The following is a 40435-nucleotide window of genomic DNA, read 5'->3' as shown; positions in this document are numbered from 1 at the left end:
GGAGCCAAAGCAAATCAGCGTTTCCGCGACTCACAACTCCACCAGCAGGAACCCCACCCTAATCCGGCACGCTAATCAGCGAACCATTTTTCAGGCTGTTCAGAAGGGGGTCGGTCGCTATCTTTCCGCATCAGCGGCGGCGACTCGAATAACAATACACGCCCCCAGCACCCCACACAAATCCACCCCCACCACCCCACCCACACCCCCAAAAACCCCGCCACCACACGGAACCCCGCACCCCAACAAGCCCCCCGCCGGCCAAAACCACAACCCAGGGCTTTTGTGCGGTGCGTCACTTGTCCCGGCCTGCGCCCGACTGCCGCCCAGCAGCGGGGCCGCCGCCCGCCGTCCGGCCCTAAACGCGAAAAGGGCCGGCAACCAAATGGTTGCCGGCCCCTCTTCAAGCCACTGGCTTCAGGAGTGCTGAATTACCAGGAAGACTTCGTGATGCCCGGGAGCTCACCGCGGTGAGCCATGTCGCGGAAGCGAACACGGGAGATGCCGAACTTCTGGAAGGTACCGCGCGGGCGGCCATCGATGATGTCGCGGTTACGCAGACGTACCGGTGAGGCGTTGCGGGGCAGCTTCTGCAGGCCGAGGCGAGCGGCTTCGCGAACTTCGTCGGTCGAGTTGGGGTCAACCAGAGCCTTCTTCAGTTCGAGGCGCTTTGCAGCGTAACGCTCGACGATGACTTTACGCTGTTCGTTCTTAGCGATCATTGACTTCTTAGCCATGTGTTTAGCGCTCCTCTCGGAATTCGACGTGCTTGCGGATGCGGGGGTCGTACTTCTTCAGAACCATACGGTCCGGGTCGTTACGACGGTTCTTACGCGTCACGTAGGTGTAACCCGTGCCCGCGGTCGACTTGAGCTTGATGATCGGACGTACGTCCTTGTCCTTAGCCATTAGAGCTTCACTCCTCGTGCCAGGATGGCGGCTACGACTACGTCGATGCCACGCACGTCGATGGTCTTGATGCCACGTGCAGAGACCTGCAGGGTGACATTACGGCGCAGGGACGGAACCCAGTAGCGCTTCTTCTGGATGTTCGGGTCGAACCGACGCTTGTTGCGTCGGTGCGAGTGCGAAATGCTGTGTCCAAAGCCCGGCTCGGCTCCGGTCACCTGGCAGTGTGCTGCCATGACGACTCTCCTCAAAAATAAATGAAACGGTTGCGGAGTTCCCGCGTAACCGTGCGACAGGCGGCGTTCGCATCCAGCTCCCACAGGTTTTCGGTAGTCCCGCAATGCGTAGGCATACGGCGTAAACCGGCTGCCTTCAACACTGGGGCGAAGATTTGTGGGCCACGGTCACGGGGCGGCGGAACCTTTCGGAAAGCCACTGCGTAGTACCGGGATGCTGGGCGAATACAGGAGTGCACGCAACTTGAGCCCCTAACTACCGGCCTTCAGGACTGCCAATATTGCAGACAGATCCCGCCAACCGGAGCAATTGCACACGCTCCGCGCCACCTAGCGCCTACCAAGTCTACGAGCTTGACGAATTAAAGGCCAATCCGGTATCCGGCGGTGTATAAGGGGCGACCGCGGGTCCGGACCGAAGTCACAACGGCGCCCTAGCGGTTTCACAGCCAATTGATAGGCGCCGGGCGGACCGTGGAGCCATGAACTCCTCTCTCCAGCTGGCTGTGCCGGCAACGCGGAACCGGACGCCCGTGGGGCCGCCGTTCCGCCGCCAGGCCCGGAGCCGCTTGCTCCGGGCGGACCTGTTAACCGTGATTGCGTGGGCTTCGGTGTCCTTTGCCGTTGCGCTGTGGCTGGCCGACGGCGGCGCCGCCGGCTTCTCGACGCCCGCCGGCTCTTTCACCGCTTTGGGGATCGTCGCCGGCCTTGTCGGCATGGACCTGGTCCTGCTGATGTTGCTGCTGGTGGCCCGTACTCCGCTGATCGACGGCGCTGTCGGGCATGACCGCGCCCTTGAACTCCACCGGAAACTCGGCAAACCGTCGCTTTACCTGCTCCTCGCGCACGGAGCCCTGGTCGCGATCGGTTACGGCATGACTGAAGGACTCAATCCGGTCGGTGAGCTCGTGGCGCTCTGGGTCCTGGTCCCCGATATGTGGCTCGCCATCGTGTCCATCGGGTTGTTCATCGCCGTCGTGGTCACGTCTGTGGTGACGGTCCGACGCCGGCTGCCGTACGAGTTCTGGTACGTCGTCCACCTGTTGACCTACGCGGCCGTGCTGACCGCGATCCCGCACCAGTTCAGCGTCGGCGGCCTCTTTGCCGAGGGCACCTGGCAGCGCTGGTACTGGCTCGCGATCTGTATCGCCACCGGCGCTGCCCTCGCCCATTACCGCGTGCTGGAGCCGCTGGTGGCCACGGCCCGGCACCAGCTAAGGGTGAGCCGCGTCGTCCCGGAGGCTCCCGGCGTCGTCAGCATTGAACTGACAGGGAACCACCTCGACGAACTGACGGGCAGCGGCGGCCGGTTTTTCATCTGGAGATTCCTCGCCCCGGGGATGTGGTGGCATCCGCACCCGTTCAGCCTCTCCACGGAACCCGTGCTGTTCGATTCCTCGGGCCGGGGCAGGCTGCGGATCACGGTGCGCAATCTCGGCCGCGGCTCGGCACAGCTGGCACGGCTGAAACCCGGGACCAGGGTGGCCATAGAGGGACCCTACGGGCTCTTCAGCACGGCCGCCCGCAGCCGGGAACGCGTCGTGATGATCGGAGCGGGCATCGGAATCACCCCGATCCGGGCCCTGCTGGAGCGCACTCCCTTCGAACCGGGCAACGCAACGGTGCTTCTCCGCGGCCACAGCGAGGCGGAACTCTATCTGGGGGACGAAGTCCTGGAACTTTGCCGCCGCCGCGGGGCGACCCTGTTCCACCTCACCGGCCCCCGGACCGTGGGCCAACACAGCTGGCTGCCGGAATCGGCAGTTCATTCAGGACACCGACTGGCCAGTTACGCCCCGGACATTGCCGACGCCGACGTCTATATCTGCGGCCCGGACGCCTGGGCACGCAGCGTGATCACTGCAGCCCGCGCGGCCGGTGCCCGCGAAGAACAACTCCACTACGAAAGGTTCGACTGGTGAGAATACGAGCAGCGGCTTCAGCAGCATTGGCCTCCGCCGGGATCCTTCTGGCTGGCTGGCAGTCCGGCGCGCACGTCGCAGAGACGGGGAGCACGGCGGCGGCAACGTCAGCCGCCACTTCGTCCGGGGCAGCGTCCGGGACGTCGTCCGGTACGGGAGGGAGCAGTACCAGCGGATCGTCGGGATCCAGCGGATCCTCTGGTTCCTCGGGAACAGCCGGCAGCGCCGGGGCCGCGGCGCAGGCCGCCGGAACGTTCGCCGGCAGTGCGGTCCAGACCCGTTTCGGCACCGTTCAGGTGCAGATCACCGTGAAGGCCGGTGCGATCACGGACGTCACGGCGCTGCAGTTGACCGACGACGACCGCAAGTCCGTGCAAATCAGCAACCGGGCAGCGCCGCTGCTGCGTGCCGCTGTCATCAAGGCCCAGTCCGCCCAGGTCCGGACGATCAGTGGTGCCACCGTCACCAGTGCCGCCTATCTAACCTCGCTCCAGGGAGCCCTCGATGCAGCCAACCTTTAAGCCTTCGCCCGCCGGGCACCCGGCGCACAGTGCCCCCAACTTCCCCGCCCTGAGGAGCAGGACCTTCCAGTGCATGGGGACGGTCATCAGTCTCGCCTTGCCGGTTGGCAAAGCGCCGCTGGACGACGGCCAGGTCCTGGAAGGCGCCACGGCCGCCGTCGAACGCGTGTTCGCCGGCTTGGACGAAATGTTCAGCCTCTACCGCCCGGATTCCGAGGCGAGCCGGCTGGCCACGGGCGAGGTCACGCTCCGGGAGGCCTCGGCGCCCTTCCGTGCCCGCTTTGCGGAAGCCACCGGGTGGGGGCTGCTGACCGAGGGGTGCTTCACCCCCGAGCGGCCCGACGGCGTGCTGGACCTCTCCGGAATCATCAAGGGTTACGCGATCGGCCAGGCAGCGACGGCACTGCAGGACATCGGCGTCGAGGACTGGTGCCTGAACGCCGGGGGCGATGTGCTGGTGAGCGGTTCGCCGGCGCCGGGAACCGGGTCCCCGTGGCTGGCCGGCGTCGTGGACCCGCTGGATCGCGGGGCGCTGCTCTCGGGCTTCCCCCTGGGCGGGACGGGCCGCTTCGCCGCCTTGGCGACGTCCGGGACCGCGGAGCGTGGGGACCACATCTGGCGGGCCGGAGTCGGCCGCACGGAATTCCGCCGCTCCGAGTTCCGCCAGGTGTCGGTGGCAGCCTTGGATATCGTCACCGCGGACGTGCTGGCGACGGCCATCGTAGCCGGCGGGAGGCCTATGCTGAACTGGGCCACGGACAGTTGGGAAATCGAAGTGCTTGCCGTGCTCGGCAGCGGGGAACTGCTCGCGACGCCGGGATTCCGGGCCTAGAGGTGGGTGAGCCGGGGGTAACGCGGCGTCAGGCCGTCCCCGGATGACTTACCCGTGACCCTGCGGACCACCCACGGTCCGGCGAACTCGCGGACCCAGCGGGCGTTGGCGCGGAGTGCTTCTGCCCGGCCCAGCTCCGGTACGGGGGTCATGGGCGGGACGTCGATCGAGTGGTCGTGCTCCAGGACGGTGAGGACGCGCTTGGCCATGTTGGCATGGCCGGCGGGGGACATGTGCATCCGGTCGGTCGCCCACATTCCCCAGTCGTAGTACTCGCTGAAGCGCCAGTAGTCCACCAGGAGGGCGCCGTGGTCCCCGGCGATTCCGCGGACCAGTTCGTTGTAGATGGCGGTGCGGCCGCGCGTCGTGCCGAAGATCTTCGAGCCGCGGGAGTCGAAACCGGTGAACATCACGATGGTTGCGCCGGTGGCCTTGAGCTTGCGGATGCCGGCGTCGTAGTCCACCAGGAGGTCGTCGATGTCGACCTTGGGCCGGAGGATGTCGTTCGCCCCGGCGTAGATGCTTACGACGGTGGGATTCAGGGCGACGGCGGCATCGATCTGTTCGGCCATGATCTGGCGGATCTTCCGGCCGCGGATGGCGAGGTTCGCATACCCGAAGCCCGGATCGGCGGCGCCGAGCTGCTCGGCCACCCTGTCCGCCCAGCCCCGGACACCGTTGGGGCGGGTGGCGTCGTCGTCGCCGACGCCTTCCGTGAAGGAATCTCCAAGGGCTACATAACGGGACGTGAAATCCATGGTTCCAGTCTGCCAGCAGTTGCCCCAAGCAAACAAAGCAGGGCAGCCGGACGCTACTCGCGGATCCGCACCGCCGATTCACGCAGGTACTGCTCCACCCGGGTGTACGCGTCCCGGGTCAGGGCCTTCCAAAGGGCGATGGCCAGGCGCGGGTTCGTGCTTTCCAGCTCGGCAATTGCCTCCGCGCTGAGCACCATAAGCTCCACCGGCCCCATGGCCCGGACCGTGGTCTCCTGCCGGCTGCCACTGCCCAGGGCCAGCTCGCCAAACGTCATGCCGGCGCTGAGGGTGTTGAGTTTGACCCGCGCTGCGCTGGGTCCCGGGGAGGTGCTGCTGACCTTGCCTCGGGTGATGAAGTAGACCCCGCCGAACCGCAGCCCGACGCGGCGGATGACGTCGCCGTCGTCGAACGATTTTGGGGTCATGAGGGCTTCCAGCGCGGCGGCATCGGCCGCGTCCAGCGGCGACAGGGCGGGCGACGCGGTGACCGGCACGTGGTCCGGCAGCAGCATCCGGTTCCCGTAGCGTTCCAGCAGGCGGTTTTCGCAGTATTCGACGGCGGCGTTACGGCTCGAGAAGGACGCCACTGGGTGCTTGGCGGACGGACCCAGGCTTTCGGCCACCGACCCGTCAGCCTCGATCAGCACCAGCTCCCGGCCGGCGCCGGAGAGTCCCTTCCGCGCCGATTCCAGCATGCGCAGGGCAACCTCGCTCACCTGGTCGGTGCGGCGCAGGTCCAGGACCACCAGTTCGACGTCGTCCTCAAGGCTGCTGAGTTCCCGGACCATGGACTCGGTTCCGGCGAAGAGCAGGTCGCCGTTGAGCTCGATCACGCGGGCACGGTGGCCGTGTCCGCGGAGGACGTCCGCGGCCTCGTCATTGCGGCGGATGCCCGAGGGTGTCTCGGTCACGTCGTATGCGGCGAGGATCGCGGACCGGCCGGTACGGGCGGCGCGGACGAAATGCAGTTCCATGTCCCGGGAGAGGCGCTGGGCGGTGGCGAGGCCGCGGACGCTGCTGCCGTGCTCATCCAGTGGGGGCGAGTAGACGGCCAGGCCCACCTGGCCGGGCAGCACTGCGATGATCCCGCCGGCCACACCGCTCTTCCCCGGCATGCCCACGCTGCTGATCCATGCACCGGCGTCGTCGTACATGCCGGACGTCATCATGACGGACAGCACGCGCTCCACCGGGCCGATCCCCAGCACCTGTTTGCCGCTGAGCGGATTCCGGCCGCCGTTGGCGAGGGTCGCGGCCATGATGGAGAGGTCGAAGCAGTTCACCAGGACGGAGCACTGGCGGAAATAGTCCTCAAGGACCGGCGTCGGGTCCTCTTCAATGATGTTGAACGAGCGCAGCAGGTACGCGAGCGCCGTGTTGCGGTGCCCGTGCTTGAGTTCGGATTCGAAGACGCTCTCGCTGACCGAGAGCTGACGGCCAGCGAAGGCGGAATACGTGCTGAGGATCCGTTTGAAACCGGACTGTCCGCCGGAACCCCTGATCAGTGAGGTGGCCGTGAGGGCGCCGGCGTTGATCATCGCATTGGCGGGCCGGCCCGTTCCTTCGGCCAGGGAGATTTCGTTGAAGGAATCTCCGGACGGTTCCACGTCCACTTTGGCGTCGACTGCCTCGTTGCCGAGGTCCTCGAGGGCCAGCCCGTAGGTGAAGGGCTTGGAGATGGACTGGATGGTGAATTCCTCGCGGGTGTCCCCGATTTCGTACACCGTGCCGTCCACGGTGGCGAGGGCGATGCCGAAGTTCTCCGGATCCACGTTGGCCATGGCCGGGATGGTGCTGTAGGGCTTGCCGTCCTTGAGCTGGGCGATCTCGGCGTGGATCCGGCGCAGGTAGCTGTCGATCGGCGATTCCATAGTGCCAACACTAGGCGACGCCGTGTGGGGCGGGGCGTTGGGGCGGCCGCTAGGCCTGCTTGCTCTCCCGCAGGATCCAGTGGTCCTTGTCCAGGCGGCCCACGATCTTCTCGCCAATCCGGGCGAGGTCGGCGACGTCGTCCTCGCTCAGGGCGTCGAGGAACAGCGAGCGGACCGCCTCGACGTGGCCCGGGGCCAGCTCCACGATGGTCTCCATCCCCGCGTCGGTGAGATGCGCCGTCGTGACCCGGGCGTCCCCCGGGTGCGGACGGCGCTCCACCCAGCCGCGGGTCTGCAGCTTGGTGACCACATGGGAGAGCCGCGACAGGGAGGCGCTGGTGCGCGCGGCCAGTTCGCTCATGGGCAAAAACCGGCCGTCGGCCTCGGAGAGCATCGCCAGGACGTTGTAGTCGAAGAGGGAGAGCTTGCGCGCGTGGTGCAGCTGCGTGTCCAAGGCTGCCGGAAGCAGGGTGTTGATGCTTACCTGGGCCAGCCAGGCCCGGCGTTCGTCGGCATTCAGCCAGCGCGTGTCAGTCATGGATACAGTCTAGGAGACTTGAAGATTGACGGTTCAACTTCGCAGGATTCTGTGACAAAAGATTCCCGTCTGTGCCCTGAGGGCAGGCGGTAGGCTGACCGTATGTATGTAGTCTCCTTGACCTACAAGGTCCCCGAAGAGATCGTTGACTTCCATCTCCCGGCCCACGTCACGTGGCTGCAGGATGCCTTCGACCAGGGCATCTTCTTGGTCGCGGGCCGGAAGATACCGCGCACAGGGGCGTTATTACTGTCCAACGCGGACCGCGGCGCCCTGGATGCCTCGCTGGCCAAGGATCCGTTCTATGTCAACGGTGTGGCCGAATTCGACGTCGAGGAGTTCCACGCGAGCCGGGTGGCCGCGGGCTACGAAAACCTTCTGGACAGCTGAGCCGGCAGCCCCGCGCGCTGAAGAACAGTTCAGGCAGCGGGGATCTTGGCGGTCAGCTTCTTCAATCCGGCCTTTGGCGGGACCCTGACCGGCTCCGGCCAGCGCGGGGTGAGCTGGTCTCCCAGCGTGACGCCCCGAAGCTTGCGCCCGAACAGCGGCAGGACCCAGTCATGGACCCAGCGGCGCTGCCGGCGTTCCCAGTCCCGGAGGCCAAGTTTCACCGGCGGCTCCCAGTCCCTGGGCGTGACCTTGTGCGGAACCCCGAGCTGGTCCAGGACCTGGCCGGCGAGATACTTGTGGCCCGCCTTGGACATGTGCAGACGGTCTGAATCCCACATCCGCGGATCGTAGAAGGCATCGAAGCACCAGTAGTCCACCAGCACGGCCTCGTACCTGGCCGCCACTTCGCGGACCCGCTGGTTGTAGACGGCGTTGCGCCTCTTGAGGGGTTCCAGCAGCGCCGAGACCCGGACATCGAAACCGGTGAACAGCACCACAGTGGCCCCGCTGGCGGCCAGCCTGGCGACGAGGAACTCGTAGTCCTTCATTAATGCGTGGATGTCGGTGCCGATATCCAGGATGTCATTTCCGCCGGCGTACAGGGTGACCAGCGTCGGTTCCATGGCCAGCGCTGGTTCCAGCTGTTCCGCGATGATGTGCCGCAGCCGCTTGCTGCGGATGGCGAGGTTGGCATACTCCCACCCCGGATCCGCCCTGGCCAGCCGCTCGGCCACCCGGTCCGCCCAGCCGCGAACCCCGTTGGGCAGCCGGGCACTGTAGTCCCCCACCCCCTCGGTGAACGAATCCCCCAGAGCCACATAAACGCGCCGCCCATGAGCACCCGGGGCAAGAAGGTTCTCAGCCATGGCCCCACGGTATCCAGCCCACCCGGCCAGCAGGGGACAGCGGGGTAAACGGCAGGAACACAATCCCAAGCAGACCGCACGGAGGCCGCGGGAGGCCTTCAGGGAAACAACGCGGAGTCACCTACGGCCCATCCCGGCGGGGGCGGGCGGTAAGTGACCCCGCGTTGCAGTTGACGGAGCCGGAGCACAAAGGGGACCTAACCACACGTCCGCTGCCGGTGCTTTGCAAAGGAGCGCATCGCCGACCAGAGCCGAAAGAGGCCGCCCCCGGCCGAAGGAGGCGGCGGGAGGTGTCTAAGCGACGGCAAAGCGCCGGCGCCGGGCGGAAGCCCGGCAGGAGCAGCGGCTGCTGCCGCAAGCCCGGCAGGAACTGCGGGAGCGTTAGAGAGAAACCGGCAAAAACTGCGGGAGCGTCGCCTAGAGCTCGGCCTTCCCCTGACGCCAGTACCCCATAAACGCGACCTGCTTCCGGTCAATCCCCACGTCCCGCACCAAGTACCGGCGCATCTCCTTGACCACGCCCGCTTCACCGGCGATCCAGGCGTAGAACGGCATGGCCCCGGCGGGCTTGTCCGGATTCCGGCTGGCGCTGATCGCAGCGGCGTCCATCCGGGCCGGGGTCTCCCACAGGATGTCGCGATCCACGTTGACGTCCTCGGGCTCGGGGCCGGCGGCGGGCTCCGGGGTCGAGCGGAGCCCCACCCAGCCCGGGAGCGTCACGGCGGCCCGCACCGCCTCCTGCAGCAGCTCGCCGTGCGGACGCGACCGGCCGATCGCCGCGCCGCGCGCAAGCCAGGTGATCTCGACGTCGGCCGCTGTTGTGATGCCCTGGAAGTCGCCGGCCTCCGGGACCTCCAGGATGGCGTGGCCGCTGACGTACGGCGGCAGGCTCTCGAGGATGGCGCTGATGGCGGGAACTGCCGTCTCGTCTCCGGCCAGCAGGATCCGCTGGGCCAGGCCCGGACGCCATTCGATCCCGGAGTAGGTTTCGGCCGTGGCGCAGTGCGCAGCCCGGTTGTTGGGTCCGATCAGGGTCAGGGTGTCGCCCGGTTTGGCGTTGAGGGCCCAGTTGGCCGCCGGTCCGCCGTGGCCGGCGTCGTCAAAGTGCAGCACGAAGTCGACGTCGAGTTCCGGGTAGACGGCGTCGAGGCGTTCCTGCCGCACGGTGTAGGTGCGCATGGAGCCGCGGGTCGCAGGATCCATGGCCAGCCACTCGCGGTACCAGCCGGTCTGCTCCATCCGGAACTCCGGCAGCGGCAGCGCGGTGCCGTCGGCGGCCAGCGAGGGGATCATGAGTTTGATGCGCAGGTCCAGGGTGCTGCCGCTGACGCCGAAGTCTCTCAGCGAATAGCCGCCGAAGGTGACGCGCCGGAAGTTGGGGCCGAGCTGCTGGACCGCCGTGACCTGGACCTCGAAGGCCAGGGTCATGGGTTCCGTGGCTGGCGAGCTCTCGAGGGCCGCCGGGGCATGTTCCGTTGCGCGGTTCTTGGCAGTCATGGGACCAGCTCCAGGGTTGTGGTTTGTGGGGAATCAGCGTGGTGGCGGCCCAGCGGGATGATCAGGGGCGCACCGGACACCGGATCGGGGAGCACCCGGGACTCGAGGCCGAAGACGTCGCGGACCAGTTCCTCGGTGACCACGTTCCGGGCGGCTCCTTCGGCCACGATACGTCCGCCCTTCATGGCGATGATGTGGTCCGCGTACCGCGCGGCGAGGTTGAGGTCGTGCAGCACAATCGCCACGGTGGTGCCGCGCTGCCGGTTGAGGTCCGTGATGAGATCCAGGACCTCCACCTGGTGGGTGAGGTCCAGATAGGTGGTGGGCTCATCCAGCAGCAGCACTTCGGTTTCCTGGGCCAGGGCCATCGCGATCCACACGCGCTGCCGCTGCCCGCCGGAGAGTTCGTCGACGTTCCGCCCGGCGAGTTCCAGCGTTTCGGTAGCGGCCATCGCCTGCTGGACCGCGCGTTCGTCCTGCGCCGAGCCGCCTGCCGGCCGGGACCGGAAGAAACCCTGGTGCGGGTAGCGGCCGCGGCCCACGAGGTCCCGGACGGTGATTCCGTCCGGTGCCGTGGGGTGTTGCGGGAGCAGGCCCAGGGTGCGGGCGACTTCACGGGCCGGACGGCTGTGGATGTCCCGGCCGTCCAGGGTGACGGTGCCGGCCGCGGGCTTGAGCAGCCGCGCGAGGCCCCGGAGCAGGGTGGACTTGCCGCAGGCGTTGGCTCCGACAATTATGATCACCTTGCCCTCGGGGATGCCGGCGCTGAGCCCCTCGATCACGGTCCGCTGATCGTATTTCAGCGTCAGGCCGGAGGTCTGAAGGGTGGCCATCTCAGGCGTCCTTTCGGTTGGAAGTGACGAGCAGCCAGAGCAGGAACGGGGCGCCGAGTGCACCGGTGATGACACCGACCGGCAGGACCGTTCCGTCCAGCAGCAGCGGTGCGATATTGGCAGCGACAAAGTCGGCGCTCAGGACGATCAGCACGCCGGTCAGGGCCGAGGCCGGCAGGCTGGCTTTGCGGACGAATCGGCGCGCGATCGGCCCGGCGAGGAACGCGACGAACGCCACGGGCCCGGCAGCCGCCGTCGCCGCCGCGGCGAGTCCGACGGCGGTGATCACGATGGCCAGCCGGGCCGCGCCCACCCGGACGCCGAGGCCGGCGGCGGTGTCGTCACCGAGTTCGAGGATGCGCAGCGGGCCGGCCAGGAGCGCGACGGCGGGAACAAGGACCAGCAGTGCGATGCCGAGGACTCCGGCCCGGTCCCAGGTGGCGGAGTTGAGCGATCCGTTGAGCCAGACCAGGACGTCGGCGGCGGTGCGGATGTCCGTCCTGGTCAGCAGGAAGCTCACCACGGCGTGGAGGGCCGCGGCGATGCCCACCCCGGCCAGGATCAGCCGGCTGCCGGCGGCGTCGCCCCGCTGCCCGCCGGAACCGAACGATCCGCTGCGGGAGATGGCGTAAATGAGGGTGGCTACGGCCAGAGCGCCGGCGAAGGCGGCCCCCGAAACCACGGCGCCGGTGGCTCCGAAGACGACGATCGCCGTCACCGCCGCGGCGCTGGCGCCGTAACTGATGCCGATCACGTCCGGGCTGGCCAGCGGATTGCGGAGCATGGTCTGGAACAGCGAACCGGACAGCCCGAACGCGGCCCCGATCAGCGTTCCCACGACGGCGCGCGGCAGCTTGTGCTCCATCACGATGAAGCTGGCGCCGGGGATCTTCTCCCCGCCGGTAAGGTGCGCGCCCAGGATCCGGAAGAAGTCCGGAATGGTGACGGTGTAGCTGCCCAGGAGCACGCTCGCGGCGAAGAGCGCCACGACGGCGACGGCCAGCAGCACCGTCCGCCAGTGTTGCGCTATCAGTTTTGGTCGCTCAGCCGAGGGTTTGGCGACGGGAAGTGATAGGTCAACGGAGGTTTTGGTTTCGGCGAGTGTCATAGCCCGGCCCCCTTGCCGCGCCGGACCAGCCAGACGAACACCGGGGCACCGATGAGCGCGGTCACGATCCCGGCAGGCACTTCACCCGGAAGCAGGATGACGCGGCCGATCACGTCGGCGGCCAGCAGCAGGGCCGGGGCCAGGATCAGCGAGAACGGCAGAATCCAGCGGTAGTCGGGGCCGGTCAGGAAGCGGACGGCGTGCGGAATGACGAGGCCCACGAAGCCGATCGGCCCGGCCAGGGCTGTGGCTGATCCGCAGAGCAGGACGATGCCCAGGGCGGTGACGCCGCGGGCCGGCCCCACCCGCTGGCCCAGGCCTCGGGCGATGTCGTCGCCGAGGGCGAGGTTGTTGAGGATCCGGCCCGTGGCGAGCACAATCGCGGCCCCCAGGAGCAGGAACGGCAGGGCCGGGAGGATCACGGACCAGTCGCGGCCGGCGATCCCGCCGACCTGCCAGAACCGAAAACGGTCCAGGGTGTCCCGGCTGGACACCAGGATGACGTTCATCAGTGAAAAGAGCCCCGCGCTCAGGGCCGCGCCCGCGAGGGCGAGCTTCACCGGCGTCGCACCGTCCCCGCCGAGCGACGCGACCAGGTAGACCAGCACCGCGGCGGCCGCGGCGCCGACAAACGCGAACCAGATATAGCCCGTCAGCGAGGACACACCAAACACGTAGATTCCGGTGACGACAGCCAGCGCGGCCCCGGCGTTGATGCCGATAATGCCCGGGTCCGCGAGGGGATTGCGGGCAACGCCCTGCATGGCCGCCCCGGCGAGCCCGAGGGCGCCGCCCGCGAGCAGGCCCAGGACGGTGCGCGGAATCCGGGCGTGGACCACGGCGTGGTCACCGCTGGCCGGATCGAACTGCGTCAGCGCCCGCCAGACGGTTTCCAGGGCCAGGCCCCGGGCGCCGACCGCGAGCGACGCCGCGGTTACCAGCGCCAGTACGACGACGGCGGCCAGCAGCCAGAGCGCGCGCGGGCCCCGGGCGGGGGCGACCGGGGCCACGGCGATCGCCGGGGAAGGCCGGGCGGCTGCGGAGGCTGCCGTCGTCGTAAGTGGGCTCATGGTCCGGTGGCTACTTCGCTGCCTTGTCCGCTGCGGCGGCGAGGTTCGGCAGGAAGGTGTCCAGGGACCACGGCAGGCTCAGCGGCGAGGAGGCGGAGATGGACAGCGTCAGGGTGTTGTCCGTGTCCGCGACGAGGGCGCCGTTCTTGACCGCAGGGATCTGCGCCATCAGCGGGTCGGCCTCGACGGCGTCGGCTGCGGCCGCGTCGGCGACCCAGGTCACGAAGATGTCCGAGTCGAGTTCGTTGGCCTTTTCGGCGGACCACGGGATGTAGAACTCCTTGGATCCCTTGGAGTTTTCGTCCACGACGGAAGCCTGCGTCATGCCGATGGAGCTGAGGAACCGGGGGCGGTTGTCATTGGCGGTGTACAGGCTGATCTTCTCGGTGGCCGCGGGGTCCAGGTTGCCGTAGATGAAGGTCTTGCCGGCGAGCTGCGGGTACTTCGCGGCCTTGTCCTTGATGGTGGCCTCGGTGTCCGCGACCAGCTTGGTGGCTTCGGCTTCCTTGCCGAGGGCCTTGCCGATGATCGTGGTGGAATCCTGCCATGAGGTCCCGTAGGCCACCTCGGGGTGGGCCACGACGGGGGCGATCTCGCTGAGCTTCTTGTAGTCCTCTTCGCTCAGGCCGGAGTAGGCGCCGAGGATGACGTCGGGGTTGAGCTTGGCGATTTCGGTGAAGTTGACGCCGTCGGCCTCGGAGAACTGGGCCGGGGCCTTGTCGGAACCGAACCCGGCGCCGAGCTTTTCGAGGGCGGCGTCCTTCCACGGGGTGGAACCCTGGTCGTTGCCGCCCCATTCGTTCTTCGGGACGCCTACCGGAACCACGCCGAGGGCAATCGCCACATCGTCATTGACCCAGGAAACAGTAACGACGCGCTTCGGCTGTTCCTTGACGATCGTCTCGCCAAACGCGTGCTTGATGGTCACCGGGAAAGCGGAACTGGCCGACTGGCTGGGGGCATCTGCCGCGGTCGAGCTTGCCGGGCCGGTGGAGCACGCGGTCAGCGAGAGGGCGACGGCGGCCAGGACAGCAGTCGCCTGGCCCGTGGCGCGGAGGAATCGGCGTCGGGGCAGGGCGGTGCTCGGGGCAGGGAGAGGCATGGGATTCCTTAGGTCATTGATGCGAACCTAAGTAAGGCTAGCCTACCCTTGGCGCAATTAAGCAAACCTTTCGTAACGTAATTGCCAAAATGGGCTTGACGTCCCGCTTAAACAACAATGCGGGGTCACCTGCGGCGCATCCCGGCGGGGAATTTGGGCTGCAAGTGATCCCGCGTTGCGGCGGTCCCGTGGCGGGGCGAAGAGGCGCCCGCCCGCGGTCAGCGGAGGACGATGTCCACCGGGTTCGCCTCCGAGCGCCAGGTTCCCTCGGATCCGGGCCGCGGGCCGATCACGGGGGCAGTGAGCACCCCGGAGCGGTTGGTGCGCTTGTCACGCAGAATCTCGGTGACGGAGCCGAGGTGCCGGGACAGGTCGATCACGTTTTCCGGCGCGGCCAGGAGCAGCTGGAAGCCGAACTCATGCAGGGCCTTGATGCCGGCGCCGGCGAACTCCTCCGAGGCCAGGACAAAGGCCTCGTCCATCATCACCGTGCCGTAGGTCGTGAAGCCTTGCTCGGCGATGCCCAGCTGGTAGCTCAGCGCGGCGGCCATGATGAAGGCGGTGAAGCGCTGCCGCTCGCCGCCGGACATGGAGCCGGTGTCCGCGTGCATAAAGACTTCGGTCTTCTTTGAGCCCTTTTTCGGGCCCTGCACCTCGCGGTGTTCCTTGCACTGGATGAAGAGGTGCCCGCGGACGTCCAGCACCTCGGCACGCCAGCGCCGGTCCTCGGGCGTCTGCGAGCCGAGCCGCTTTACGAGCGTTTCGAGCGACTTGTAGCGGTTGGTGAGCTCGGCGTCGTCGTCCGTGTCCAGGCCGGCGGACGGCGCGGCAGCCTTCCCCGGGCGGGCGTGCCGGACCTTGAGAGCGTTCTGGATGGCGTCCTTGAACTGCTTGGCCGTGGCGGGCAGGGTCTGCTTGATGTCAAGTTCCAGGAAGCTGCCCTCATGGAAGTTCACCTCGGACAGGATCCCGTTGAGCGGCAGGATGCGGCTGGTGATAGAGCGGCGTTCCTCATCCAGCAGGTGCAGCAGGGTGGAAAAGGATTCGTGCGTGCGCTGGTTGAAGAACTGCCGGAATTCGGCCTCCTGCGCGGGGAGCCCGTCGCTGACGATGGCGTGATAGCGGGCCTCGAACTCCCCCGCGGCGCCGATCGAGGTGCCGTGGTCCGCGGAAATCGATGTTCCCCACTCCCGCACGAAGCCCTCGAAAATGCGGGTGAGCCGCTCCGAGGTGGCCTGCCCGCGGGATTCGGCAGCATGCAGCTCGGCGAGGAGCCGGGTCCGGACCTGGTTGGCGAGGTTGTCCAGCTCGTGCATTTCCAGGACGTCGCCGAAACCGGTGAAGTACGGTTCCAGTGCCGTGACGGTGGCGTCCGACGGCGGCGACTGTTCCAGGCGCGCCCGCGCGGCGTCCAGCAGCGAATCGGCGGTGGAGAGCTGCGAGTCGACCGCCTTGTATTCGCTTTGCAGCACGGCCGCGGCCTCGGTGCTGGACTGGTGCTTGTGCCGCGCCGCTTCGATGTTGGCGCGCAGCGGTTCGAGGTCGGCCTGCGCAGCGAGGGCGTCCTTGAGCCGCTGCTCGATCCGGGCGAGTTCGTCCGCGGCCACCGCGGCCGAGACCTGTTCCCAGGGCCGGTGGTCCTCGGCCACGCGGCGCAGGGCTTCCAGCTGCCGGGTCATCCCCTGGTGCGATTCTTCCCGGCTTTGCGCGAGTTCAGCGGCCTTGGCCAGTTCCTGCTGCAGGTCCTCGACCTGTGCCGCCACGAGCTCCAGCTTGGAGGCGTTGTCGAAGCCCAGGACGTAGTCCTGCCGGCCGGTGAAACGGTCGTCTTTTTCCACGGTGTGGCGATTTCGCTTGACCACGCCGCCCAGGCTCAGGCCCTTGTCCAGCCGGGCCAGCTCGTCCGGGTCCTCCACGCACGGGTAGGCGAAATCGAGGGCGATCCGCTCGCGGATCCACTCCCCGGCCTCCGCGCTCGGTCCCATGGCGAGGATGTCCAGCTTGGTGAGCAGATCGCCGTCGGCCACGTCCTCCACGGCCAGCGCCCCGCCGGCGAGCGGCTTGGAGACGTCCACCGCGCGCAGCGCACCGCGGACCGAATGGTCGTTAAGGTACCGGGTGACGGCGGCGAAGTGCTCGCCGGGGACCAACAGCGTCGTGGCGAGGCTGCGCAGCGCGCGCTCGGCGGCCGGCCGCCACTGCTCCTGGCCCTCGGCGAGGTCGATCAGCTCGCCGCCGAACGGCATCTGCTCCTCGGCGACGCCCGTGGCCGCCGCGATGGCGCTGCGGTTCTCAATGCTCGACGGCGGCAGCAGTGACTTGCGCGTCTTGAGCGAGACCAGCTCCTGCTGGGCAGCCGCAAGCTCCCGCTTCCTGGTCGCATGGCCGTCGAACGCCTCGAAGCGCAGCTCCTTGAGGGCCTCCGAGTCGTCCTTCAGTTCGGCCGAGCGGGCGGCCGCGTGCTCGTGCGCCTGCTCCCAGCCCGCCGCGGTCCACTCGAGTTCCAGGCCGGCGTCGGAGAGTGCCTTGCGCGCGGATTCCTGCACCTGCTGGCGGAGTTTGAGCCCCACCCGGGCGTTCTCGAGCGACTGTTCGATCGCGGAGATCGCATTGCCGCCCTGGTTGTTGTAGTCCGCCTCGAGCTGACGCAGGTCCTTGGCCAGGCCGTCCCGGACGCCGCGCTCGGCGCCGAGTTCCTTGGCCTTCGCCTGGGCCAGGTCCTTGAACCGGGCCAGCGTTTTCTCGTGGACGGTGACGGCCAGCTGCTGCCTGTACGCCTCGAACTCCTCGCCGGCCAGCTCCCGGAGCCGGTTCGCGTCGAGCAGGGACTGGGCATAGTCCTTGTTCAGCCCGGGCACTGGTGCCAGCTGGTCGCGCTGCTGCCGGACGTCCTCCAGGCGCTGCCGGATGGACATCAGGTTGCTGAATTCCTCGACGACGTCGTCCGCGGCGGCCAGCGTGGCGGGCGCGTCCAGGACCTGGTCGCGGAAGAAGTTGTTGACGCTGCCGCCGAGGCCCTTGCCGGCCTGGATGACGCGCAGCAGCGGCAGGGCCTGGTCCGAGTTGATGCCGAGCAGGCGCCGGAAGCGTTCCGCGAAGGCCTTGTGCACGTCGAAGATCTGGGCGTCCGGGAAGATCGCGTCCAGCGCCGACTTGGTGAAGCGCTTCTCCGCGATGCCCTCGATCGCCGCGAGATCCAGCGGCTTGTTGTCGATCAGGTAGTACCGCCCGACGCTGGACTCCGTGCCGTTTTTGGGCAGGTCGAACAGCGCCGAAACCGTCACCCGGGTGCCCGCGGCGTTGTCGAACGTCAGGGCGACGGCGGACCACGTGGCGCCGGGGCGCTGGAACGCGCTGGCCGAGCCCTCGCCGACGGCCTTGTCCCCCACCTTGCCGCGCATGTACGTAAACGTTGTCCGTTTGTCCTCCACCGCGCCGCCCGCGCGCTGGGCCGCGGCCTCGTTGGAACGAGGCCGGGCATCGAAGACCCGGAGCATCGCGTCGAACAGCGTGGACTTGCCGACGCCGGAATTGCCTGTGAGCAGGGTGCCGTTGCGGTCCACGTGCATCGTGTGGGCGCCGTGGAAGGTGCCCCAGTTGACCACCTGGACCAGGGCCAGGCGCATCTGGCCGGGGTTGGTGAGCTCGCCCATGGGCAGCATGGTTGCGATGCTCACTTGGTTGCTCCGTCCGTAGTTGCCTCAGTCGTGGATGCGTCCGACGGCGACGGCGATGCCGCCCCCGCCCCTGCGCGGGCGGCATCGCCGTCGTCGTCTTCGTTTGTCAGGTCGCCTTGGGCGACCGTATCGGCATCTGTGTCGTCGTCCGGGTCGTCGCCTGCGGAAGCTGTCGCGTCGCCGTCGAGCTCCAGCAGAGGCTCCGTGCCGGACTGGTCGGTGCTGGCTGCGACGAGGGCGTCGATCTGGGCGGGGATGTCGCCGATGTTTTCGAAGGGGAGGGCCAGGGGGAGGGCGTTGGAGATCGTGAAGACCTCGTCCAGGCCGGTGGTGAGGAGCAGTTGGCGGGCCAGGAGTTTGGTGATGGCTCGGGTGACGACGTCGGAATCGCGGAGCGCGTCCTGTTGGCCCGAGGGCTGGTAGTGGGCAACGAGTTCGGCGATTTCCTCGCGCGTGATTGTGGGGTCCGTCTGGGCTGTGACGTGGCGGTCCAGGAGGAGGCGGAGGCGGAGCAGCACGATGGTTTCGACGCGGCTGAGTGCCCGCTGCTGGCGCAGGATGCTGGAGCGCGTGCTGCCGCCGATCGCCTCGGGGTCCACGGGGCGCAGCACGGCCACCTTGCGTTCGTGGTCCAGCTGCAGGGTCAGGAAGAGCTCGGAGAGGCGGCTGCGCAGGATCAGCTGGTTGTCCAGCAGGGTGGTCCAGAGCTTTTCGTCCCGGCCGCCGTCGATGTACGGGCCCTTGAGGAGCTTCACCAGGGCCTGGCGGACCTTCATCGGAAGCACGCCGGTGTCCGCCGGGAACAGTGCGGCGCCGTCGACGAACGTGTCCCGCGGGGTGACCGTGAAGGGGTCGGCGTGGACGTGTTCGGCATGGCCGGCCTCCGGCTCTGCGTGGGGGTACTCCGGCTCCGCGGCCTGCGTGTCGTGGGAAGTTTCAGTCATCTTCAGTCCTTCTTGAGCGTGACCACCGGCAGGTACGCGGTGCGCGTGGAGCCGTCGATCTGTTCGAAGTCGAGAGTGTCCCAGGCGTCGCGGTCAAAGCCGGCGCCCTCGTGCAGGGCGTGGGAGAGCAGGGCGCGGATCGAGTTGATGTGGCGTTCCCCGTCCGGGAGCTGCGCCCAGGCCTCGGCCAGGGTGGTGGCGCCGACGAACGCGGTGCGGATGGCCTCGGGGCTGGCTTTGCCGGTCCGCGGAGAGCGCACCCGGTCCGAGTCGCTGAAGGCAATGGGGTCGGCCAGCTTGGGCGGGGCCGCAAACTCGTCGGGGTCGAACAGCTTGACCATGGCCAGGGACTCGAACCCGGCGTTGAACAGCACCGGGCCGCGGATCAGACCGGGCCGTTCCCGTTCGTACGGCAGGGACCGGATGGCCTGCTCGGCCTCCCGCAGGACCTTGCGGAGCCGGACGGACTGGCGGAAGTCGTCGCTCTGGACGTACGTATTGAGGCTTTCGCTGAGCTTGCCGTAGATCCGCTGGATCTGGCTGTGCTGGGTCCGGAGCTCCGCCACCAGGTTCTTCAGCGTCTCGCGTTCGTCCTGGCTGAGGTCGTCCGCGAACTGCCGGCTGAGCACCTCGCCAATCGCCGACCGGAAGCGCAGCTGCTGCTGCGGGTCCTCCAGGAACGCCGTGAACGATCGGAAGGTCCTTCCCTCGGGGCTTTGCCGGAGCCGCTTGTCCGCTTCCAGCACCTGGGCCATGGTGGCGCCCTTGCTGAGGGACTCCTCGATGATCTGGTTGCGGAGCTCGCCCACCAGCTCCTCGATCCGGTCACGCATCTTCTTGTAGTCCGCGGGCAGGCTGGCGGCGAGGTCCAGGATGTTCCCGGCGGCCTCCACGGCCTCCTCGTCGTCGAGCAGCCCGTCAAAGTCACCCGAGCTGATGTCCTCGATCAGCTGGCGCCGTTCACCGATTTCCTCTTCCAGGGACTCCAGCCGGGCGCTCTGGTCCGGGTTGGTCTCGTTGGCGAGCTTCTCGACGTCGCCCAGCAGCGTGCCGAGCCGCGAGCCGTTGAGGGTGGAGCGTTCGCTGGAGAGGCTGTCGAGGAACGCGAGAACGCGGGCCGCGGGTTCGGTGACTTCGTACACGATCTGGCCGGACTGGTTCCGCCGTGTCAGGAAATTCTTCCGGGTCCACTCGTCGCCGAACGTCTTCCCGTTGGCCGAGCCGCCCAGCCCGGGGTCCTGGCGCCGGAGCTGCTCCAGGAAGGAGTCGACGTCGGCGTGGAACTGTTCCAGCGGAAGCTGCGGCCGGGTTCTCGTAAACGACGCCTGCAGCACGGCGATCACCCATGGCGCCGAGCGGGTCAACGCCCAGGCGGGACCCTTGGTGAGGAGTTCGAGGTCCCGAAGCCTGGCGCTGATGGCGTCGGCGGAGGACAGGGCGGAACGGGACACGCACTCTCCTTCAGCTGCCGTGGGGTCTGGATGGGGCAGCGGATTCGGAAAACTGCCAGCTACAAGGTTAACGCAGGCCCCGGTTTGCATTCATCGTTGTGCGCCGTTCGCTTCGGGAGCAGACTATGAACAGCACGTGAGAGGAGCCAGCGATGAGCAAAAAAGCAGTACTGATCACGGGGATAGCGGCGGCGGCCGTCATCCTGGGCGGCGCAACAGTCGCGGTTGCTGCCAGCACCCAGACCGCCGCGCTCCGGCTTCCAGACGCCGGCGTTGCCTCCGTAAACCTCGACCGTTCACTCCGGGCGGACACAGCCGAGGCACCAGGGCAGGACGACGATTCCAACCTGCCGGCGCTGAGCGCCGCGGATGCGGACAAGGCGGGCAGCGCCGCCCTCGCCAAAGTCGGCCAGGGCACCGTCACCGAGGTGGAACGGGAGAACGAGGGCGGCTCCGCCTACGAAGTGGAGGTGCGGCTGGACGACGGCACCCAGGTTGAAGTCCAGCTCGGTTCCGACTTCCAGGTCCTGAGCCAGGGCGCACCCGAGCGCGACGACGACTGATCCACGGGTTGGGCCGGTTGCAACGGGCGGACCGTGAGGTTTCCGCGACCGGTCCGTGACCTACGCCCCGGTAGCATTTCGATCCCGTATCAAGAGCCCCGGCACGGGCTCTCGACTCTGGCTAGCGCTCTTCCCCCACCCTACGCTCGGGCTACTGATTCAGCCGAAGCAACGGTGCAGGAGGAAGAATGCAGTTCGACCTAAGCGCAGTGGAAACAGCAACGCTGGTGTTCATCGGAACGCTGGTGTTTGCCTTGGTACTGACAGTGTTCGTGATGACGGCGTCGTTCGCTGCCCTGGTGCTGGTGGGCGTCGGCCGGCTCGCCTGGCTCGTCGCGGCGAACATCCTGCTGGGGCTCGTCCACGGCATTAACCACGCCTGGGACCGGCTGGTCCACCACGCCTCCACCGTGGAACTTCCGGGCGACTTCGCCGGAGACTTCGTCGGGGATATCGCGGCCGAAATTATGGGCCAACCGGCCCCTAGTACCGGCACCTACCCGCGGGTAGTATTGCGGGACAGCTGAAGGGTCCTCCACCCACGGCGGATCCAGGGCTCGAGCCGGTAACCCCGGTTAGAGGAGATGCCCGATGAGCTCCGCCGTTGAGAATCCAGCCACTGACAACCCGGCCGACAGCCCCGCCGCTGAGGTCCCGGTCCCGCCCGGGACGTTTGGCCACGATGCCACCGCTGCCGACGCGCGGGCCATCGCCGAAGCCGCCCGCGAGACCACCTGGGACCGGCCCAGCTTCGCCAAAGGCCTGTACCTCGGCAGCTTTGACCTCAGCCTGATCCACCCTTGGCCGGAAGCCCCGGCGGACGACGTCGAACGCGGGGATGCGTTCATGGCCCGCCTGACCGACTACTGCCGCACCATGTCCGGGCGCACCATTGAGCGCGATGCCCGGATTCCGGACGACTACCTCCGGGGGCTGGCCGAGCTGGGGGTCTTCGGCATGAAGATCCCCCGCGACTATGGCGGGCTTGGCCTTTCGATGGTGTACTACGGACGGGCCCTGGCGCTGCTGGGTTCCGTCCATCCCAGCCTCGGGGCGTTGCTCTCCGCACACCAGTCCATCGGCGTTCCCGAGCCCGTAAAGGTCTTCGGCACTCCGGCGCAGAAACAGAAATACCTGCCGCGCTGCGCCGCCGGCGCCATCACCGCGTTCCTGCTGACCGAACCCGACGTCGGCAGCGACCCCGCCCGGATGGGGGCGACCGCTGTCCCTTCCGAAGACGGCGAGTCCTACGTGATTGACGGCGTAAAACTCTGGACCACCAACGGGGTCATCGCCGAACTTGTGGTGATCATGGCCGTAGTCCCCTCCCGCACCGACGCGGACGGAACGGTTCACAAAGGCGGCATAAGCACCTTCGTCGTGGAGATGGACTCCCCCGGCATCACGGTGGAAAACCGCAATGCTTTTATGGGCCTGCGCGGCATCGAGAACGGCGTCACCCGCTTCCACCAGGTCAGAGTGCCCGCGGCGAACCGGCTGGGCCGTGAAGGCCAGGGCCTGAAAATCGCCCTCACTACGCTCAACACCGGCCGGCTCTCCATACCCGGGCTCTGCGTTGGCTCCGGGCGGTGGAGCCTAAAGATCGCGCGCGAATGGTCCAGCGCCCGCATTCAGTGGGGCCGGCCGGTGGGCCTGCATGAGGCCGTGGGCAAGAAGATTGCCTTCATTGCGGCCAGCGCTTTCGCCCTGGACGCTGTGTTTGAGTTGTGCGCCGAAATGGCCGACGCCGGGCAGAAGGACGTGCGGATCGAGGCGGCCCTGGCGAAGCTGTGGTGCACCGAGATCAGCTGCCGGATCGCCGACGAACTGGTCCAGATCCGCGGCGGGCGCGGCTTCGAAACCGCGGACTCGCTTGAGGCCCGCGGCGAGCGCGCCGTGCCGGCCGAGCAGCAGCTCCGCGACCTGCGGATCAACCGGATCTTCGAGGGGTCCTCGGAGATCATGAAGCTGCTGATCGCCCGCGAGGCCGTGGACGCGCACCTCGCGGCCGCCGGAGACCTCGCCTCCGAGGACGCCAGCCTGTCCGACAAGGCCAAGGCCGCAGTTGGCGCTTCCGGCTTCTATGCCAAGTGGCTTCCGAAGCTCGTCGCCGGGGCCGGCATGGACCCGCGTTCCTACAGCGACTTCGGCCGGCTCGCCAAGCAGCTTCGCTTCGTCGAGCGCTCCTCCCGGCGGCTGGCCCGGCAGACGTTCTACGGGATGGGGCGCTGGCAGGCGAAGCTCGAGCACAAGCAGGCGTTCCTGGGCCGGATTGTCGACATCGGGGCCGAACTGTTTGCCATGGCCGCTTGCTGCTCCCGGGCGGAAATGCTGCTGCGGACCGAGCCGGAGAAAGGGGCTTCCGCCTACGAACTGGCCGAGGCGTACTGCGAGCAGGCCCGGGTGCGGGTGGAGGAGTACTTCGACCAGCTGTGGAGGAACACCGACGACGGCGACCACGTACTCGCCCGCAATGTCCTCGCCGGCGACTACGAGTGGCTCGAGGCCGGAGTTCTGGACCAGTCCGAAGGCACCGGCCCCTGGATTGCCGACGCCAGTCCCCGCGCCTCGGTCAAGGAGAACCTGCACCGGAGGTACCGCTGACACGGGGCCTTCCCCCGTTATGCACGCCGCAAACGAATAGTAAGCATCCTTGCTACCTCCTGCTGCCCGTGGTTAGGTGGACTTGAGACCTGCACGCGGGTCTCCGCCTTGCGTTGCCCGGCTCAAACAATGAGCCCGGGTCAATCAGTGAAAGTGAGCATTCCTCATGAGCAGCCCAGCAGGCCCCGAAGACCGCAATCCCCGACGCTCCGGTGACGGGGAACCGGCCGTAAACCAGGAGGCCCGGATCCACGACGCACGGCAGGATGCTGCCCGCCAGGACGCTTCCCGCGCCAACGACACGCGCGTCATTCCGACCGGCACCGCTCCCGACGCGGCCACCACCCGGAGCCACGACGCCGTCCGCCCGGAACCGACCCGCGCCCAGGCCGTGACCGCCGAGCGCCACAACGGGACCGGCCGTGACTACGCCGCCGTCGCCGGCCATGACACCGTCTCCGACGAGGTCCCCACCCGGGAAACCGTGGTGGCCCGTGAAAAGGAGCAGTTCGGCGGCATCAAGATCGGCTCTGCCTTCTTCGGCTGGCTCGCCGCCACCGGCATGGCGGTGCTGCTGACCGCGCTGGTCGCCGCCGCCGGCACCGCCGTCGGCCTCGCCACCAACACGGACGTCAACGCGGCTGTGAACTCCGCCGATCAAACGGTGGGAATGGTGGGCATCATCGTGCTGCTGGTCATCCTGTTCCTGTCCTACTACTCCGGCGGCTACGTCGCCGGCCGGATGGCGCGCTTCAACGGCGCCAAGCAGGGCTTTATGGTGTGGGTCTGGGCTCTCATCGCCGCGGTCGTCGTCGCTATTCTCGGCCTCGTGGCCGGCCAGCAGTACAACATCCTGGCCCAGCTCAACAGCTTCCCGCGCATCCCGGTCAACGAGGGCGAACTGACCACCACCAGCATCATCGCCGCAGTGGTGGTGGCCGCAGTGGCCCTGGTTGGCGCCGTTCTCGGCGGAACCGCCGGCATGCGCTTCCACCGCAAGGTGGACCGTGCCGGCTTCACCCCGGCGGACACTGTCGAGGAGCGCTAGGCGGTTTCGTCAAGGTAGTACCAGCGGCGGTCGACCCGCCGGAAGCGGCTCGTCTCGTGGTGGACTCCGCGTTCGCCGTCGTGCCGGAAGTGGGCCTTGAACTCCACGGTCCCCTCGGTGTCCAGCGGGCCGCCCCGCCCGGTGGAAATGATGTCCAGGCGCCGCCACTGCTGGTCCGGGTCCAGTTCCAGTGAGGCCGGCCGCGTGTCCGGGTGCCAGGTGCGCAGGAGGTAGCCGGCGTCCAGCACCACGAAGGCGCTGTACCGGGAGCGCATCAGCTGCTCGGCCGTGGGAGCTTCGGCTTCGCCGGAGTGGAAGCGACCGCAGCAGTCCGCGTACTGCTCCCCGGAGAGGCAGGGGCAATTACCGCGGAACAGGGGCCGTTCCGGCTGGGCATTGGCCGCGGTATTGGCGGAGGCTGGGGGCGTCACAGTTGTCCTTTCAGGGGGCCGGATCACGCCGGCCGTGCACCTTCCGACTATAGACGCACAGTCCCGGCGGCGGAGGGGCGGCGGACCCATAACAGCTCTGACACGACTCGGCGAAGACTCCGGATGCCTGCGTGTCCACGGAAAAAAGTCCGTATGGTTAAGGGGTGCTGTTGCCCGCCGCTCTTGGCGGGCTGCGTCGCGGCAAGGCCAGCAAGGAGAGGTGAAATGGAAGATCCGACAACCATCGCCCTCAACCTGACCTTCTTAGGGACCCTCGGAGTGGCGCTCGTCATGTTCTTCGGCCTCTTCCTCGTTTTTGTGGCCACGCTGGTCATCGCCGGGCTCGGCCGGCTTGCTGCCGTGACCATCATGGCCCTGGGACGCGGACTTTGGCGGTCCACAGGAAAAGCCGCCCTTCCCGCCGACAACGTCCAGCAGGACCGCCTGGTCCGGGCCGTCGGAGCCACCCAACACGCCCGGCCGCAGAAAGCTGCGAAACCGGTGAAGGCGGTGAAAGCCGCAAAGGCGGGCAAACCGGCGAAGCCTGAAAAGCCCGCCAAGAAGGAACCCGTCCTGTCACCGGACTGGGCTGCCGCCGTCGCGCAGGCCGATGCCCGCGCCGCCGCACGTGCCAAGGCGGAGGCTGCCCCGGCCGTCAAGGTCTCGGTCCGCGAACTGCCCAGCCCCACGGCTCCCGCACGGGACGTGTTGGCCGTGGCGCCGCTCGTCGAGTCCGCCACGGACCGGAACGGCCAGCTCGGCACGGTCCCGCCGGCCTTCCGGAAAGCCCCGATGCCCGCCGCGAAGTCCATGCTGGACACCGGCTCGCTGGTCTCCCTTCCCGGCCGGCTGCCGCTGCCCCGGAAGCCCCAGGGGACGCCCCAGAACCGCCAGCGGCCCACGCCGCAGGCCCAGGAGCGCAAAGCCGGCTGAGGCCTTACCCCCGGCAGGCAAGTCGGCTACGGTGAAACCCATGGAATTCAGATACCTGGGGAACAGCGGCTTCAAGATCTCGGAAATCACCTTCGGCAACTGGCTCACGCACGGCTCGCAGGTGGAGAACGACGTCGCCACCCAGTGCGTCCGAGCCGCGCTCGACGCCGGCATCAGCACCTTCGACACGGCGGACGTCTACGCCAACACGGCCGCGGAAACCGTGCTCGGCAAAGCCCTCCGGGATGAGCGGCGCGAGTCGCTGGAGATCTTCACGAAGGTCTTCGGCCCCACCGGGCCCAAGGGCCACAACGACCTTGGCCTCTCCCGCAAGCACATCATGGAGGCTATCAACGGCTCGCTGACCCGGCTGCAGACGGACTACGTGGACCTCTACCAGGCCCACCGCTACGACTACGAGACCCCGCTGGAAGAGACCATGCAGGCCTTCGCCGACGTCGTGCGCCAGGGCAAGGCCCTCTACATCGGCGTCAGCGAATGGACGGCCGCCCAGATCCGCGACGGCCACGCCCTCGCCAAGGACCTGGGCTTCCAGCTGATCTCCAACCAGCCGCAGTACTCCATGCTGTGGCGCGTCATCGAAGCCGAGGTGGTTCCGACGTCCGAGGAGCTGGGCCTCTCCCAGATTGTGTGGTCGCCGATTGCCCAGGGCGTGCTGAGCGGCAAATACCACCCCGGCAAACCGGCCCCCGAAGGCAGCCGTGCCACGGATGCCAAGGGTGGCTCGAGAATGATCGAGCGCTGGATGTCCGATGAGGTCCTCACCGGTGTGCAGCAGCTCAAGCCCATCGCCGACGAGGCCGGGCTGACCATGGCCCAGCTGAGTATCGCCTGGGTGCTGCAGAACCCGAACGTGGCCTCCGCCATCATGGGGGCATCCCGCCCGGAACAGATCGAGAAGAACGTGGCGGCCGCAGGTGTGAAGCTGGACGCCGGGATCATGGAGAAGATCGACGCCGCGATCGGCTCGCTCGCCGAACGGGACCCGGCGCAAACCAAGTCGCCCGCCTCCAGGGAGGCATAGATGACAAGCCTGCCCCCGCTCGCCGTCACCGGTTCCACCGGAAACCTGGGCGGCCTGGTGGCCAGGCTGCTGGCCGGGGCCGGCAGCCCGCAGCGGCTGCTGGTGCGCGACGCCGCCCGCGCCCCGGAACTGGAAGGCGCCGTCCCCGTCGTCTGCACCTACATGGACTCGGTGCGGGCCAAGGGTGCACTGGACGGGGTAAAGACGCTGTTTATGGTCTCCGCTGCCGAGGCCGAAGACCGGCTGCAGCAGCACTACGCTTTCGTGGACGCGGCCATGGCCGCCGGCGTGCAGCACATCGTGTACACCTCGTTTTTCGGAGCCGCGCCCGATTCCACTTTCACCCTGGGCCAGGACCACTACGCCACGGAGGAATGGATCAAGGCCTCCGGAATGGACTACACCTTCCTGCGCGACAACTTCTACCTCGACTTCCTGCCCCTGCTGGCCGGCGAGGATGGCGTCATCCGTGGCCCCGCCGGGGACGGCGTCATGGCAGCCGTGGCCCGGGCGGACATCGCCCGATCCGCCGTAACCGTGCTCCGCGACCCGGCTCTGCATGTGGGCAGGACCTACGACCTCACCGGCCCCGAGGACATCTCCCTGGCCGAGGCCGCCAGCCTTCTCACCGCCGGGACCGGCCGGACCATCACTTTCCAGAATGAGACCGTCGAGGAGGCCTACGCCTCTCGGGCTTCCTACGGCGCTCCGCCGTGGCAGGTGGACGCGTGGGTGAGCACCTACACCGCCATCGCGGCGGGCGAACTGGCCGGTCCGACGTCGGCCGTGCACGAACTCACCGGCCGTGAACCGCTGGGCCTGGCGCAGTTCCTGGCGGAGTCGCACACCCTCTAGGCGCCCGGGCAGGGTGCGGGGAGCCCGGCCTGGCCCAGTATTGACGGGTACCGGGCTGCGGCGTAGACCTGAATACGGGTGACACCGGTCCAAAACCGGGCTGGTCCGGAGCAGAATCGCAGCGCCATGCCAAAGCAAATGTCCCGACACTCGTCCATCCTGAAGACGCCGCGCCATGGACGGAAGCCCACGCCGCACCCCGGCGAACCGAGCCATGGTCCGCTGACGGCGGAGGAACTCCAGCTCGCGGTGCGGAACCACTCAATGCCGTTGGAGGCCCTGCAGAGCGACACCACCCCGCCCGGGCTGCACTATCTGCTGAACCACTTCGACATTCCCTTCATCGACGCCGAGCATTGGCACCTGCGGATCGGCGGCGCCGTGCAGCGGGCCCAGGAACTGAACCTCAAGGCACTGCGCCGGGCGCCGCGGATCAGCATCCCCGTGACCCTGGAGTGCGCCGGCAACGGCCGCTCGCTGCTGCGGCCCCGTCCGCTCAGCCAGCCCTGGCAGCTCGAGGCCGTCGGAACCGCCGTGTGGACCGGGGTTCCGCTCGCCTACCTGCTGGCCCAGGCCGGGGTGGAGGAGGAGGCCGTGGAGGTGGCGTTCACCGGCGCCGACAGCGGAATCCAGGGCGGCGTCCGGCAGCAGTTTGCCCGGAGCCTCCCGATCGCCGAGGCCCTGCGGCCGGACATCGTCCTCGCTTACCGGATGAACGGCAATGACCTGCCGCCCCAGCACGGCTACCCGCTGCGGCTGGTGGTCCCGGGCTGGTACGGCATGGCGAGCGTGAAGTGGCTCTCCTCGATCAAGGTGCTGACCAAACCGTTCGACGGGTTCCAGCAGACGGTCGCGTACCGCTACCAACAGGACGCGGACGACGCCGGCACGCCCGTCACGTGGATCAAGGTCCGCTCGCTGATGGTCCCGCCGGGCGTGCCGGATTTCTTCACCAGGAGCAGGAACCTGCCGGCCGGTCCGGTGATGCTGACCGGCCGGGCCTGGTCCGGCGAGGGGGCGGTGCAGCGGGTTGACGTGGGCATCGACGGCAAGTGGGCGCCGGCGCACCTGGAGCACCCGGCCGCGCCCTTCGCCTGGTGCGCGTGGTCGCTGCCTTGGGTGGCTGACCCCGGCGAACACGAGCTGGCCTGCCGCGCCACGGACGCCACCGGTGCCACCCAGCCGCTGGAGCAGGCCTGGAACTACCAGGGCATGGGCAACAACGTGGTGCAGCGGATCAAAGTGGCGGTCGGGTAGCCGCAGCGAACCTGGTGGCGTAGCCGCTAATAGTCCACGATGGCGCCGGCGGAGATGTTGACTGTGGCGTCGGTGATGGCCCCGGCCTTGTCCGAGGCCACGAAGCAGGCGACGTTCCCGACGTCGGCCAGCGTCGCGGTGCGGTTCAGGTGGGCGGTCCTGGCGATTTCCACCACGATTTCCTCACGCCCCTCCGCCTGCCACGGAATCGTCTCGATGATGCCGCCGGACACCATTGTGACCACGCGGATGCCGTGTTTTCCCAGTTCCAGGGCCCATTGCCGGCGCAGTCCCTCCATGGCGTCCAGTGCCACCTTGAAGCCGCCGAGCCCGGGGATGGTCTGGGGGCCGGAGCCTCCAAACATCAGCACCACGCCGGAGCGCTGCCTGATCATGTGCGTCGCCGCGGCCCGGGTGGTGATGAAGTGCGTGCGTGTGGCCAGGGTGATGGGCTGGGTGAAGTCGTTGACGTCGATGTCCATCAGCGGCTGCTGGATGTCGCCGAACGAAATGAGGTTGAAGGAGATGTCGATCTTCTTGTTCTTCTTGGCCACCCGCTCCACAAACGCGTCGACCTGTTCCTCGTCCAGGGCATCGACGACGGCGGTCTCCGCCCGGCCGCCCTCCTCCTGGATATCCCGGGCTACTTTTTCCAGCCGCGACCCGGTGCGCCCAGCGAGATGGACGAAGGCGCCTTCCGCCGCAAACGCCCGTGCCACGGCCCCGCCGATGGAGCCGCCTGCACCGTAGATCAGCGCGGTCTTGCCCTGCAGGAGTCCGCTTCCCGGCCCCTCATTGTTCAGCATGGTCGCCTGCCTCCCGCGGTGGAGTGGTAAATTCCCTCAACTATGTTCTCGCCGAAGGTCGCTGGCAAGAGGGGTCGATCAGTTCAGGAGGCCAGGGTTCCGCGGACAATGCTCACGCTGGAGTGCGCGGGGTTCCCGTCGACCGGCTCGTCGGACACGTCCACGATCGGGTATTCGGCCAGATCCAGCCCGGCCGGGACCGGGAAAGCTCCGGACTCGGAGGTCATCACGCCCAGGCTCACCAGCCGCGTCAGATCGGGCGCGATCAGCCAGACCTCCTGATAGCCCCGCGCTTCGTTCTTGTCCACCCGGACTTCCAGCGTGCGCTGCCCGTCCTTGGCTTCGACGACCTTCGCCGAACCCGTGGCGGAATGCTGGTCTACCGGCGCAAGTTCGGCCTGGGCCAGCGGGGTCACCACCGGCTGGTTCTGCTGCACGGACCAGAAGACCCCTGCAGCCAGCAGCGCTGTGGCCGCGGCGGCTGCCAGCCACACCCCGGGACGGCGCAGCCAGCCGGAACCGCCGCTGCGGTCCGGCTGCCGGCCGGACCCTGCCTCCCGAGACGGAAGCTCCGTCACGGAACCGGCCGGCGACTGTGGCCGAGGCTCTGAGGACTCGTCGGAACCCAACGACGTCGGGGATGCGAGCGGGTCGGCGGCGACTGCGGGGGAAAGCCCCAGAGCGCTGTGAATTCCTGCCCACACCTGCGGCCCGGGCGGCTCGAGTGCGGTGGCGCCCGGCCCGGGCTTTGCCGCCACGACGGCGCGGCGGAGTCCCGAGTATTCCGCTGCGCAGCCGGGGCAGGAACGAAGGTGTTCCGCGGCGTCGTCTCCGAGTTCTTCGCCGAGGGCCAGCAGGCTCAGGGACTCCGGATCAAGATGCTGCACGGTCTACCTCCAATCGGCTTCTGAGTTGGGACAGGCTGCGGCGGATGTGGCTCTTGACGGTACCAAGCGGCAGGTCCAGCTTCTGTGAGATCTGCGAATGCGTCAGGTCATCGTAAAAGGCGAGCTTGAGGATCGATCCCTGCGGCTCCCCCAGCCGTTCCAGTTCCCCGTCCAGCAGCAGGCGGTCCGCCAGCACCTCCGCCGCTGCGTGCCCTGCCGTCTGTTCCGGGTCCGGGGAGAGCTCGACGGCGGCCAGCACCTTACGTGTTTCCCTCATCGAGGCCGCCTGTGCGTCCGTGATGACGTTTCGGGTTATGCCGACAATCCATGCCGGAAGCCGCGCTTTTCCGGGGTCGAATGCAGACCGCGAGCGCCACACCCGGATGAACACTTCCTGCGTGGCGTCGTCTGCTGCGGCGTTGTCGCGCAGCGAACGCAGTGCCAGCGTGTGCACCAGGGGGGAGAACTGCCGGTACGCCTCGGCCAGCGCGGTTTCGTCACCGGCTGCGAAGGATTCATCAAGTCCCGCGTCCCAGACGGAGGGCGGATCGAAAGGTGCCAAGCCCGGCTCCTTCCCGCTGCGGGTGACGGTGAGCGCTGCGTCATGAATCATGCCGGCACCGCCGTGACAATCACATTGTCGCCGTAGTCCTGTTGTTCGTCCAGCCATCGGCCACCGCAGGTCACCAGCTTCAGCTGGTGCGGGCCGTCCCGGCGGAAGACGGATGCGCCGTCGAACGCGTCCTTGGCCATGAGTTCCACGCCGGTCACCCGGAAAGTCAGGGGTGGCGCCCCCTCGCGCTGCACCGTCACGAGGGTGCCGGGCGCGAGCGATTTCAGCTGGGAAAAGGGCGCCGAATCGGAAGTTGTGTCGACGTGCGCCGCGACCACCGCGGTGCCGGCTGCGGCTCCTGGGGCCGGGCCGAACCGGTACCAGCCGGCCTCCTCGAACGGCTCCGGGATCTCCATGGCCCCGTCGAGGCTGACGCCCACCTCGACGATCGGCATGTTGATGGTGGTGCCCGAAACGGTGAGGAAGCGCGGGGCCGGATCTACGGGCACGGCCTCTGGCGTTGCCGGCCGGACAGGGATGGACGGCCCCGGAACGGCCGTGGCCAGCGCCGGAGGCTGCGAAGGCTCGGCGCCAGTTCCCCCGGTGACGGGAGCAGCCGTCTCAACGGGTTGCGGAAGGTGCGAAGAGGCGGTTTCCCGGGGCGTGGCGCATCCGGCGATCAGCAAGGCCACCGTCAGGCCGGCGGCCGCGATGCGCGCAGCGGAGCCTCGTGCGGCTGTCCACTGACCCGGAGCCGGGGGGCGCCGGGCGGCTTCCGTCGTCGTGCGCTGCATGTCCGTCCTCCTGCCGTGTTGGAGCGCGTGGCCCAGCCGCCCGGCGGGTAACCGGGCGGCCGGGCGGCTGGCGGGTGCTGCCTAGCGGATGCGGCGGAGCGCCGGCTGCTTGCGGGACACAGCGACCCCGCCGGCAAGCAGCAGCAGGAGCGCGCCGCCGATACCTACCGTGGCGGCTGTCTGGCCGGCTGATGCAGTTTCGGCGTCAACGGCGCCGGAGCGGCCGCCGGGAACACCGGCAGGGGCGGAGTGCAGCCCCTCAATGTTCTGAACGGCCAGCTTCAGGCTGTTGTCTGTGAGGCTGCCCCACGCGTACACCACCGTGTGCGTGCCTTCAGCGACGGTCACATCGGCCGGGCCGATCACGGGAGCGGTGGTGCCGGCAGCCGCCACCGCGACGGAGAGAGTGCCGGGATCGAGCGTGAGCGTCTCCTCATTCGGGTTGGCCAGGCCGGAGATGACGGGCGTGCCGCCAGCGAGGATGTCGACGGCCGGGGCTGCTGCCGTGTGGCGGACAGTCAGTTTGCCCTTGCCTGCATCAATCTGTGAAACGTCGTTCGTGAAGAAGTTAGCGGTCGGCTTGCCCTCGGCGTCGAGGTTGGCCACTGCGGTGTAGTTGCCGCTGGCAGCGAGGGTGACCTTCACGGGACCGATCACCGGGGCGGAGGCGTCCGCGGCGTCGGCGGCGGTGATGGCAAGGTCATAGTCCCCGGCCGGCAGGGCCAGAGGACCCGCCAGGGTACCGGGGGCGAAGTCGTCAAGGGTACGTTCGCCGTTCACCCAGACGTCAACGGTAAGTCCGGGAACGCCGTGCAGGACGGAAAGCTGGGCGTCGGACTCGGCTGCCTGGGCGGGGCCGGCAAGGGTGAGGGCTGCCGCGATCGCCACGGCGCCTGCTGTGAAAATGCTGGTACGCATGTACATCTCCTTCAACGGCCCGCCGGGCGGGCGATTTTTGCTGACACCCCTACTACCGGCGCACGGCGCCGTTTGGATGCACATGCATGTAAATCTTTTTGAAGGAGCGGGCGGCACGCAGGGGCGGGCACAACAGGGCGGCCGGGCTGCTCTGGTGAGCTGCCCGGCCGCGGCTGGAGTTGTCCCTGCAGGTGTCAGGCGCGCGGCGGCGCGAAGGGTCCAGGCGGGTTGTCCGGACCAGGCGTTCCGTCCGGCGCTGCGGGGGCCGCCGGCTTGTCCGGGCCAGCCGGGGCGTCCGACTTGTCCGGGCCCGTGGCTGCGGGGCCGCCAATGCCGTAGAAGCCCGCCTGGCCCTCGGCCGGCGCGGGCGTGGCCGGACCAGTTCCGCCGGGACCCGACTGACCGGAATAGGGCGGCGCTCCGGCATAGGACGTGTCGCCGGGTCCGCCCGGGAGCGGCGCGTACCCGGGGCCGGCAGGAGTCATGGCGGGCGGAACCGCAGCGGCTTCTCCGGGATCCCGGGGGCCCATATCCAGGTGGAACGGCGGGTATTCGTCACGCATCAGCGCGACATAGGCGGTGACGCGGTAGATCCAGCGGTTCAGCCCCATCAGGAAATCGAACATCCCCCGGGAGTACACCCCCGTGAACAGCAGGATGACCCCGGCGATGAAGACCAGCAGCCCGAAGAGGGACATCCCCGCGCCCACCTGCGACCATTCGCCTTCGCTGTACACCCAGGTCGCGGCCGTGCCGGTGAGCAGCCCGATGATCAGCAGGTGCGGGAGGGCAAGGAGCCAGGACTTCACGAGCACCAGCCCGTGGGAGAGCTTCTCGGGATAGTCGACATCGAAGTCGGCCGGGTAATCGGTGCGCTCCAAGGTGAAGGGAGGGTAGCGGTCGGTGCCGAGCGCCGCGTAGCAGTAGAAGGCCACCCGCCAGCTCCAGCGGATCACCCCGACGTTGAAGTTGAACAGCGAGCGCGGGTAGTGCCCGGTGAAGAGGATCGCGAACCACGCCACGATGGTGACCACGCCGAAGGCAAACCAGAGGAAGAAGAGCACGATGAAGTGCGGAATGGCGAGGAACCACTTGACCAGCCACTTCCAGCGGGACAGGTCCGGGTCCACATAGCCACTGAGCCGGGCCGGATACACGACGCCGGAACCCGGCGGGATGCCCGGCGCCACCCCCGGCGGGGTGCCCGGCAGCGCGCCCGGCAAGGCGCCCGCTGTATACGGCTGAGCGGCGTAGGCCGGCTGTCCCGGGACGGGCTGGACGCCATACGGTTGCGCCTGCTGGCCGGGTCCGGCCGGCGGCCCGCCCTTGCCGCGGCCCAGCCCTGCGGCGCCGAAAATGATGAGGGGCAGTCCGATGAGGAGGAGCAGGATTCCGCCGACCAGCAGCCCGATGAAGACAGGCCACAGGAGATCAGAGCGGGCGCCGGCTTGAAGGTCCACGGCAACCGGTGCCGTGGCGTCGGCATTCATGATCACCACAGACCAGGACCCCGGCCGCAGATCCCACCTGAGCTCCTGGGTTCCCTGCCCGGTGGCCACCGCAGTCCAGAATCCCTGGTTCGCAGGCGATGCCGGCACCTTGGGACCGGCCACATCGCGGTACAGGGCCCGGAACGGCGAGAATCTGACGTCGACGATTTCGGAGTGGTTGACATCGGCCAGATAGGCCGCCACGTCGGCCTGCGGGGCGATCCCGATGAAGATCGCCTTGGTCGGATCGGCCACCGAGCCACGGAGCAGGATGCTGCCCGGCACAACGACGGGAGCCGTTTCAGGGAAGCTCCTTTCCGTCATGATGTCGAGGCGCGGTGAAGTGAGGGCGAAGGAATTGGCGGCGAAACGTTCCACGGGCGTGGTGAAGAACCCGTTGTCGCGCTGTTGATAGTTGGCCCATCCGACGGCGCCGGAGCCGGCCAGCAGCCCCAAGCCAAGGAGTGCGCTGAGCGTGCCCAGCACGAGCATGACAATCCGGCCTGGTCGCATGAGCGCCGTCCTTTCACATGGTCCTTGTGAGACCTCCGGTTCAGCATGGACGCCGTTTTAGCGCCCCAGCGAGGTAAGCAGGCTGTGCGCCCAGCTCTCGGCTTTCTCGATTTCGCCGTCGCGCAGCGGCCCTTCACTTCCTTTCACGTAGAACGGCATGGGTTCGGCGATGATGTCTGCTCCGCCTGCTTTCAGGGCATGGGTTATCTTCTTGGCGGCATCGCCGTGGATGAACATCCGGACGCGGGTGTCGAACGCCGCGGCGTTCACGCCCTTGAGGGACCCGCTGCCCAGGGCCGAGAGCAGCGAGGTGATTTTCGGCGTCGGACGCCATCCGTTGATGGGACTGCCCACCACCAGCAGGTCCCCCGCGGCGAGCGTCTCGGGTTTGAAGTCGCCGACCGGGACGGAACTCGCCTGCAGCCCGTCGAGTGAACCGGCGATCGCCTCGGCGACCGACCTGGTGTTGCCGTAGGCCGAATCGTAGACAACCAGGGCTTTCATGCGGTGATCACTACCTTGAGCGCCTTCGTTTCCGCGGCCCGGGCGAAGGTGTCGTAGGCCTCCAGGAACTGGTCGAAGGTGAAGTGGTGGGTGGCGAATTTCTCCGCCGGCACCTTGTTCTGCGCCACGAGCTTGAGCAGCATCGGCGTGGTGTTTGCATTGACCAGTCCCATGCTGATGTTGATGTTCTGGATCCAGAGGTTTTCCACATGCAGCTCCACGGGCTTTCCGTGCACGCCGACGTTGGCTACGTTGCCGCCGGGGCGCACAATGTCCGTGCACATGCTGAAAGTCGCCGGAATTCCGACCGCCTCGATGGCCACATCCACGCCCTGCCCGTCGGTCAGCGCGAGCACTTGGTCCTTCCAGTCGGGGTCGCTGGAGAGCACGACGTCGGTGGCGCCGAACTCGCGGGACTTCTCCAGCCGGTTCGCGTCCAGGTCGACGGCGATGATGGTGGCGGCGCCGTAGAGTCCGGCGGTGGCGATCGCGGCGAGGCCCACCGGGCCGGAGCCGACGACGGCGACCGTGTCGCCGGGCTTGACGCGGCCGTACTGCACACCGATCTCGAAACCGGTGGGGAGGATGTCGGAGAGCATCACGGCCCGTTCGTCGGTGACGCCCTCAGGGAGCAGATGGAGGGAGTTTTCGGCGTAGGGGACGCGGACGTACTCGGCCTGGGTGCCGTCGATCAGGTGGCCGAACACCCAGCCAATGCCCGATGCCCCTTCCTCACCCATGCAGTGCGAGTAGAGCCCGGTCTTGCAGTTGGCGCAGTGGCCGCAGGACTTGATGCAGGAAATGATGACGCGGTCCCCGACTTTCAGGCTGGTGACCGAGGAGCCGACCTCGGTGATGGTGCCCACGCCTTCGTGGCCCAGGATCCGGCCCTTGGTCACAGCGGGAACATCCCCTTTGAGGATATGGAGATCCGTGCCGCAGATCGTGGTGGTGTCCACCTTGACGATGACGTCGCTGGGATTCTGGATCTTCGGGTCGGGGACGTCCGTCCAGGATTTTTCTCCGGGACCGCCGTAGACGAGGGCTTTCACGCGTTCTCCTTGATTCTGAGCAGGCTCGGCGGATCCACGATGCGCAGCCGGCACGGCGTCACAGAGGCGTCGATGCCGGACGACATGATCGAGTGGCGGGCATGCTCGTGGAGTTCCTCGATGGCATCGGCCGTCACGCGGGCGTGGGCCAGGTCCACCACGATTTCGTACCCGGGAAGTTTGGCTGCCACGCGTCGGCAGACCACATAGAGGGCGCGGATGTTCGCGGGCGTAACGACGCCCCGCACGTCGACCCGCGCCGACTCCGCAGTGGCGTCGATTCGGATGAGCACTTTGATCTTGGGATCACCGTGTGAGGGGTGGGCGTAGTAGGCGCTGCTGCGGGTTCCGTGGTGCCGGTGTGTCACGGGGCATCAGAGCTCCAGTGCTGCCCGCGAGCGGCTTGAAAAGCGTAAGAATCGCTGTTAACAGTCATGTTGGCTGCGGTCTCCTGCCCTGTTCCGCAGACGCGGGCCAGGGCAGGGTGCCTTTTCCTTCCCCAAGGTTCGAGCGAGACCGTACAACTGTTGTGACAGGCGGTTCATCCCCCAATGGCCGTGCAGGAACCGCCCCAAAATCCAGCATGGAGGGTGCATGTTTCCGGTGCAAGGGGCGAAAGTCCCTTGTCCGGCGGCCACCCCGGAATCCGGCGGCATTCCCCGGCCCGAGCCGGTGCCGCGGCGGTTCCGGATTGGCGCCGCGCGCTCAGGCACCTAGCCTGTTCCTTATGCCTGAGACACTTGCCGACCCCGTGAATGACCTCGTGCTCGCCTCGGCGCGGATTCCCGGCGGGGCGGCGCTGCACGACGTGCACGTGGCCGGCGGGGTGGTGTCGCGGATCTCGCCCGCAGGGACGCCGGGCAACCCCGGAACCCTTGTGGTTGACCTGGACGGCCGGTACGTCATCCCTGGGCTGTGGGATGAGCATGTCCACATGACACAGTGGGCCCTCGCCGCCAACCGGATTGATCTCTCCGGCGCCGCCTCGGCGGGTGAGGCGGCCGACGTCGTGCGTTCCCAGCTGTCCGGTTCCGGCCTTGCGGAAGAAGGACGCGGCGGCCTGACGGTGGTGGGCGTCGGTTTCCGGGACGCCGTCTGGGCGGATGTTCCCAGTCTGGAGTTGCTCGACGGTGCCACCCGGGGCCGGCCGACCGCGCTGCTGAGCCATGACCTGCATTGCGTCTGGCTCAACAGTGCGGCGGCTTCCCGTTACGGCATGGCGGTGGATGCGACGGGGCTGCTACGCGAGGAGCCGGCGTTCGAACTGACCCGTGAGCTGGGCAGACTGCCGGACGCCGTGGTGGACGCGTGGGCAAGCGAGTCGGCGCAGGCGGCGGCAGCACGCGGGATCGTGGGCATTGTCGACTTCGAAATGACGTGGAACCGCGACGTGTGGCTGCGTCGCCTGGCCGGCGGATTCGACTCCTTCCGGGTGGACGCCGGCGTCTACCCGCAGGACCTGGACAGGGCCGTTGCGGCGGGGCTGCGGACCGGTCTGGAGGTGTCCGGCGGGGCGGGGCTGCTGCGGGTGGGTCCGCTCAAGGTGCTGATCGACGGTTCGCTGAACACCCGCACGGCGTACTGCGTGGACCCGTATCCGCACGGCGGCCGCGGACTGCTCACGGTGAGCGAGGCGGAGCTGCTGGAACTGCTGGTCCGGGCCCGGGAGTCGGGGTTTGTCCCGGCGGTGCATGCGATCGGCGACGCCGCCAACGAGGTGGCGCTGGATGCGTTCGCGGCGGCCGGGATCGCCGGTCGGATTGAGCATGCCCAGTTTGTCCGCGGCCAGGACTTCGCCCGCTTCGGCGAACTGCGCCTGACGGCGAGCGTCCAGCCCGCCCATGCCCTGGATGACCGTGATGCGGCCGAATCCAACTGGGCCGGCCGCACGGACCGTGCGTTTCCGCTGCGGTCGCTGCTGGCCGCCGGGGCAACGCTGGCGCTGGGCTCCGATGCTCCGGTGGCGCCGCTGGAGCCGTGGACCGCGATGTCGGCAGCGACTACCCGGGCGCGGCAGGACGGGCGCGGGCCTTGGCACCCGGAGCAGGCCCTCACCCGGCAGGAGGCCCTGACGGCGTCAACGCGCGGGCGGGGCACGGTCCGGGCCGGGGACCCTGCGGACCTGGTGGTACTCGACGGCGATCCGCTGGCGGTGTCGGACGCTGTCTTCGCGGAGATGCCGGTGGCCGCGACACTCGTGGCCGGGCGGTTTACGTTCCGGGACGGCGTCTAGCCGGCTTAGCCGCTCTTGACGCGCGACTGGACGAGGTTGGCGAACGGCAGCCGGCCGAACTCCTCCACGAACGCCGCGTGGTAGCCGGCTTCGGCGGTGTTCAGCTGCTCAACGGGCAGCTCCTTCCAGGCGATGATCAGTTTATTGGCCGCCCCGAGCTGCCAGATCAGCCGGCCGTCCCAGTGGCCGGGCGGTTTGCCTTTGCCGAAGTCGACGAATTCCTGGATCTGCCTGCGGAGCCCGCGGTTGCCCTTGCTGCCCGCTCCGGCCTTCCCTATGTAGAGGACGTCCGCGCCCTCGACCCATTCGGCGGCGAGCGCATCCGCCGTCAGGGTGGGGTCCTTTTTCTTGAAGATGCCGGCCGTGCTTTTGGCCAGGTACTGCGGCCGGAAGCCATCGGGCTGCAGCACCGCGAAGACCCCGGGCTTCTGCGGGATCCGGTTGATCTCGAGGTCCCCGAGCGCCCGGAACCCGGTGAATCCGTCCTGCTTCAGTGACTGTCTGTTAATCGGCATGGGTTCCTTGGATCGGGGCGGGGCGTTCCTTTAAAGCTTACGGAAGCGCCGGTTCCGCGGCCGCTTTTGGTTCCGCGGCCGCTTTTAATGTCTGAGGTGACCGATAGTTTGGATCCATGAACGGCAGGCAGGAGCCCGACATGGCTCCAATAGCGGCAACAGCTAAGACGGTCGCGGAGGTGGTCCGGGCGCTGGCCGCTGTCCGGCCCGCACGGGACAGTGCCGGGCTGATCAACCAAATCCGTGAACTCGAGGACGCGAAGTCCGCCGCTGCCGCATCGCAGGCCCGCCTGACCGTCACACTCGATCTGCTCCAGCGCCGCGAACAGTCCGACGCCGGGACGCCGGTGGCGGAACTCGGGGCCGGAGTGGCCGCGCAGGTCGCCCTCGCCCGGCGGGAATCCCCGGCCAAAGGCGGCCGGCTGCTCGGTCTGGCCAAGGCCCTTGCCAATGAAATGCCCCGTACCCTGGCTGCGTTGGAGACCGGGCAACTCAACGAATGGCGCGCCATCCAGCTGGTCCGCGAAACAGCCTGCCTGACCGCGGAAGACCGGGCCGCGGTGGACGAGGAACTCGCCCCCGACGCCGGGACGTTCGACGGCGCCGGGGACCGGGCCATCATCGCCGCGGCCAGGGCGGCAGCCTACCGGCGGGACCCGCGGTCGGTCACCCAGCGTGCCGCCCACGCCGCCACCGAACGGAACGTCAGCCTCCGCCCGGCCCCGGACACCATGTGCTACCTGACGGCCTTGCTCCCCGTCGCCGCCGGTGTGGCGATGCACGCGGCCCTCACCCGGCACGCCGACTCCCTGCGTTCCGCCGGGGACCCCCGGACCCGCGGCCAGCTCATGGCCGACGCCCTCGTCGAACGCACCACCGGCACCCCCGGCGGCATCACCGGGATCGAGA

At 68.1% G+C, this 40435-nt stretch carries 40 protein-coding genes; 14 read left to right on the top strand and 26 right to left on the bottom strand.

The features are described from left to right. Window positions 1–431: 431 nt before the first annotated feature. Genes rpsN through rpmB form a run of 3 tightly spaced genes read right to left on the bottom strand, consistent with a single transcriptional unit; the run spans window position 432 to window position 1145 of the window. Window positions 432–737: a 30S ribosomal protein S14 gene (rpsN, locus tag AC1DF4_RS18660; RefSeq protein ID WP_026266887.1), complete on the bottom strand. Its 306-nt coding sequence runs from the start codon at window positions 735–737 to the stop codon at window positions 432–434. Window positions 738–741: 4 nt separating this feature from the next. Then, entirely contained in the window at window positions 742–909 is a 168-nt protein-coding gene (rpmG, locus tag AC1DF4_RS18655; protein WP_011693743.1) for a 50S ribosomal protein L33, read from the bottom strand. Continuing rightward, window positions 909–1145, bottom strand: a complete 237-nt coding sequence (gene rpmB / locus AC1DF4_RS18650; protein WP_011693744.1) for a 50S ribosomal protein L28 — start codon at window positions 1143–1145, stop codon at window positions 909–911. The genes rpmG and rpmB overlap by 1 nt, the downstream gene beginning before the upstream one ends. 482 nt (window positions 1146–1627) lie before the next feature. Here rpmB and AC1DF4_RS18645 point away from each other — a divergent pair, with 482 nt between their 5' ends. From AC1DF4_RS18645 to AC1DF4_RS18635, 3 genes are all read left to right on the top strand, one after another. Continuing rightward, window positions 1628–3067, top strand: coding sequence for a ferredoxin reductase family protein (locus AC1DF4_RS18645; protein WP_476914264.1), 1440 nt, complete (start codon window positions 1628–1630; stop codon window positions 3065–3067). Beyond that, entirely contained in the window at window positions 3064–3588 is a 525-nt protein-coding gene (locus tag AC1DF4_RS18640; RefSeq protein ID WP_476914263.1) for an FMN-binding protein, read from the top strand. Before AC1DF4_RS18645 ends, AC1DF4_RS18640 begins: the two co-directional genes overlap by 4 nt. A 73-nt stretch (window positions 3589–3661) precedes the next feature. Continuing rightward, window positions 3662–4420 carry an FAD:protein FMN transferase gene (locus AC1DF4_RS18635; RefSeq protein ID WP_476914268.1) on the top strand — a complete coding sequence of 253 codons (759 nt, stop codon included), beginning with the start codon at window positions 3662–3664 and terminating at the stop codon, window positions 4418–4420. On the opposite strand, the gene AC1DF4_RS18630 is transcribed toward AC1DF4_RS18635, so the two are convergent. The 3 genes from AC1DF4_RS18630 to AC1DF4_RS18620 are packed head-to-tail and all read right to left on the bottom strand — an operon-like array spanning window position 4417 to window position 7587. Beyond that, entirely contained in the window at window positions 4417–5178 is a 762-nt protein-coding gene (locus AC1DF4_RS18630; RefSeq protein ID WP_476914262.1) for an SGNH/GDSL hydrolase family protein, read from the bottom strand. The genes AC1DF4_RS18635 and AC1DF4_RS18630 overlap by 4 nt on opposite strands. 53 nt (window positions 5179–5231) lie before the next feature. Further along, entirely contained in the window at window positions 5232–7049 is a 1818-nt protein-coding gene (gene glsA, locus AC1DF4_RS18625) for a glutaminase A (protein WP_476914261.1), read from the bottom strand. 49 nt (window positions 7050–7098) lie between these two features. Beyond that, complete coding sequence (locus AC1DF4_RS18620) at window positions 7099–7587, bottom strand: MarR family winged helix-turn-helix transcriptional regulator (protein ID WP_476865649.1); 489 nt, start codon at window positions 7585–7587, stop codon at window positions 7099–7101. A 102-nt stretch (window positions 7588–7689) separates the two neighbouring features. On the opposite strand from AC1DF4_RS18620, the gene AC1DF4_RS18615 reads away from it, so the two are divergent. Continuing rightward, entirely contained in the window at window positions 7690–7977 is a 288-nt protein-coding gene (locus AC1DF4_RS18615) for a YciI family protein (RefSeq protein WP_441405159.1), read from the top strand. 29 nt (window positions 7978–8006) lie between these two features. Here the strand turns inward: AC1DF4_RS18615 and AC1DF4_RS18610 are convergent, their stop codons facing one another. The 9 genes from AC1DF4_RS18610 to AC1DF4_RS18570 form a co-directional block, all read right to left on the bottom strand. Continuing rightward, complete coding sequence (locus AC1DF4_RS18610; RefSeq protein ID WP_476914260.1) at window positions 8007–8843, bottom strand: SGNH/GDSL hydrolase family protein; 837 nt, start codon at window positions 8841–8843, stop codon at window positions 8007–8009. Between the two features lie 417 nt (window positions 8844–9260). After that, window positions 9261–10271, bottom strand: coding sequence for a siderophore-interacting protein (locus tag AC1DF4_RS18605; RefSeq protein WP_476914267.1), 1011 nt, complete (start codon window positions 10269–10271; stop codon window positions 9261–9263). A 65-nt stretch (window positions 10272–10336) separates the two neighbouring features. After that, window positions 10337–11173, bottom strand: coding sequence for an ABC transporter ATP-binding protein (locus tag AC1DF4_RS18600; protein ID WP_476914259.1), 837 nt, complete (start codon window positions 11171–11173; stop codon window positions 10337–10339). Window position 11174: 1 nt separating this feature from the next. Further along, on the bottom strand, window positions 11175–12281 hold the full coding sequence (locus tag AC1DF4_RS18595) for a FecCD family ABC transporter permease (RefSeq protein WP_476914258.1): 1107 nt from the start codon (window positions 12279–12281) through the stop codon (window positions 11175–11177). After that, on the bottom strand, window positions 12278–13351 hold the full coding sequence (locus AC1DF4_RS18590) for a FecCD family ABC transporter permease (RefSeq protein ID WP_476914257.1): 1074 nt from the start codon (window positions 13349–13351) through the stop codon (window positions 12278–12280). Before AC1DF4_RS18590 ends, AC1DF4_RS18595 begins: the two co-directional genes overlap by 4 nt. 10 nt (window positions 13352–13361) lie before the next feature. Next, window positions 13362–14453, bottom strand: a complete 1092-nt coding sequence (locus tag AC1DF4_RS18585; RefSeq protein WP_476914256.1) for an iron-siderophore ABC transporter substrate-binding protein — start codon at window positions 14451–14453, stop codon at window positions 13362–13364. Window positions 14454–14671: 218 nt separating this feature from the next. After that, complete coding sequence (locus tag AC1DF4_RS18580; protein ID WP_476914255.1) at window positions 14672–18130, bottom strand: ATP-binding protein; 3459 nt, start codon at window positions 18128–18130, stop codon at window positions 14672–14674. Continuing rightward, on the bottom strand, window positions 18127–19074 hold the full coding sequence (locus tag AC1DF4_RS18575; protein WP_476914254.1) for a DUF4194 domain-containing protein: 948 nt from the start codon (window positions 19072–19074) through the stop codon (window positions 18127–18129). The genes AC1DF4_RS18580 and AC1DF4_RS18575 overlap by 4 nt, the downstream gene beginning before the upstream one ends. A 2-nt stretch (window positions 19075–19076) precedes the next feature. Next, on the bottom strand, window positions 19077–20525 hold the full coding sequence (locus tag AC1DF4_RS18570; RefSeq protein WP_476914253.1) for a DUF3375 family protein: 1449 nt from the start codon (window positions 20523–20525) through the stop codon (window positions 19077–19079). Window positions 20526–20677: 152 nt separating this feature from the next. Between AC1DF4_RS18570 and AC1DF4_RS18565 the strand changes: the two genes are divergently transcribed. From AC1DF4_RS18565 to AC1DF4_RS18550, 4 genes are all read left to right on the top strand, one after another. Then, complete coding sequence (locus tag AC1DF4_RS18565; RefSeq protein WP_476914252.1) at window positions 20678–21088, top strand: PepSY domain-containing protein; 411 nt, start codon at window positions 20678–20680, stop codon at window positions 21086–21088. Window positions 21089–21276: 188 nt separating this feature from the next. After that, entirely contained in the window at window positions 21277–21615 is a 339-nt protein-coding gene (locus AC1DF4_RS18560; RefSeq protein WP_476914251.1) for a hypothetical protein, read from the top strand. Between the two features lie 64 nt (window positions 21616–21679). Next, entirely contained in the window at window positions 21680–23692 is a 2013-nt protein-coding gene (locus AC1DF4_RS18555; protein ID WP_476914250.1) for an acyl-CoA dehydrogenase family protein, read from the top strand. A gap of 166 nt (window positions 23693–23858) precedes the next feature. Continuing rightward, complete coding sequence (locus AC1DF4_RS18550; RefSeq protein ID WP_476914249.1) at window positions 23859–24740, top strand: TIGR04086 family membrane protein; 882 nt, start codon at window positions 23859–23861, stop codon at window positions 24738–24740. Here AC1DF4_RS18550 and AC1DF4_RS18545 read toward each other — a convergent pair. Further along, window positions 24737–25117 carry a YchJ family protein gene (locus tag AC1DF4_RS18545; RefSeq protein ID WP_476914266.1) on the bottom strand — a complete coding sequence of 127 codons (381 nt, stop codon included), beginning with the start codon at window positions 25115–25117 and terminating at the stop codon, window positions 24737–24739. The two genes, AC1DF4_RS18550 and AC1DF4_RS18545, sit on opposite strands and share 4 nt — an antisense overlap. A 279-nt stretch (window positions 25118–25396) precedes the next feature. Here AC1DF4_RS18545 and AC1DF4_RS18540 point away from each other — a divergent pair, with 279 nt between their 5' ends. The 4 genes from AC1DF4_RS18540 to AC1DF4_RS18525 all read left to right on the top strand — a co-directional run bounded on the left by AC1DF4_RS18540 (window position 25397) and on the right by AC1DF4_RS18525 (window position 29261). Then, window positions 25397–26104, top strand: coding sequence for a hypothetical protein (locus AC1DF4_RS18540; RefSeq protein ID WP_476914248.1), 708 nt, complete (start codon window positions 25397–25399; stop codon window positions 26102–26104). Between the two features lie 40 nt (window positions 26105–26144). Beyond that, window positions 26145–27149 (top strand): aldo/keto reductase family protein, encoded by a 1005-nt coding sequence (locus AC1DF4_RS18535; RefSeq protein ID WP_476914247.1) that lies wholly within the window; start codon window positions 26145–26147, stop codon window positions 27147–27149. Then, window positions 27150–28004 (top strand): SDR family oxidoreductase, encoded by an 855-nt coding sequence (locus tag AC1DF4_RS18530; protein WP_476914246.1) that lies wholly within the window; start codon window positions 27150–27152, stop codon window positions 28002–28004. 138 nt (window positions 28005–28142) lie between these two features. Continuing rightward, entirely contained in the window at window positions 28143–29261 is a 1119-nt protein-coding gene (locus AC1DF4_RS18525; RefSeq protein ID WP_476914265.1) for a sulfite oxidase, read from the top strand. A gap of 26 nt (window positions 29262–29287) precedes the next feature. Here the strand turns inward: AC1DF4_RS18525 and AC1DF4_RS18520 are convergent, their stop codons facing one another. The 9 genes from AC1DF4_RS18520 to AC1DF4_RS18480 form a co-directional block, all read right to left on the bottom strand. Then, a complete protein-coding gene (locus AC1DF4_RS18520) occupies window positions 29288–30067 on the bottom strand; it encodes an SDR family NAD(P)-dependent oxidoreductase (RefSeq protein WP_476914245.1) in 780 nt (259 codons plus the stop codon). Window positions 30068–30150: 83 nt separating this feature from the next. Further along, on the bottom strand, window positions 30151–30954 hold the full coding sequence (locus AC1DF4_RS18515) for an anti-sigma factor domain-containing protein (RefSeq protein WP_476914244.1): 804 nt from the start codon (window positions 30952–30954) through the stop codon (window positions 30151–30153). Continuing rightward, window positions 30941–31567 (bottom strand): RNA polymerase sigma factor, encoded by a 627-nt coding sequence (locus tag AC1DF4_RS18510; RefSeq protein ID WP_476914243.1) that lies wholly within the window; start codon window positions 31565–31567, stop codon window positions 30941–30943. Before AC1DF4_RS18510 ends, AC1DF4_RS18515 begins: the two co-directional genes overlap by 14 nt. Then, window positions 31564–32301 carry a class F sortase gene (locus AC1DF4_RS18505; protein WP_476914242.1) on the bottom strand — a complete coding sequence of 246 codons (738 nt, stop codon included), beginning with the start codon at window positions 32299–32301 and terminating at the stop codon, window positions 31564–31566. Before AC1DF4_RS18505 ends, AC1DF4_RS18510 begins: the two co-directional genes overlap by 4 nt. Window positions 32302–32382: 81 nt before the next feature. Beyond that, complete coding sequence (locus AC1DF4_RS18500; RefSeq protein WP_476914241.1) at window positions 32383–33219, bottom strand: DUF4397 domain-containing protein; 837 nt, start codon at window positions 33217–33219, stop codon at window positions 32383–32385. 194 nt (window positions 33220–33413) lie between these two features. Next, complete coding sequence (locus AC1DF4_RS18495; RefSeq protein WP_476914240.1) at window positions 33414–35222, bottom strand: DUF4389 domain-containing protein; 1809 nt, start codon at window positions 35220–35222, stop codon at window positions 33414–33416. Between the two features lie 57 nt (window positions 35223–35279). Continuing rightward, window positions 35280–35726 (bottom strand): flavodoxin family protein, encoded by a 447-nt coding sequence (locus AC1DF4_RS18490; RefSeq protein WP_476914239.1) that lies wholly within the window; start codon window positions 35724–35726, stop codon window positions 35280–35282. Further along, a complete protein-coding gene (locus AC1DF4_RS18485) occupies window positions 35723–36778 on the bottom strand; it encodes a zinc-dependent alcohol dehydrogenase family protein (protein WP_476914238.1) in 1056 nt (351 codons plus the stop codon). Before AC1DF4_RS18485 ends, AC1DF4_RS18490 begins: the two co-directional genes overlap by 4 nt. Beyond that, complete coding sequence (locus AC1DF4_RS18480) at window positions 36775–37146, bottom strand: hypothetical protein (RefSeq protein ID WP_476914237.1); 372 nt, start codon at window positions 37144–37146, stop codon at window positions 36775–36777. The genes AC1DF4_RS18485 and AC1DF4_RS18480 overlap by 4 nt, the downstream gene beginning before the upstream one ends. 359 nt (window positions 37147–37505) lie before the next feature. Here AC1DF4_RS18480 and AC1DF4_RS18475 point away from each other — a divergent pair, with 359 nt between their 5' ends. Continuing rightward, the gene (locus tag AC1DF4_RS18475; RefSeq protein ID WP_476914236.1) at window positions 37506–39011 is read left to right on the top strand and encodes an amidohydrolase; all 1506 of its coding nucleotides are present in this window, start codon (window positions 37506–37508) and stop codon (window positions 39009–39011) included. Window positions 39012–39016: 5 nt separating this feature from the next. On the opposite strand, the gene AC1DF4_RS18470 is transcribed toward AC1DF4_RS18475, so the two are convergent. Next, on the bottom strand, window positions 39017–39526 hold the full coding sequence (locus tag AC1DF4_RS18470; RefSeq protein ID WP_476914235.1) for a hypothetical protein: 510 nt from the start codon (window positions 39524–39526) through the stop codon (window positions 39017–39019). 140 nt (window positions 39527–39666) lie between these two features. Between AC1DF4_RS18470 and AC1DF4_RS18465 the strand changes: the two genes are divergently transcribed. Continuing rightward, the coding region (locus tag AC1DF4_RS18465) for a DUF222 domain-containing protein (protein WP_476914234.1) at window positions 39667–40435 on the top strand (769 nt) is incomplete at its 3' end.

It is taken from the genome of Arthrobacter sp. 05N429, assembly GCF_056397045.1.
Note: the sequence above shows the minus strand (reverse complement) of the source record. Positions and strands in the feature narration are given on the sequence as shown.

Excerpts from the sequence above, each read along its gene's own strand:
- AC1DF4_RS18575 (WP_476914254.1), bottom strand. The coding sequence starts at position 19,074 with ATGACTGAAACTTCCCACGACACGCAGGCCGCGGAGCCGGAGTACCCC.
- AC1DF4_RS18590 (WP_476914257.1), bottom strand. The coding sequence starts at position 13,351 with ATGAGCCCACTTACGACGACGGCAGCCTCCGCAGCCGCCCGGCCTTCC.
- rpsN (WP_026266887.1), bottom strand. The coding sequence starts at position 737 with ATGGCTAAGAAGTCAATGATCGCTAAGAACGAACAGCGTAAAGTCATC.
- AC1DF4_RS18635 (WP_476914268.1), top strand. The coding sequence starts at position 3,662 with ATGGGGACGGTCATCAGTCTCGCCTTGCCGGTTGGCAAAGCGCCGCTG.
- AC1DF4_RS18630 (WP_476914262.1), bottom strand. The coding sequence starts at position 5,178 with ATGGATTTCACGTCCCGTTATGTAGCCCTTGGAGATTCCTTCACGGAA.
- AC1DF4_RS18495 (WP_476914240.1), bottom strand. The coding sequence starts at position 35,222 with ATGCGACCAGGCCGGATTGTCATGCTCGTGCTGGGCACGCTCAGCGCA.
- glsA (WP_476914261.1), bottom strand. The coding sequence starts at position 7,049 with ATGGAATCGCCGATCGACAGCTACCTGCGCCGGATCCACGCCGAGATC.
- AC1DF4_RS18525 (WP_476914265.1), top strand. The coding sequence starts at position 28,143 with ATGTCCCGACACTCGTCCATCCTGAAGACGCCGCGCCATGGACGGAAG.
- AC1DF4_RS18470 (WP_476914235.1), bottom strand. The coding sequence starts at position 39,526 with ATGCCGATTAACAGACAGTCACTGAAGCAGGACGGATTCACCGGGTTC.
- AC1DF4_RS18550 (WP_476914249.1), top strand. The coding sequence starts at position 23,859 with ATGAGCAGCCCAGCAGGCCCCGAAGACCGCAATCCCCGACGCTCCGGT.
- AC1DF4_RS18615 (WP_441405159.1), top strand. The coding sequence starts at position 7,690 with ATGTATGTAGTCTCCTTGACCTACAAGGTCCCCGAAGAGATCGTTGAC.
- AC1DF4_RS18585 (WP_476914256.1), bottom strand. The coding sequence starts at position 14,453 with ATGCCTCTCCCTGCCCCGAGCACCGCCCTGCCCCGACGCCGATTCCTC.
- AC1DF4_RS18530 (WP_476914246.1), top strand. The coding sequence starts at position 27,150 with ATGACAAGCCTGCCCCCGCTCGCCGTCACCGGTTCCACCGGAAACCTG.
- AC1DF4_RS18475 (WP_476914236.1), top strand. The coding sequence starts at position 37,506 with ATGCCTGAGACACTTGCCGACCCCGTGAATGACCTCGTGCTCGCCTCG.
- AC1DF4_RS18520 (WP_476914245.1), bottom strand. The coding sequence starts at position 30,067 with ATGCTGAACAATGAGGGGCCGGGAAGCGGACTCCTGCAGGGCAAGACC.
- AC1DF4_RS18510 (WP_476914243.1), bottom strand. The coding sequence starts at position 31,567 with ATGATTCATGACGCAGCGCTCACCGTCACCCGCAGCGGGAAGGAGCCG.
- AC1DF4_RS18620 (WP_476865649.1), bottom strand. The coding sequence starts at position 7,587 with ATGACTGACACGCGCTGGCTGAATGCCGACGAACGCCGGGCCTGGCTG.
- AC1DF4_RS18560 (WP_476914251.1), top strand. The coding sequence starts at position 21,277 with ATGCAGTTCGACCTAAGCGCAGTGGAAACAGCAACGCTGGTGTTCATC.
- AC1DF4_RS18595 (WP_476914258.1), bottom strand. The coding sequence starts at position 12,281 with ATGACACTCGCCGAAACCAAAACCTCCGTTGACCTATCACTTCCCGTC.
- AC1DF4_RS18500 (WP_476914241.1), bottom strand. The coding sequence starts at position 33,219 with ATGCGTACCAGCATTTTCACAGCAGGCGCCGTGGCGATCGCGGCAGCC.
- AC1DF4_RS18645 (WP_476914264.1), top strand. The coding sequence starts at position 1,628 with ATGAACTCCTCTCTCCAGCTGGCTGTGCCGGCAACGCGGAACCGGACG.
- AC1DF4_RS18540 (WP_476914248.1), top strand. The coding sequence starts at position 25,397 with ATGGAAGATCCGACAACCATCGCCCTCAACCTGACCTTCTTAGGGACC.
- AC1DF4_RS18535 (WP_476914247.1), top strand. The coding sequence starts at position 26,145 with ATGGAATTCAGATACCTGGGGAACAGCGGCTTCAAGATCTCGGAAATC.
- AC1DF4_RS18600 (WP_476914259.1), bottom strand. The coding sequence starts at position 11,173 with ATGGCCACCCTTCAGACCTCCGGCCTGACGCTGAAATACGATCAGCGG.
- AC1DF4_RS18565 (WP_476914252.1), top strand. The coding sequence starts at position 20,678 with ATGAGCAAAAAAGCAGTACTGATCACGGGGATAGCGGCGGCGGCCGTC.
- rpmG (WP_011693743.1), bottom strand. The coding sequence starts at position 909 with ATGGCTAAGGACAAGGACGTACGTCCGATCATCAAGCTCAAGTCGACC.
- AC1DF4_RS18605 (WP_476914267.1), bottom strand. The coding sequence starts at position 10,271 with ATGACCCTGGCCTTCGAGGTCCAGGTCACGGCGGTCCAGCAGCTCGGC.
- rpmB (WP_011693744.1), bottom strand. The coding sequence starts at position 1,145 with ATGGCAGCACACTGCCAGGTGACCGGAGCCGAGCCGGGCTTTGGACAC.
- AC1DF4_RS18610 (WP_476914260.1), bottom strand. The coding sequence starts at position 8,843 with ATGGCTGAGAACCTTCTTGCCCCGGGTGCTCATGGGCGGCGCGTTTAT.
- AC1DF4_RS18555 (WP_476914250.1), top strand. The coding sequence starts at position 21,680 with ATGAGCTCCGCCGTTGAGAATCCAGCCACTGACAACCCGGCCGACAGC.
- AC1DF4_RS18490 (WP_476914239.1), bottom strand. The coding sequence starts at position 35,726 with ATGAAAGCCCTGGTTGTCTACGATTCGGCCTACGGCAACACCAGGTCG.
- AC1DF4_RS18505 (WP_476914242.1), bottom strand. The coding sequence starts at position 32,301 with ATGCAGCGCACGACGACGGAAGCCGCCCGGCGCCCCCCGGCTCCGGGT.